This is a genomic window from Massilia sp. LXY-6 (assembly GCF_051233485.1).
In the GTDB taxonomy this organism is placed as follows: domain Bacteria; phylum Pseudomonadota; class Gammaproteobacteria; order Burkholderiales; family Burkholderiaceae_D; genus Telluria.
The window spans coordinates 1-57,671 of the sequence record NZ_JBKFGF010000005.1; the positions used below are offsets into that span (position 1 = coordinate 1).

Annotated in this window: 39 protein-coding genes and 1 pseudogene (1 of these 40 running past the window's edge); 21 read left to right on the forward strand and 19 right to left on the reverse strand. The window is 66.1% G+C overall.

Annotated elements, in window-relative coordinates; all coding sequences use genetic code 11:
* Positions 1-154 precede the first annotated feature (154 nt).
* Positions 155-1,453: a S8 family serine peptidase gene (locus ACI48D_RS02565; protein ID WP_435569643.1), complete on the reverse strand. Its 1,299-nt coding sequence runs from the start codon at positions 1,451-1,453 to the stop codon at positions 155-157.
* A gap of 94 nt (positions 1,454-1,547) precedes the next feature.
* Here ACI48D_RS02565 and ACI48D_RS02570 point away from each other — a divergent pair, with 94 nt between their 5' ends.
* The 3 genes from ACI48D_RS02570 (at position 1,548) to ACI48D_RS02580 (ending at position 4,622) form a co-directional block, all read left to right on the forward strand.
* On the forward strand, positions 1,548-2,045 hold the full coding sequence (locus ACI48D_RS02570) for an RNA polymerase sigma factor (RefSeq protein WP_435569644.1): 498 nt from the start codon (positions 1,548-1,550) through the stop codon (positions 2,043-2,045).
* Entirely contained in the window at positions 2,042-2,776 is a 735-nt protein-coding gene (locus ACI48D_RS02575) for an anti-sigma factor family protein (protein WP_435569645.1), read from the forward strand. The genes ACI48D_RS02570 and ACI48D_RS02575 overlap by 4 nt, the downstream gene beginning before the upstream one ends.
* Positions 2,777-3,173: 397 nt before the next feature.
* The gene (locus ACI48D_RS02580) at positions 3,174-4,622 is read left to right on the forward strand and encodes a DEAD/DEAH box helicase (protein WP_435569646.1); all 1,449 of its coding nucleotides are present in this window, start codon (positions 3,174-3,176) and stop codon (positions 4,620-4,622) included.
* 96 nt (positions 4,623-4,718) lie between these two features.
* Here ACI48D_RS02580 and ACI48D_RS02585 read toward each other — a convergent pair whose 3' ends face one another.
* The 13 genes from ACI48D_RS02585 to ACI48D_RS02645 all read right to left on the reverse strand — a co-directional run bounded on the left by ACI48D_RS02585 (position 4,719) and on the right by ACI48D_RS02645 (position 23,377).
* Entirely contained in the window at positions 4,719-6,425 is a 1,707-nt protein-coding gene (locus ACI48D_RS02585) for a histidine kinase famiy protein (RefSeq protein ID WP_435569647.1), read from the reverse strand.
* Between the two features lie 88 nt (positions 6,426-6,513).
* Complete coding sequence (locus ACI48D_RS02590) at positions 6,514-8,595, reverse strand: DUF7024 domain-containing protein (protein ID WP_435569648.1); 2,082 nt, start codon at positions 8,593-8,595, stop codon at positions 6,514-6,516.
* 11 nt (positions 8,596-8,606) lie between these two features.
* Positions 8,607-9,386, reverse strand: a complete 780-nt coding sequence (locus tag ACI48D_RS02595; RefSeq protein ID WP_435569649.1) for a PIG-L deacetylase family protein — start codon at positions 9,384-9,386, stop codon at positions 8,607-8,609.
* A complete protein-coding gene (locus ACI48D_RS02600) occupies positions 9,376-10,266 on the reverse strand; it encodes a GNAT family N-acetyltransferase (RefSeq protein WP_435569650.1) in 891 nt (296 codons plus the stop codon). The genes ACI48D_RS02595 and ACI48D_RS02600 overlap by 11 nt, the downstream gene beginning before the upstream one ends.
* On the reverse strand, positions 10,263-10,640 hold the full coding sequence (locus ACI48D_RS02605; RefSeq protein WP_435569651.1) for a GtrA family protein: 378 nt from the start codon (positions 10,638-10,640) through the stop codon (positions 10,263-10,265). Before ACI48D_RS02605 ends, ACI48D_RS02600 begins: the two co-directional genes overlap by 4 nt.
* A gap of 4 nt (positions 10,641-10,644) precedes the next feature.
* On the reverse strand, positions 10,645-11,661 hold the full coding sequence (locus ACI48D_RS02610) for a glycosyltransferase family 2 protein (RefSeq protein ID WP_435569732.1): 1,017 nt from the start codon (positions 11,659-11,661) through the stop codon (positions 10,645-10,647).
* Between the two features lie 23 nt (positions 11,662-11,684).
* Complete coding sequence (locus ACI48D_RS02615) at positions 11,685-15,857, reverse strand: glycosyltransferase (RefSeq protein ID WP_435569652.1); 4,173 nt, start codon at positions 15,855-15,857, stop codon at positions 11,685-11,687.
* 2 nt (positions 15,858-15,859) lie between these two features.
* Positions 15,860-17,161 carry an FkbM family methyltransferase gene (locus ACI48D_RS02620; protein ID WP_435569653.1) on the reverse strand — a complete coding sequence of 434 codons (1,302 nt, stop codon included), beginning with the start codon at positions 17,159-17,161 and terminating at the stop codon, positions 15,860-15,862.
* 10 nt (positions 17,162-17,171) lie between these two features.
* Entirely contained in the window at positions 17,172-18,395 is a 1,224-nt protein-coding gene (locus tag ACI48D_RS02625) for an ABC transporter ATP-binding protein (RefSeq protein WP_435569654.1), read from the reverse strand.
* The gene (locus ACI48D_RS02630; protein WP_435569655.1) at positions 18,395-19,201 is read right to left on the reverse strand and encodes an ABC transporter permease; all 807 of its coding nucleotides are present in this window, start codon (positions 19,199-19,201) and stop codon (positions 18,395-18,397) included. Before ACI48D_RS02630 ends, ACI48D_RS02625 begins: the two co-directional genes overlap by 1 nt.
* Before the next feature lie 135 nt (positions 19,202-19,336).
* A complete protein-coding gene (locus tag ACI48D_RS02635) occupies positions 19,337-20,074 on the reverse strand; it encodes a Crp/Fnr family transcriptional regulator (protein WP_435569656.1) in 738 nt (245 codons plus the stop codon).
* Between the two features lie 19 nt (positions 20,075-20,093).
* Positions 20,094-21,362 (reverse strand): tetratricopeptide repeat protein, encoded by a 1,269-nt coding sequence (locus ACI48D_RS02640; RefSeq protein WP_435569657.1) that lies wholly within the window; start codon positions 21,360-21,362, stop codon positions 20,094-20,096.
* Positions 21,359-23,377: a CHASE2 domain-containing protein gene (locus ACI48D_RS02645; protein WP_435569658.1), complete on the reverse strand. Its 2,019-nt coding sequence runs from the start codon at positions 23,375-23,377 to the stop codon at positions 21,359-21,361. Before ACI48D_RS02645 ends, ACI48D_RS02640 begins: the two co-directional genes overlap by 4 nt.
* A 198-nt stretch (positions 23,378-23,575) precedes the next feature.
* Here ACI48D_RS02645 and ACI48D_RS02650 point away from each other — a divergent pair, with 198 nt between their 5' ends.
* The 6 genes from ACI48D_RS02650 (at position 23,576) to ACI48D_RS02675 (ending at position 33,018) form a co-directional block, all read left to right on the forward strand.
* On the forward strand, positions 23,576-24,943 hold the full coding sequence (locus ACI48D_RS02650) for a FecR family protein (RefSeq protein ID WP_435569659.1): 1,368 nt from the start codon (positions 23,576-23,578) through the stop codon (positions 24,941-24,943).
* 421 nt (positions 24,944-25,364) lie between these two features.
* Positions 25,365-27,419: a DUF4214 domain-containing protein gene (locus tag ACI48D_RS02655; RefSeq protein ID WP_435569660.1), complete on the forward strand. Its 2,055-nt coding sequence runs from the start codon at positions 25,365-25,367 to the stop codon at positions 27,417-27,419.
* 238 nt (positions 27,420-27,657) lie between these two features.
* A complete protein-coding gene (locus ACI48D_RS02660; RefSeq protein ID WP_435569661.1) occupies positions 27,658-29,418 on the forward strand; it encodes a type I secretion system permease/ATPase in 1,761 nt (586 codons plus the stop codon).
* Between the two features lie 28 nt (positions 29,419-29,446).
* Positions 29,447-30,799, forward strand: coding sequence for an HlyD family type I secretion periplasmic adaptor subunit (locus tag ACI48D_RS02665; RefSeq protein WP_435569662.1), 1,353 nt, complete (start codon positions 29,447-29,449; stop codon positions 30,797-30,799).
* 2 nt (positions 30,800-30,801) lie between these two features.
* Positions 30,802-32,184 (forward strand): TolC family outer membrane protein, encoded by a 1,383-nt coding sequence (locus tag ACI48D_RS02670; RefSeq protein ID WP_435569663.1) that lies wholly within the window; start codon positions 30,802-30,804, stop codon positions 32,182-32,184.
* A gap of 219 nt (positions 32,185-32,403) precedes the next feature.
* On the forward strand, positions 32,404-33,018 hold the full coding sequence (locus ACI48D_RS02675) for a DUF4214 domain-containing protein (RefSeq protein WP_435569664.1): 615 nt from the start codon (positions 32,404-32,406) through the stop codon (positions 33,016-33,018).
* A gap of 93 nt (positions 33,019-33,111) precedes the next feature.
* Here ACI48D_RS02675 and ACI48D_RS02680 read toward each other — a convergent pair whose 3' ends face one another.
* A complete protein-coding gene (locus ACI48D_RS02680) occupies positions 33,112-33,942 on the reverse strand; it encodes a sulfurtransferase (RefSeq protein ID WP_435569665.1) in 831 nt (276 codons plus the stop codon).
* A 149-nt stretch (positions 33,943-34,091) separates the two neighbouring features.
* Between ACI48D_RS02680 and ACI48D_RS02685 the strand changes: the two genes are divergently transcribed.
* From ACI48D_RS02685 to ACI48D_RS02700, 4 genes and pseudogenes are all read left to right on the forward strand, one after another.
* On the forward strand, positions 34,092-35,204 hold the full coding sequence (locus tag ACI48D_RS02685) for an acyltransferase family protein (protein WP_435569666.1): 1,113 nt from the start codon (positions 34,092-34,094) through the stop codon (positions 35,202-35,204).
* Between the two features lie 84 nt (positions 35,205-35,288).
* The gene (dnaE, locus tag ACI48D_RS02690) at positions 35,289-38,783 is read left to right on the forward strand and encodes a DNA polymerase III subunit alpha (RefSeq protein ID WP_435569667.1); all 3,495 of its coding nucleotides are present in this window, start codon (positions 35,289-35,291) and stop codon (positions 38,781-38,783) included.
* Positions 38,784-38,842: 59 nt separating this feature from the next.
* A pseudogene (locus ACI48D_RS02695) lies at positions 38,843-39,052 on the forward strand (hypothetical protein); the annotation flags it as partial.
* A 54-nt stretch (positions 39,053-39,106) separates the two neighbouring features.
* The gene (locus ACI48D_RS02700; RefSeq protein ID WP_435569668.1) at positions 39,107-40,984 is read left to right on the forward strand and encodes a DUF4214 domain-containing protein; all 1,878 of its coding nucleotides are present in this window, start codon (positions 39,107-39,109) and stop codon (positions 40,982-40,984) included.
* A gap of 11 nt (positions 40,985-40,995) precedes the next feature.
* Here ACI48D_RS02700 and ACI48D_RS02705 read toward each other — a convergent pair whose 3' ends face one another.
* Positions 40,996-41,829, reverse strand: a complete 834-nt coding sequence (locus tag ACI48D_RS02705; protein ID WP_435569669.1) for a glycosyltransferase family 2 protein — start codon at positions 41,827-41,829, stop codon at positions 40,996-40,998.
* 55 nt (positions 41,830-41,884) lie between these two features.
* On the opposite strand from ACI48D_RS02705, the gene ACI48D_RS02710 reads away from it, so the two are divergent.
* Genes ACI48D_RS02710 through waaF form a run of 3 tightly spaced genes read left to right on the forward strand, consistent with a single transcriptional unit; the run spans position 41,885 to position 45,883 of the window.
* Complete coding sequence (locus ACI48D_RS02710) at positions 41,885-43,126, forward strand: O-antigen ligase family protein (protein ID WP_435569670.1); 1,242 nt, start codon at positions 41,885-41,887, stop codon at positions 43,124-43,126.
* Positions 43,119-44,849, forward strand: a complete 1,731-nt coding sequence (gene msbA / locus ACI48D_RS02715) for a lipid A export permease/ATP-binding protein MsbA (RefSeq protein ID WP_435569671.1) — start codon at positions 43,119-43,121, stop codon at positions 44,847-44,849. Before ACI48D_RS02710 ends, msbA begins: the two co-directional genes overlap by 8 nt.
* Positions 44,846-45,883 carry a lipopolysaccharide heptosyltransferase II gene (gene waaF / locus ACI48D_RS02720; protein WP_435569672.1) on the forward strand — a complete coding sequence of 346 codons (1,038 nt, stop codon included), beginning with the start codon at positions 44,846-44,848 and terminating at the stop codon, positions 45,881-45,883. Before msbA ends, waaF begins: the two co-directional genes overlap by 4 nt.
* A gap of 90 nt (positions 45,884-45,973) precedes the next feature.
* Here the strand turns inward: waaF and ACI48D_RS02725 are convergent, their stop codons facing one another.
* Both ACI48D_RS02725 and ACI48D_RS02730 read right to left on the reverse strand, forming a co-directional pair.
* Entirely contained in the window at positions 45,974-46,918 is a 945-nt protein-coding gene (locus ACI48D_RS02725) for a DUF535 family protein (protein WP_435569673.1), read from the reverse strand.
* A gap of 228 nt (positions 46,919-47,146) precedes the next feature.
* On the reverse strand, positions 47,147-49,399 hold the full coding sequence (locus tag ACI48D_RS02730; RefSeq protein ID WP_435569674.1) for a family 1 glycosylhydrolase: 2,253 nt from the start codon (positions 49,397-49,399) through the stop codon (positions 47,147-47,149).
* Between the two features lie 192 nt (positions 49,400-49,591).
* Between ACI48D_RS02730 and ACI48D_RS02735 the strand changes: the two genes are divergently transcribed.
* Complete coding sequence (locus ACI48D_RS02735; RefSeq protein WP_435569675.1) at positions 49,592-49,828, forward strand: hypothetical protein; 237 nt, start codon at positions 49,592-49,594, stop codon at positions 49,826-49,828.
* 159 nt (positions 49,829-49,987) lie between these two features.
* Here ACI48D_RS02735 and ACI48D_RS02740 read toward each other — a convergent pair whose 3' ends face one another.
* On the reverse strand, positions 49,988-51,109 hold the full coding sequence (locus tag ACI48D_RS02740; protein WP_435569676.1) for a substrate-binding domain-containing protein: 1,122 nt from the start codon (positions 51,107-51,109) through the stop codon (positions 49,988-49,990).
* A 131-nt stretch (positions 51,110-51,240) separates the two neighbouring features.
* On the opposite strand from ACI48D_RS02740, the gene ACI48D_RS02745 reads away from it, so the two are divergent.
* From ACI48D_RS02745 to ACI48D_RS02760, 4 genes are all read left to right on the forward strand, one after another.
* Positions 51,241-52,935 (forward strand): OFA family MFS transporter, encoded by a 1,695-nt coding sequence (locus ACI48D_RS02745; RefSeq protein WP_435569677.1) that lies wholly within the window; start codon positions 51,241-51,243, stop codon positions 52,933-52,935.
* A 97-nt stretch (positions 52,936-53,032) separates the two neighbouring features.
* Positions 53,033-54,769, forward strand: a complete 1,737-nt coding sequence (locus ACI48D_RS02750) for an NADH-ubiquinone oxidoreductase-F iron-sulfur binding region domain-containing protein (protein ID WP_435569678.1) — start codon at positions 53,033-53,035, stop codon at positions 54,767-54,769.
* Positions 54,766-57,570, forward strand: a complete 2,805-nt coding sequence (gene fdhF, locus ACI48D_RS02755) for a formate dehydrogenase subunit alpha (RefSeq protein ID WP_435569679.1) — start codon at positions 54,766-54,768, stop codon at positions 57,568-57,570. The genes ACI48D_RS02750 and fdhF overlap by 4 nt, the downstream gene beginning before the upstream one ends.
* A 4-nt stretch (positions 57,571-57,574) precedes the next feature.
* A protein-coding gene (locus tag ACI48D_RS02760; protein ID WP_435569680.1) for a formate dehydrogenase accessory sulfurtransferase FdhD crosses the window boundary here: on the forward strand, positions 57,575-57,671 show its start. It continues 863 nt past the right edge of the window; only the first 97 of its 960 coding nucleotides appear in the window; the start codon lies at positions 57,575-57,577; its stop codon lies off the right edge, out of view.

Below are 57,671 nucleotides of genomic sequence, written 5' to 3' on the forward strand. Positions count from 1 at the left end.
TTCATGACCTGCCTCCTCAATTTCGGCTCTGAGCCTGGGGGTTCTCCGGAACCTCAAGCTTAATCCGCGTTGTTTGAGGTTCGGCAGGTCAATACATGATGTCTAGTACGGCGAGCCGGATGCAACGCCGCCATGTGGGATTTGTTAGACGCTCCTAGCGCAGGCGCGCCGGGTCGATGCGCAGGTCGGCACCGACGATGCCGTAGCCGAGGGTATTGCTGACGGTCGTGCCGTCCCCGGCCTGGCGCGCCAGCGCGGCAAGGGCTTCGCGCGCCCGCACGCGGTCGGGGCGCGTCAGCGCGGGCGCGAGCAGGCCGGCGACGAGGGGCGCGGCGAACGAGGTGCCGCGTACCGCGCGGTAGGACGGCTCGCCGGGGCTGGCGCTGACCATATTGTTGCCTGGCGCCGCAAATTGCACCTGCGGTCCCCGCGCGGCTTCCGGCAGCGGCTGGTTGCGGCGGTCGACCGCCGTGACGCCGACCACGCCCGGATAGCTGGCTGGATACAGCGGCGGCGCGGCCGGTCCGTCGTTGCCGACCGCGGCGACCAGCAGGTGGCCGCGCGCAAGCATGGCCGCGACGATGCGCTCGAGCGCCTGGTTGGGCGGTCCGACCAGGCTGAGGTTGATCACGGCCACCTGTTCGCGCGCCAGCCAGCCGAGCGCCGCCGCGATCTGCGCGGCCGAGCCGCCCGCGGGGTTCGCGCAATAGATGTCGGCGGCATACAGTTGGGCGCCGGGCAGGGCGCCATGGAAACGTCCATCGCGTCCGACCATCAAGGCGGCGACGGCGGTGCCATGCGCGTCCGGATGCGGAGCGTCGCAGCCCCAGGACCGGATGGTAGCGCCGCGCAGCGCCGGGTGGCCGCCATCGACGCCGCTGTCGACCAGGCCGACCCTGGCATTCGCGACGCCGGCGCCGGCTGCGGACCCGGTTGCGGAGGCGGGCGCGCCTTGCCCGGACGCCTGCGCCGGCGCTACACCGCCGCTGCCCGTATACACATGGTTGAAGTCGTAATGGCCCTCGGGGTCGAGTGCGCGCAGGCGTTCCAGCAAGGCGGCGGTAAGGCCACCGGCCGGTACCCCCAGCACCACCAGGTTCTGGCCGAGTTCCTCGAAGCGCTCCTCGCGCAGCACGCGCAGGCCGGCCGCGCGCGCGGCATCGAGGCCGGCGGCGGAGGGCGACCAGGCCAGGATCTCTGCCCGCACGATCGGTTCGCCGCGCGGATCGGCTTCGAGCACGTCGGGGTGCTCGCGCAGCAGCCTGCCGACCGTGTCGAGGCGCAGGGCGCGCAGGTCCGGCAGGTCGATGCGGTCGGCCAGTTGCTGCGCCGGACGGCGCAAGTTGTCGAGCGGGCCGAGGGATGGAGACAGCCCCAGCGACGGCAGGCGCAGCTGCGCCGAGGCGCCGCCGCAAAAGGCCAGGGCGAGCAGCGGGATGTAAAGATGTTTCATGGGTGGATGATAATATGCATCTGTTAGACATAAACAATAAAACGAAGGGCACAGGGAAGAAAATCCCCCTCCCGTCCGTTCTACCATCAAGACCATGAGCGCCGACCTGGAAAACGACATCGCCGCCCTGCTGCCGCGCCTGCGCCGTTTCGCACGTTCCATCACCTTCCACCGCGAGGACGCCGACGATCTGGTGCAGATTGCCGTCGAGCGCGCGCTGACCCGCGCCGAGCAATGGCAGCTGGGCACGCGCCTGGACAGCTGGATGTTCCGCATCGTGAAGAATGCCTGGATCGACGAAGTGCGTTCGCGCGCCCGGCGCGACCAGCTGTTCGCGCCGGAAGAAGAGGGCGAGCACGTGGGCGACGACTTCGCGGCGGCGCACCAGCAGCGCATGGCGATCGAAAAAGCGATGAGCCTGCTGTCCGAGGATCACCGCCTGGTCATCGGCCTGGTGCTGGTCGACGGCCTGCCATACAAGGAAGCGGCCGAGGTGCTGGAGATACCGATCGGGACCTTGACCAGCCGGCTGGCCCGCGCCCGGGAAGCCCTGCAGGAACTGTTGTCCGACCGAGCAAGGAACACGAAATGAGCTTTGATGACGAAACCCTGATGGCGTATGCCGACGGCGAACTGGCGCCGGACCTGCGCGCCCAGGTCGAGCGCGCCATGCGCGACGATCCGCAGCTTGCCGCCGCGGTGGAGCGCCACCGCGCCTTGCGCGCCGACGTCTTCGCCGCGTTTGCCGGCGTGCTCGACGAGCCGGTGCCGGAACGCCTGCAGCCGCGGGCGGCGGACTCGCCTGGCCGCGTGCGCGTGGATGCGCTGGCGTCGGCGGGAGCCCGGCCCTTGCCGGCGCGCTGGTCGTGGCGCCAGTGGGGCGGGATGGCGGCATCGCTCGCGGCCGGCGTGCTGGCCGGCGCGCTGGGCTGGCAGCAGGTGCAGGGCGGCGGCGCGCCGTTCGGGCGGCAGGGCGATGCCCTGGTCGCCCGCGGCGAGCTGGCGGACGCGCTGTCGCACCAGCTGGCGACGGACGCGCCGGCGGGTTCCGTGCGGCTGGGCGTCAGCTTCGCGGCGAAAGACGGGCAGTATTGCCGCAGCTTCAAGCTGGGTGCGACTGCAGGCCTGGCATGCCGGGCAGCGGGGGAATGGCGGATTCCGGTGCTGGCGCAGGAAGAACAGACGGAACATGCCGGCTATCGCCAGGCCGCCAGCGGCATCCCGGCCGCGGTGCTCGACGCGATCGACGAGCGCATCGCCGGCACCTCGCTGGATGCCGCGGCCGAGCGTGCGGCGCGTGCCGGGGATTGGCAGCGCCGCTGAGGTTCAGGCTTCGACAATGCATCGGCTATCGGGTGCATGGGATTGCTGGAGAGCGGAAAACCTGAGCCGGGGAAAGGAATGTAAAGCGGAATGCAAAGCGGAATGTAAAGCGAAAAGTGCGTAAAACCTGGGCAATCGGACGAGGAAAACGCATGATTCCATATACAGTGGGTTGGATTTGAGGTAAATTGAGCGCGGTTTAGTATCTCTACGTCCGTGCAGTGCCTTGTCGGCCTGCCAGGCAGCCATGCCGCCACTGCAGCCGCGAAGGCGCATCCCGATACCCCGGAGTTTCCCGCGTTGGTCATGCCAGGGCAGTCCTGCCCGCGTAGAGCGCAATTTACAAGAACCCTCTCGGAACCAGTGATGGGCGGGTTCGTAACGCCCGAAAGAAGAAATGTCTGAATCGACCACTAATGATACTGGCGGCGCGCCGACCGTGCGCTTCGCCGATTTCGGTCTGGCGCCTGAGATCCAGCGCGCGCTGTCGGACCAGGGCTATGTCCACCCGACCCCCATCCAGGCCCAGGCCATTCCCGTGGTGCTGCAGGGCCGCGACGTCATGGGCGCGGCCCAGACCGGCACCGGCAAGACCGCGAGCTTCTCGCTGCCGATCATCCAGAACCTGCTGCCGCATGCGAACACCAGCATGTCGCCGGCCCGTCACGCCGTGCGCGCGCTGGTCCTGACCCCGACCCGCGAACTGGCGATCCAGGTCGCCGAGAACGTCAAGGCCTATGCCCAGCACACCCCGCTGCGTTCCACCGTCGTGTTCGGCGGCATGGACATGAAGCCGCAGACCGAGATCCTGCGCCGCGGCGTCGAGATCGTGATCGCGACCCCCGGCCGCCTGCTCGACCACGTGGAGCAGAAGAACATCAGCCTCGGCCAGGTGCAGATGCTGGTGATGGACGAAGCCGACCGCATGCTCGACATGGGCTTCCTGCCCGATCTGCAGCGCATCATCAACCTGCTGCCGAAGAAGCGCCAGAACCTGATGTTCTCGGCCACCTTCTCGCCGGAGATCAAGAAGCTGGCCGCCAGCTTCCTGACCGACCCGCTGACCATCGAAGTGGCACGCAGCAATGCGACCAACAACGCGATCACCCAGGTGCTGTACAAGGTCGACGAAGAGCAGAAGCGCGAGGTCGTGCTGCACCTGCTCCGCTCGCGCGACCTGAAGCAGGTGCTGGTGTTCTCGAACACCAAGATCGGCGCCTCGCGCCTGGCGCGCTACCTGGAACAGGCCGGCGTCAAGGCCTCGGCCATCCACGGCGACAAGACCCAGCAGGAGCGTATCGCCGCACTGGACGCCTTCAAGAACGGCGACATCGACGTGCTGGTGGCGACCGACGTCGCCGCGCGCGGTCTCGACATCACCGACCTGCCGTGCGTGATCAACTACGACCTGCCGTACAACGCCGAGGACTACGTGCACCGCATCGGCCGCACCGGCCGCGCCGGCGCGACCGGCGATGCGCTGTCGGTGTATTCCGACAAGGACGAGCGCCTGCTGGTCGACATCGAGAAGCTGATCAAACAGACCATCACGCGCGGCGAACTGACCGGCTTTGCGCCGGGACGCACCGGCGAGCGCCCCAGCAGCGACCGTCGCGGCGGCGCACGCCGCGAGCCGGAAGGCCGCAGCTTCGAGCGTCCCGAGCGCAGCGAACGCGGCCCACGCGGCCCGGGCGCGCCGCGCCGCGAAAAGGTCGATCCGTGGTTCCTCAAGCCCTACGAGCCGGCGGCCGCGCCGCGCAAGGATCCGGCCGAAGCCGTGCCGGTGGGGTCCGCCAAGCCGAAGCAGAAGCTGGCGGCCTTGTTGGGTGGTCTTCCAAAGCAGTAAGCAGATACCTCGTTCCTGCGCAGGCGGGAACCCATGCCGGGCCGAACGAAGACACTCAGCATGGAGGAATAGCGCCAGCGGCTTCCCGCCAACAGCCTAGCGCTGCCCTTCCAGTGCCTTTTTCACCCGCTCCAGCAAATCATCCTGCCGGTACGGCTTCGCCAGGATGTCCAGCCCGCCGCTGCGTCCCCCTTGCGGCAGTTCGTCCATGTAGCCGGTCGTGACCAACACCGGCAGGGTGGGGCGCAGGGCGCGCGCCTGTTTGGCCAGGTCCAGGCCGTTCATCCCGCCCGGCATGATCACGTCCGTGAACAGCAGATCGGCCCTGATGCCCTGGCGTAGCAGGTTCATCGCCTGTTCGCCGTTGGCCGCCGATTGCACCGCATAGCCTTCCATCTCCAGCACCTGCTCCGCCAGTTCGCGCACGTCATCGTTGTCCTCGACCACCAGCACGCATGGCTTGCCGGCATCGGCCCGGGCCTGCTCCGCCGATGACGATGCGCCCGCGCCCGCCGCGGCATCGCCGTGGCCGGCGGCGTTGTCGGCGATCGGGAAGATCATGGTGACCTTGGTGCCTTCGCCGGGCTTACTGTCGATCTCGAGCCGCCCATGCGATTGCTGCACGAAGCCGTACACCATCGCCAGGCCCAGCCCGGTGCCGGGGCCCTTGGTGGTGAAGAAGGGTTCGGTCGCGCGGCGCAGCACGTCGGGCGTCATTCCCTGGCCCTGGTCGATCACGCACAGCGAGATATAGGTACCGTGCGGCAGGCCGTGCACCTTCAGGCGGTCCTCGCCGCGCACGATCGAGGTGGCGACCGTCACCTCGCCGCCGTCCGGCATGGCGTCGCGCGCATTGATCAGGACGTTGAGCAGGGCCATTTCGAGGTGGGTCGGGTCCAGCATGCAGGCCGGCAGGCCGGGCCGCAGGTCGAGGCGCAGCTCGATCTTGCCGCCCAGGGTGCGCACCAGCATGTCGGAAAATTCCACCACCAGGCTGTTGACGTTGATCGGCTTGGGGTCCAGGCGCTGCTTGCGCGCGAAGGTCAGCAGCTGCTGGGTGAGCCCGCCGGCGCGCATGGCGGCGCGCCGGGCGCGCTCGAGCTGCTGGCGCGCCACGTCCGGCCGGTCCAGGTTGACCAGGGCGACTTCGAGGTTGCCGTTGATGACCTGCAGCAGGTTGTTGAAATCGTGCGCCATGCCGGCCGTCAGCTGGCCGATCGCCTCCATCTTCTGCGCCTGTAAATAGGTATCCTGCGTGATGCGGCGCTCGGTGACGTCCATTTGGGAGGCGAAGAAGTACAGCAGCGTGCCGTCCTGGTCGAAGATGGGGCCGAGGAACAGGGCGTTCCAGAATGGCTTGCCATCCTTCTTGTAGTTCAGGATGTCGACCGCGACCGCGCGTTCTTCCGCGATCGCACGGCGCACCTCGTCCACCGTGGCGCGGTCGGTTTGCGGACCCTGCAGGAAGCGGCAGTTACGGCCGATGACCTCTTCCTGCTGGTAGCCGGTGAGGTCGAAGAAGGCGCCGTTGGCGAACACGATCGGATTGTCGGGCTGGCGCGGATCGGTGACGACCATCGGCATGCGCGTCATCTCGACGGCCGCGAAGAAGATGTTGCCGCGGTCCTGCAGGCCATCCTGGGTGATGACGCTGGCCTGCCAGTGCTGGACGCCGGGATTGCCGAGCGGGGAGTAGGCATTGCCTTCGACCTCGCCCGAGGCCGGCACGCCGGCGCTCTGGCCGCCGCCCTGCCGGTCGAGCGGCTTCTCCTGTTGTTGTTCCTTGGTGCTCCCGGTCGCCATTTACGCATCCTCTTCGTCGACATGTCGCCGGCCATTCTAGTGCGTAAAGACGGGCGCCCACTGTTCGCGGACGCACCGATTCGGAGGATCAGTCGGCCGGCGCCGAGATCTCGATTTCCGTCAGCGCAATGCCCAGCTTGCGCGGATCGCGCGGATCGCCATTTTCCTGCGGCGACACCGGATGCGGCACCTCGATCGTCAGGCTGCGCTGCTTGCCGTCGGTGTCCAGGCGCAGGCCGATTTCCTGCGGCGAGCCGCTCAGGCGGAACTGGGCGCTGCTGTCGCCGATGCGCAGGGTGAAGGGGAGTTCGGCGTTGTCGCCGTAGGCCCAGGCGTTGAGGACGACGTAGACATGCTGCGGCAGCGGTGCGTTGAAGTGCAGGACGACATGCTTCGCATCCGACCAGCGGCCGAAGCTTTCGATGTGGGACATGCCTTCGCCGCCGGCCAGCAGGCCGTTCGGGCCGAACGGCTGGTTCAGACGCGCGCTGCCGATGACGCGGCGTTCGGCGTTCAGGTGCACCAGGGCGAAGTGGTGGTTGGCCGCGACCGGCTGAACGCCTGCCGGCAGGGCGTGCTTGCCGAACACGAGCAGCCACTTGTTCCGCACCGGTAACTGGTAAGCTTCGAGCGGGGCATTGTCCGGCAGTTCCAGCATGGCCGTGTCCTTGTCGTCGATGTGGAACTGGGCGCGCATGATCTGGCCCAGCCCGCTGCCGGCCACCGTGATCCTGCCGCGTTCGGCAGGCGGCACGGTACGGTGCGCGAATTTGCCCGCCAGGTCGGCGTCCTGGTCGTCCACGAAGCGGCTCAGTTCGCGGTGGTTGCCGACGATGCCGCTGGCGATGAACAGCGGCGTGAGGACGAACAGGAACAGGCGCAGTGCCCAGGCCCGGCCGGCCGCCCACAGCAGCAGCGCAAGGACCTGCAGCGCGAGCACGACCAGGCCGCCGGGGTGGGTCAGGCGCAAGGCATGGGTTTCCGGCCCGTCGACCGCATTGATGGTGTAGGTCGGCAGCTTGACGATGGCGATCGCCAGCACGGCGCTCAGCAGCAGCGCGAGCGTCCAGCGCAGCGCCGCCGGCGCCTCGCGGCGGCGTTCCATGGCCGCCGCGGCAACCACCCACAGCATCGGGAACACGAAGTCATAGTAGCGCACGTGCATGCGCAGGCCTTCGTTGGTGCCGGGGTAGGCCAGGGTGGCGGTGTAGAGGATGGTCATGCCGGCCGCCGCACCCAGCATCAGCAGGGTATAGATGCCGACCAGATCGGCCTGGCCGGACTCGGACCGCTTGCTGGGGCGCAGTACGCCCTGCAGCAGCAGCGCCAGCGGGACGCCGAAGGCCAGTGCCAGCAGCATCAGGTGGGCACGGCCGATCACGAAGGCCGGCTTCAGCAGGCGCAGCTTGTCGCCGGCGCTGGCGGCATCGGCGCCGCCGGCATAGAAAGGCCCGAACAGGCTCAGCCCGGCGTTGCCGGCCAGCAGGTAGCCGATGCCGAATTTCACCGCGAACATGCCGGCGGCGCCGATCGCCATCGACAGCGCGGCGCTGCCGAGCCAGCCTTTGCCGGCCATCCAGCGCGAATAGGCGAGGAACAGCAGCAGCGACGGCACCAGGAATACCGCATGCACTTTCACCAGACTCATCAGGCCGAGCAGGACGCCGCAGGCCAGCGCATGCAGCGCCCAGTGCCAGTGGCGGCGGGTCAGGGCGACCCAGCTCAGCACGCAGAAGCCGAAGTAGTAGCTTGCCTCCGGCATGAAGTAGGCACTGAACAGGTTCAGCGGCGCCAGCGTGGCCAGCAGCGCGATCGCGGCGGCGGTGTTGCGGCCGGTAACGCTGCGCGCGGTCAGGTACACGAACGGGGCGGCGCCGACGATGGCCAGCGCATTCGCGGCGCGGGCGCACTCCAGGAAGCCGTCGCCGCAGGCATTGGCGGCGCCGAACAGCCACAGGTAGAGGTAGGACGGCACGATGGCCTCGGCCAGCGGCTGCAGGCGCGCCATCTTGCTGTAGTACCACTCGTCGGCGAACACGGTCGGGTTGAGGCCATGGCTGCGCGCGACCAGCCAGCCGTAGATGGCGGCCAGTATCAGGAAGGAAGCCAGCGGGAACAGGTGCCGGCGCAGGCCCGGGGAGCTCGTCACGGCGATGTTTTCTCTCTTCATTCTTGTTCTCTTCAGGATTGGCCGGCACGCCAGGCGTTCAGTGCGCCGGTCATGCGGTCCCAGGTAAAGAACCGGCGTTTTTCGTAATACAGCGGACCTGGATGCGGGCGCTGGTCCAGGCGCGCCGGATCGACCGGCTGCAGGGCCTGGGTGCCGCGCAGCAGGTAATGCAGCAGCACGAAAGGAAATAGGCCGATCCAGGTGCCGCGCTGCGAACGATAGGACAGGCAATGGCCCAGGTAGGTTCGGCGCGCGCGCCAAGGTATTGACGTGGTCCGGGCCGGGCCGTTTTGCGGCAGCGGCGCCAGCACGCGGAACAGCGGACCGGGCAGGCCGGCGGCCTGGTACAGCGAATACTGCCAGGTGCGCGCCAGCAGGCCGCGGCGCGCCGCCACCGTCACCGCCAGCGCGTGCAGGGCATCGTGGTCGTGGTGCCCGCCTTCCCAGGCGGTGACGTGCAGCGAGTCGACCTGCGCGAACCTGTCCAGCCAGGATTCCAGCCAGCGTGCGGCACGCGCAAGCTGCTGCGGCAGCCGGGCATCGCCGATTCCGAGCTGCGCGCCGGCAAAATGGACGTCCTCGGGTTCGACGCCCAGGCGCGCCAGCACCGCCAGCGATTCCAGGTTGCGCTGCGCGGCCGTGGCCTTCGGCGTGGCGCCGTCGGTGAAGTAGGCGCAGGCCACCCGCAGGCCCTGGGCGCGGCAGTCGGCGATGCGCTGGAAGACCCCGAATTCGTCGTCCTGGTGGGCGAACAGGAACAGGGCGGCCGGACGCGCGCGCTCAGTAGGCATCGAAGTCGAGGAAGGAGAAGGCGATCCGGGCCGGATCCAGGCCGCCCACGCGCGGCGCGAACGAGCGGTAGATCAGGTTCAGCGGCGACGGCCGCAGCGACATCGGGATGCTGGCGTAGTTCCAGTAGCTGCTGCCGGCGTCCGGCGCCAGGCCGATGAACAGCCGCAGTGGCGACAGCATCGGCGCCGCCTGCGCCTGCCCGCGCATCTGCTCGAATTCCGGCAGCGCGATGCCGTCCGCCTCCAGCTCGGCGTAGGCCGGCAGCTTGTGGCCGCTTGCGGCGGCGTGGAAGCGCAACTTGCCGCCGCCCTTCTTCATGAACACCGGGTTGTGCGGATTCGCGCAGCGCCAGCGCAGGGCGGCGGGACTCCAGCTGCGTTCGAACGACAGGCTGGCCGGGGGCGCCTTCGGAGCATGGCGCAGGCCGCCGACGCCGACCCGCGCTTCCAGCGGGCGCACCAGCTGGAAGCCCAGCTTGCGCACGAAGCCGGGGGTGCTGTTCGCGTTGGCGACACCATAGACGCCGTCGAAACCCTGGGCGGCGCCGGCCTCGAAGCTCATCGCCGCCAACTTGGTGAACAGGCCCTTGCCCTGATAGTCCGGGTGGGTGGCGGTGTTCAGCGACAGCAGCACCGGCACCTCAAGACCCTCGATCCAGGCGCGCGCCGGGATGCAGACGTAGTGGGCCGCCAGCTTGTCGCCGTCCCAGGCGTCGTAGCCGACCGCCTGGCCGTCCGGATTGTCGACGTACAGCCATGCCAGGTAGCGCGGCGTGAACTTGTCGGTCATCGGGAAACAGGCCTTGAACAGCTCGCCGTAGCGCGCCAGGGCCGCGGCGTCGGTCCGGATGGGGGCAAAGCTCAGCGCGTTCGTGCTCATGGACTGCCTTTCCTGAAGATCCAGAACTTGCTCAGTAAATAACCGCTCACCGACACCAGCGGCAGCGACACGATCTTGCCGGCCAGCGGCATGCCGGCCAGCGCCACCGCCAGTGCCACGCAGCCCATGGTCAGCAGGTAGTTCAGGCCGACCACGCACAGGTAGCGCGTAAAGCTGGAGGCGCTGGCCCCGGCCTGGAAGGTCACGCGGCTGTGGAAGGCGTAGTTGACCAGCAGGCCGGCCAGGAAGCCGGCGGTCGCGGCGGCGGTGAAGTGTACGCCGGAGCGCAGAAGCAATTGCATGATGCCGATGTCGACCAGGGCGCACAGCAGGCCGCCGGCGACGAAGGTACCGAATTGGCGCGAATGATTCATGACTTTAGGCATGCGGCTTGCGGAACAGGATCTTCTTGTGCAGCGGGCGGCGCGGCACCGAGGCGATATCGTAGGCCAGGAAGGCCAGGATCAGCTGCACGCCCATGATGACGGGCAGGGCGGCCACCATCACGGTACCGGCCGGCGTGGCCAGGCCGTGGCGCTCGGCATTGATCCAGTGGATGATGCCGAAGACCGCGCCGAACAGCAGCATGGCGACGCCCAGCGGCAGCTCGATCGAGGCCAGCGACATATTGCGCAGGTAGTAGTTGTAGAACAGGCGCTTGAAGAAATTGCGCACGTGCTTGGCCGCGAACTCGCTGATGATGCGCGAGATCTTCAGGTTGCTGACCTCGTCGCCGTACACCGCGTCCATCGGCACGTCCGCCACCACCGCGCCCAGCGTGTTCAGGCGGAACAGCATGTCGGTCTCGAAAAAATAGCGGCGGCTGATCTTGTCGAACGGCAGGTAGCGTGCGGCGTCGGCGTGGATGGCGGTGTAGCCGTTGGTCGGGTCGAACAGGTCCCAGTAGCCGGACGACAGCTTGGTCAGGAAGGACAGCATCGCGTTGCCGAACAGGCGCATCGGCGGCATCGAGCCGATCCGCTCCAAATCGAAGAAGCGGTTGCCCTTGGTGTAGTCGGCCTCGCCGGCCAGGATCGGCGCGATGAAATTCGGGATCAGGCCGGCATCCATCTGGCCGTCGCCGTCGACCTTGACGATGACGGTGGCGCCGTCGGCGATCGCGGCCCGGTAGCCGCTCATCACGGCCCCGCCCACGCCCTGGTTCTGCGCATGCTCGATGACGACCACGCGCGGATCCCGGCAGTTGGCGCGCACGAAGGCGCCCGAGCCGTCCGGGCATTTGTCGTCGACGACATAGATGCGCGCGACCTCCGGACCGATGCCGGCGATCACGCCCAGGATATGGCGTGTGACCTTGTAGCTCGGGATCACGACCGCGACCGGCGCGGCGGCGGGCGCCGCGGTGCCGGCGGCCGGGGTGTCGGGGCTATGCATGATGGTCGGGGCTGCGGATGCGTTCATCGTGGCTCGGATATGGACGGGAACAGGATCGCCATCAGCTCGGCGGCATTGTCGGACCAGGTGCGGGAGGCAATGCCCGCGGAGGCCGGCGCCTGGCCGGCGGCGTGCAGGCGCAGCCAGTCCTGGATGGCCACCGCCAGGTCGGCGCCGCCGTCGCCGCTGAAGTAGCGGGCATGCTCGCCGGCGACCTCGCGGAACACCGGCAGGTCGCGCACCAGCAGCGGCACGCCGTGGCGCGCGGCCTCGATCAGCGGCAGGCCGAAGCCTTCGCCTTCGCTGGCGACCAGCAGGGCGCTAGCGGCCGCGTAGATGCGGTCCAGGAATTCGTCGCTGGCGCCGTGCAGCACGAACAGGCGACGGCCCAGCTCCGGGTGCTTGCGCAGGCGCGCCATCAGCGCCGGGATGGTGCGGCGCTGGCTGTCCGGCAGGCCCTTCCAGCCTTCGGCGCCGACGATCGCCAGGCGCACGTCGCTGCCTTGCGCCCACAGCCGTTCGAAGGCATCCAGCGCCTGCGCGTGGCCCTTGCGCGGCTCGATGGTGCCGACCATCGCGAAGCTCGGCGCGGCGGCGATCCCGGCCAGCACGGCCTCGGCGTCCGGCGGCAAGCCGGTGCTCGGCTGCGAGGCGTCGATGTCGGCGCCATGATGCAGCACGGCGAATTGCGGCAGCGCGCCGGGCTTGGTGCCGGCGCTCAGCCAGGCACGGGTTTCGTCGGCCACGGCGGCGCTGATGCAGACCAGGCAGTCGGCTTCCTTGCCGATCGTGCGCAGCCAGTCGCCGAATTCGCGCTCGGCGCCGGGCGGGAAGAAGTTCGGGCGCAGCACCGGCAGGATGTCGTGCACCATGAAGCAGATGCGCACGCCGGCGCCGCGCCAGCGCGCGTACAGGCCGGTGCGCGCGGCCTCGGCCACGGCGCGCGGGAACACGTCGGGGCTGTAGAACACGTCGCCCTCGGCGGCGTGGACCTCGTCGTCCTGCACGCCGTCGCCGACGGTGCCGACCAGGTCGTGCAGGTAACGGCGCGCGTAGCGATAATGCCAGCGGCCGCCCTCGTCGCTGAGGTAGACCGGCAGCACCTGATGGTGCCTGTCCTGGCGCCGCAGCAGCTCCAGCAGCTGGGCCCGCACCACGCGCTGGATGCCGGTCTTGAGGTCTTCGCGCACCATCGCCGAGACATCCACCAGCAGCTGCGCCGCGACCTGATCGGCGGCCACGCTGGCGTGGTGCCGGTCGTGGACCACGGCGTCCATCAGCTGCCCGGCACTTTGCTGCCAGGTCAGCCACGGCATGCCGGAGGACGGCGGCGCCTTGCCGGCCGCATGCAGCGCCAGCCATCGTTCGATGGCCGCGGCCAGGTCCTCGGGCTTGGTGCCGTCGAAATAGAAGGCGTGTTCGCCGGCCACTTCGCGGAACACGGGAATGCCGCGCGCGATGATCGGCAGGCCCTTCTGGGCCGCCTCGATCAGCGGCAGGCCGAAGCCTTCGCCTTCGGAAGCCGCCAGCAGCGCCGAGCTGTGCTCGTACAGCTGCAGCAGCATCTCGTCGGACACGCCGTTGAACCAGAACAGCTGCTTGTCACGCTGGGGATGCGATTGCAGGCGCTCGGCCAGGGCCTCGACCAGCCAGCCGTTCTTGCCGACGATGACGAGATTGAGCGCCACGCCTTTCGCCCATAGCAGCTCGCAGGCGGCCAGCGCCTGGGCCTGGCCCTTGCGCGGTTCGAGGGTGCCGACCATCAGCAGCGTCGGCGCGTCCCGCAGCGCCTGCAGCGTGTGCGCGGCATTGTCGGGCAGGCCGCGGCTCGGCGCGCTGGCGTCGATATCGGCGCCCAGGTGGAAGTGGGCCAGCTTGAGCGGCGCCAGGCGGCGGTTCGGGCGCTGCGCCAGCCAGTCGGCCAGCTCGTCCGCCACGGCGCGCGAGATCGTCACGATGCCGTCGGCCACCAGCGAGATGGTGTCGATGAAGTCGCCATAGTATTTCTGGGCGCCGAAGGGGAAGCAGTCGGGGCGCAGCAGCGGCAGCAGGTCGTACACCGTGAACCAGATCTTCACGCCCTTGCTGCGCATGGCCAGCAGCTGCTGCTGGTTCTGGGTGGTCATGTTGGTGGCCAGGTCCAGGCCCAGGAACAGGTCGCCGGCGCGGGTCTCGATCGGCGCATCCTCGAGCGCCAGCGGCGGCACGTCCAGCATGCCGCAGGTGAAGTGGCGCGCGTAGCGGTAGCTGCGGTTGCCGCCTTCGCTGTACACCGGCTCGATGCGGTAGCCGGGCGGCGCCTCCTTGATCAGCGCCAGCACGATGCTGCGCACCACGCGCTGGATGCCGGTCTTGTAGTCGGCCTGGACCAGCGCCGAGATGTCGACCAGCAGCTGGCGCGGCGCGCCCGGCAGGGTATTCGCGGCCATCATGGTGGCGGTCTCGACCAGCGCCGTCTCGTCGGGAGGACGCGGGGTGCCGGGCGCGCTCAAGGCGGCGACCAGCCGGCGCCGCAGCGCCGGCGCGCTGTGGCGGGCAAAGGCCTCGATCGCGTCGACATACAGTGCGCCGACCGCGGCCGGCGCATGGTGGCGCGCGACGTGGACGCGGCCCGCTTGCGCCAGCGCGGCGCGGCGGGCCGGGTCGGCGTGCAGCGCGGCCAGCGCGGTGCTCAGCGCGGCGTCGTCGAACTGGTCGTCGAGCATGCACAGCGTATCCGGCGGCAGGTCGGCGGCGGCACCGTGGGCATTCACGACGGCCGGCAGGCCGTGCATCAGGCAGTCGAGCACCGAGGCCGAGGTTTCGCCGCGGGTTTGCGCGCGCAGCTGCACCGCGCAGTCGCTGGCGGCCAACCAGTCCTGGTAGTCGGCGGCGCTGACGAAGCCGGTGATGCGGATGCGCGCGGCGGCCTCGCTGGAAGCGATCTTGCGCAGCAGGTCGATGCCGTAGGGACCGGCGTCGTTGGCGCCGACGAACACCAGCCGGCAGCGCGGGTCCGCCGCCAGCGGCGAGGCCAGATAGGCATCCAGCAGGCGGTGGTTGAGCTTGGTCGGACCGAGCATGCCGAAGCTGCTGACGATGTAGTCGTCGGCGCCCAGGCCCAGGCGTTCGCGCGCGGCCCGGCGTGCCGCAGCCACATCGGCGGCATCGGCGCCGGGCGCCACCTGGCCGCGCAGCAGCGGAATGGTGCGCCAGCCCTTGGTGCTGCCGGGGCCGTACCACTGCTCCGCCAGGCGGCATGAAAAATCGCTGTGGACGATGACGCCGGCGGCCCGGTCCAGCACTTCCTTGTTGCAGGGGTACTGCCAGATCGTGGCGTTGCGGCCCTGCTCGCGATGGTCGCGCAGGCCGGTGTAGCCGTGCGATGCGTACAGCGCCTGCAGGAAGGCTTCGGGCACCTCGCCGTCGCGCTCCATGTTGTCGAGCACGCCGCTCAGGAAGAAGTCGTGCAGCACCACGGTGCCGGGATGGCGGCGCAGCAGGGCGAACATGTGCTGGTGCGCGTTCGAATTGCCGAAGTGGTACAGCACCCGGTCGTAGGACGCGCCATGGCGCATGAAATGATCGACGTCGCGCTGGACGAAGCGCTGCAGCGACGCCTCGGGTACCACACCCGGAGTCAGTACCAGCTCGACGTCGTAATGGCGTTCCAGCTCGAGCAGCAGTTCGGCGCTGTAGTCGGCAATGCCCGAATGCTCGGGCGGCAGCGGCGACACCAGCGCCAGCGTCGGCTTGGCGCCTGCGTCCGTGGCGGGGAGCGCTGCGGCGGCCGGCGAGCGCATCGTCTCCAGCGTGCGCCAGAGCAGGGCGGCATCGCCGCTGCCGGCGTCCGGCAGGTCGGCGGCGGCGATCGCCAGCGCCCCCGGCACGGACGGCGCCGCGTCGGCCTGCCACAGGCCGAGGATGACGTCGGGCACCAGCGAGGCCAGGAAGCCGGCGCGCAGCGTGGCGGCGGCATGGCGGCGCCAGGCGTCGGCGGGACCCGGCTGGGCGACCACGTGGAAGCAGCCGGGCGCCGGCAGGCCGCCCAGCGCGTGGCGCAGCACCTCGATCTCGGCCGGGTGGCGGCCGCTGACGGCCACATGCACTTCATGGCCGCCGCGTTCGCGCAGCAGGGTCTTGGCCAGCGCGAGCAGCGCGGCGGTGTCGGGCGATGGCGCCGCTTGCGGCGTGCAAAAGTCGATAATCAGGCGCATGGTCATTCTTTATGCGGGGCGTAGGCGTGACGCAGCTGGTCCAGCGCCTCGCGCGCGGATTGCGGCAATTCGCGCAGTGCGTAGGGCACGGCGCTGGCGGGAGCGGCGCTGTCGGCGGTGGCCTGCTTGGCGGCGGCAAGGGTGCGTGCCGTCAGGGCCTGCAGCCGTGGGGAGCGCATCACCAGCGGCAGCACCGTGCGGCGCAGCGCTTCGCGCGAGGTCAGCCAGCGCAGGCTGCGGCGCGCCGCGCCCTTGGCCTTGCGGCGCGCGATCCCGGCCATGCTGTCCGGGCCGCGCCGCATGACGAAGCGCATCGGGGCGGTGATGCGCCACGACGTGCTGTCCAGGACGGCCAGCAGGCGCTGTTCCATTTCCTTGCCCCAGGCCGCGCTCTGGTGCAGCTGCGCCTCCATGGTCTGTTTTTCCAGGCGCAGCTGTTCGCACTGCTGCGCGAGCAGGGCCGCTTCGTTCGCTGCCTGCCGGTGCAGGGCCTGGTGCGCCAGCGCGCTGCGCTCCATGTCGGCGGCGCGTTCCCAGCCTTCGGCGGTGTGCGCTTCCAGGGCGGCGATCCGGCCGACGCTTTCCTGCAGCACGCCGATCTGGCGCCAGGCGCTGTCCAGGTGGTGCGGGATGAAGTCGTCGAACACGTTGGGCTGGATGCCGAAGTGCGCCAGCAGCTCCGCATGTTCCTCAGCCACGTAGTAGCGGTTCAGGCCGTCGAACCAGGCGTAGCGGTAGCGCTGGCCGGTGACCAGGTGCTCCCAGGCCGCGTGGTTGGTCTCGCGGCTGCCGGGGACGGTCGCCTCGATCACCAGCACCCACGGACGCCAGCGCGCGAAATCCATCCCGCGCAGCACTTCGCCTTCGAAGCCTTCGACGTCGACCTTCAGGAAGTGGATCTCGCCCTTGACGTATTCCTCGCACACCGAGGCCAGGGTACGCACCGGTACCGTGAGCTCGGCGACTTCGTGGCCCTCGGCGCGATGGGCCTCGGCCACGGCCTGGTCGGGCGAGGCCCAGCCGCGCACGGCCGGCACGTCGTACAGGGTCAGCTCGCCGTCGCGGCTGCCGGCCGCGATCGCCAGGTTGACGTCGCGCGGGCGCTGCTCGCCGAAGGCGGCGATATGGGCCGGCAGCGGCTCGATGTTGATGCCGTTCCAGCCGGCGTCGTAGAAGGCCTTGGTGACCGAGTGCTCGACCGGGTCGTTGGCGCCGACGTCGATGTAGAAGCCGTGCTGGAGGTCGCCGAGGGCGCGCCACAGCAGCACGTCTTCGTTGTTCTGGGCGTAGGAAATGAATCTCATGGGCGCTTGTTCATGTTCGTTCGATGTCGATGACCGGGTCGAGCCAGGCCGCACCCTCGAAATGCGGCCGGCGCATGTTCATGACCGTGAACACCAGCGCCAGGTCACGCCATTCGTAGTTGTTGACGAGGTGGGTTTCGGTGCTGACGATCGCGGTGGCGACGGAATAGGTGCCCGGCCCGAGGTTCATCGGGAAACGGAAGCGATAGGTGACTTCTTCGCCGGCGACAACGTCCTCCAGCGGCAGCTCCTTCAGGTGCGTGTTGGTGCCGTACATGGGCTGGCCGAGGCGGTCCTTGATCATGTAGCCGAGCACCATGCGCGGGATATGCGCTTTGGCCGCGACCTTCACCTCGAGGGTCACCGCGCTGCCGACGTCGACCACTTCGACGCGCTGGCCGGCCTCGTCCAGCAGGGCGATGTCGCTGACGGTCGCCTCGCCGGTTCCGGACACGGTCTGCAGCTTGCCTTCCGGGGTCGCGTTCAGGCGCACGGTCTCGTTCTCGCGCTCGGCGATCATCGCATTGTAGTAATCCATGATCTCTTCCGGCAGGCCTTCCCTGGCCAGGCGGCCGCCGTCGAGCAGCAGGGCGCGGTCGCACAGCGACTGGATCGCCTGCTTGTCGTGCGAGACCAGCAGCAGGGTGGTGCCGTGGCGGCGGAAGCTGCGGATGCGGTCGAAGCTCTTGTGCTGGAAGTAGGCGTCGCCCACCGACAGGGCTTCGTCGACGATCAGGATGTCCGGGCGGCGCGCGGTGGCGACGCTGAACGCGACCCGCATCTGCATGCCGCTCGAGTACACGCGCACCGGCTGGTCCATGTAGTCGCCGATCTCGGCGAAGGCTTCGATCTCCGGCATCAGCCGCTCGATTTCCTCGACCGTCATGCCGAGCAGCTGGCCCGCCATGAAGACGTTCTGGCGTCCGGTGAAGTCCGGATGGAAGCCCATGCCCAGCTCCAGCAGGGCCGCCACGCGGCCCTCCATGTGGACCCCTCCCGCAGTCGGCTGGGTGGTGCCGGTAATCAGCTTGAGCAGGGTGCTCTTGCCGGCGCCGTTGATGCCGATCAGGCCGACGGCTTCGCCCGGCGCCACCGTGAAGCTGATGTCGCGCAGCACCCACTTGAGCGTGTGCAGCTGGCGCGCGCCGGGCAGCATCCATTCCGCCAGGCGCGACCAGCGCGTCGGGTACTGGCGGTAGGCCTTGCCCAGGTTGGAAACGACGATGCGGCCCATCAGAGTTCGTCCACCATCTCGCCGGCACGCCGGCGGAACAGGCGCAGTCCCAGCGCGCACAGCAGCAGGGACAGCCCCAGCACCGGCAACAGCGACACCCAGTCGGGCGCCGCGCCTTTCACCAGTATCTGCTGGTAGGCCTCGACCAGGCGCGCCATCGGATTCCAGGAAAGCAGCGCGCGCACCTCGGGCGGCAGGATCGTGACCGGATAGACGACCGGCGTGAACCAGAACCAGAACTGCATCGCGATCGTCACGAACTGGCCGACGTCGCGGAAGAATACGTTGAGCACGCCGGCAATCATGCCGATGCCGATCGCCAGCAGCAGCTGGATCAGCAGCACCGGGACGATGGCGAAGAACACGGCACCCGGAAAACTGCCCGAGCCGATCAGGAACAGCGTGAACAGGCCGAAGATGATGCCGAAGTTGACCAGCGCATTGAGCAGCACGATCAGCGGCAGGCAGATGCGCGGGAAGCTGATCTTCTTGATCAGGTTGGCCTGCTCGATGAACATGGTCTGGCCACGCGCGACGATCTCCGCGAACAGGCCCCAGGTCAGCACGCCGGCGCACAGGTAGATGCTGTAGGCGAAGCGCGCGTTGGCGTCGGCGCCGGGCAGCTTGTTGTGCATGACTTCGGAAAAGATCACGGTGTAGACCACGATCATGGCCAGCGGCGAGAGCAGCGACCACAGCGCGCCCAGCATCGCGTTCATGTACTTCGCCTGGAATTCACGCTTGACGCTGCCCAGCACGAAACCGCGATAGGCCCACAGGCTGCGTAGCATCAGGGGCGCGATCATGGCGCGATGGGCACGAAAATGTGCGTGAGGGTTTTCTTCATAAAGTGGCAAGGCCGTTAGAGCGCAAAATTATACTCTAGGGTAATGCCACACAATTGGTACAGTTGTAAGGAAGTTTGGTAGGAATGTCAGTGTTCAGGAACCCTGAACCAGCTTCTGCAGCGCCTGCGGATCCAGGATCACCAGGCGGTTCGCTTCCTTTTGCACGATCCCCTGCTGCACCAGCGTCAGCAGGGCGCGCGTGACCGTTTCGCGGCTGGTATTGATCATGTTGGCGATGTCCTGGTGGGTCGGCAGGTTTTCCACGACCGCCTGCTTGGCGCCGTCTTCCGGCGTCTTCTGCAGCAGCGACAGGTAAGTATAGATGCGGCGTGCCGTATTGTTGATGCTGAGCACGGCGCGAAATTCCGAATCGCGCTGGATCTTCTGCGCCAGGTGCTGGAGCATCTGCTTGGCCACGCTGGGCGAATGCGAGAACAGGTGCATGGCGGTGGCCGCCGGCAGGAAGGCCACCAGCACGTCGCTGGTCGCCACCACGGAGGCCGAGCGGGTCGACTCGTTGATCAGGGCGATCTCGCCGAAGAAGTCGCCCGGCGCCAGCATGCGCAGGCCGATCGCGCGGCCGTCCTCGGTGATGTCGACCACCTGCAGCTGGCCGGACAGCAGGAACAGCAGGGCGTCGCCGCTGCCGCCCTTGTGCAGCACGACTTCGCGCTTGTTGAAGTGACGGAAGCGCAACTCCGGCTTGATCTCTGCGATCTCTTCGGGTGTCAGGTTGGCAAGCAGCGGGATCTTGCGCAGGTGAACCTGAATCTGCACTTCCTGCGGTGCCTGTAGGGGTTCGGGGTAAGAGACCTTGTTGAGAGCGGTCATGTAGCCATATCTATATCGATCAGGGTTGCCAACGCCAGCTCAACTGGAACTGGCGGTTATTGTACTGAAAGATGTCGATGTTTTCCTGGTTTCGTACCGCCCGTGCTTCGAACAATAGACTTTGGTTCTTGTTGAAAGAATAGATCAGGGTGGCGCGCAGCAGCTGGGTCGCCTGGTCGCGGACCTGCGAAATCAGCAGTTCCGGCGCATATGGACGGACGCTGCGCCAGGTCTGCCTGGTATAGCCGAGTTCGCCCGTCAGGCCCGCTGCCAGCGGGCTGCGCATCAGCAGGCTCAGCAGCTGGCCATGGCGGTTGCCGCCCGGACGCTGGGCGTTGCCGTGGTCGCTCAGCAGCCCGAGGCTGGCACTGGCGAACAGGCTGCCGCGACGGTGCGACAGCTCGGGGCGCAGCTCCACGGTACGCGCATCGAAATTCGCCAGGCGCCGGTAATCCGTCCAGGTATAGCCTGCCATCAGATTGAACAAGGTGTTGTTCGGCAACGACAATGGCGGCGCGACACGCAGCTGACCCTGGGCCTGGCGCTGGTAGATATGCCCGCCCAGGCTGACCATCCCCGCAACCAGCGTGGAGCGCAGCGCCCAGCTGCCGAAGCGCCACGGCGATTCGATGCCGCCGAACGCCGAGCTGCTGTCGTACTGGTGAAGGGAGTCGTTGCGGCGCGACTGTAGCTGGGCAAAGCCGATGGTGCCGTTGGGTGTCACGTCGCGCAGGTATTCCAGGCCGGTTGCAGTATAGCCGTCCTTCTTCGGCAGGAACTCGTCCAGCAGCGGCAAGTCGAATGAGCCGTCGCCCAGCTTGAGGGTGGAGGTGCTGGCGCCCTGGTTGACGTTGTGGTCGATGCCGCGCCCGAAGGAGATCGACAGCGCGCTGTTCGGCGTCCAGGGATGGCAACCGTCCTCGCGCGTCTGGGAAATAAGTTCGAGGATCTCGCGTGAAGGGTTGAAGCGCGTTTCGACCGTGGCGAACAGGCGCTCGGCCTCGTCCGCGTTGCCGAGGCCGCACTGGATCAGGGCCAGGTCGAGCCAGGCGCCGGCATGGCGCGGCTCTTGTTCGATCAGGCGCCGCAAGGCCCGTGAAGCATCGGTACGGCGGCCCTCGGCCAGCGCCAGCAGGGCTTCCTTGTACAGGGCCTGCTGCGCGCCTTCCAGCGTGGCTTTCCTAGCCTCGTCCGCGCTCCCGGATGCAGGCGCGTCTGCCTGGGCGTGCGCAGCCGCGGACGCCAGGGCGGCCAGCGCCAGCACCGCCGAAAGCAGGCGGCCCTTCATCGGGCGGACTCGCGAAGGCCGGCGCCGGCCTGGCGTGGATCGGGATGCGTGCTGCCTTCCTGCTTCATGCTGGATTCGAAGGTATAAAAAATGGTTGGTTTTTCCTTGCCGCGCAGGCGGCGCTCGCCCAGCAGGATGAACTGGTGGCGCCGCGCGCGTTCGACCGCGCCGGCGCCGACGATGACGTCATGGGGGAAATCGCGCGCCACCTGTTCCAGGCGCGAGGCGGTGTTCACGCTGTCGCCGACCGCAGTATATATGCTGCGGAAGGAAGTACCGAAATCGCCCGCCATCGCCGGCCCGCTTTCGATGCCGATCCGCACCCGCAGCGGCGCGTGGCCGGCGGCCTGGTGGCGTGCGCTCAGGGCCTCGACCCGGCGCACGATCTCGCGGGCGGCGTCCAGCGCCAGGTCGGCATGGTTGTTGATCGGCAAAGGGGCGCCCCAGAACGCGACCAGTCCATCGCCGGTGTATTTATCCAGCGTGCCCCGGGTGTCGATGACCGGGCCGGTCAGGCAAGCGAGGAAGTCGCTCGTCAGCCTGGCCGCTTCCGCCATCGGCAACGCCTCGACCTGGCTGGTGTAACCCTCCATGTCGGCGATCAGGGTGGTCACGTCGAGTTGGCGCGGCTTGAGCGGGTCATCTGCTTCGCTGCGCAAGAGTTCTTCGACCACGGCCGGAGCCACGTATTGGCGCAGGGTCGACAGCAAATGGCGTGAACGGCGCTGGGTCAGTTGCCACTGGTAGGGAATCGCCACGGCCAGCAGGAACAGATTGGTGGCCAGCGGGCCGACCGGCGAGAAATCAGGATCGTGGCGGCTGGCAAAGAAGGCAAGGATCAGCCACAGCAGCGAGCTGGCGGCCAGCAGGGCCATGCTGGCGATTGCGGACAGGCGCGGGAAGGCGAGCGTCGCCACGACCGCCGCCAGCAGCGCGAACGCGCAGGCGATCAGGCGCCCGGGCCAGGGCCTGGGGGCCAGTCCGGCCTGGCGGTCGAGCAGGGTGGTCAGCAGGTTTGCCTGGACCCCGAGGCCGGGGCGGTCGGCGCCCAGCGGCGTGGACACGCGGTCGGCCATGCCGAGCGAAGACGAGCCGACCACGACCAGGCGCCCCGAAGCGCTGGGCGGGTCGATCGCACCGTCGAGGATGTCGGCGGCGCTGACGACCGTGTAGGCCGACCAGTCGCGGTCGAAGCCGACCCGGATCGTATTGCCGTCGAGCTGCGGCGTCGGCCGCCGGAGCGCCGGCCGCCGGAGCGCCGGCCGCCGGAGCGCCGGCCGCCGGAGCGCCGGCCGCCGGAGCGCCGGCCGCCGGAGCGCCGGACCGTCCGAACAGCAGTCGAGCAGGGCCAGCGCCAGTGCGGGGTACTGCCGGCCTTCGAATTCGGTCAGCAGGGGCACGCGGCGCAGGGCGCCGTCGGCGTCCGGAATGAAGCCGATCGCACCGACGCGCGGTGCCGCCGCCAGGGCAGGGTAGTTGCCGATGTAGCCGGTGGCCGGTATGCCGCGCACTGCGCCACCTGTAGAAGCGGCGACGGCACCGCCCAGCGTACCGACGCGCACTGGTAGTTCGCGCGTGCGATTGAAGTCGAATGCCTGCGCCGGCACCACGGGACCGTGGCGCGCCAGCAACGCCAGGCGCATATCGCCGCCGCCGCCGCCGCCCTCCGGCAGCAGGATGTCGAGTGCCACGCCGCGCGCCTCGTAGCGGGTGAGCAGCATCTCGACAAGGTCGGCGATCCGTTCGCGCGGCCATGGCCATGGGCCGAGCCGCGCCAGGCTGGCCTCGTCAATGTCCACCACCAGCACGCGCGGCTCTTCTTTCATGCTGACCTGTGCGCGCAGGAAGGCGTCGCGCAGCCATTCCCCTGGCAGGAACGAGTTCCCGGGCAAGGGTCCCCATTGCGCCCAAGCGGCCAACGATACCGCAGCCAAGGCGATCAGCCAGCGCAGCAAGGCCTGCCATGCGCGCGGACCGGCCGGCGCGGCAGAGGAAATAGAGGGAAGAATAGCCACGCCTGCTCTGGGTTTTATCTTGTTGTCATTCTTTTAGGTTGGTAGAGTATAACTAATCTGTTGCTTTAAAACATTATTGTTTTTATATTTTCGTGATCTTTTGTTTTTACCGTCCACTCACTGCTGGGCTTACAATGTGACGCTTATCACAGAGTTAGATTCGCCAAGCAAGTTAAATTGGGCGAAAAGGGGAAATGTATGTGGCGTTCACTTGTCTTCATTGCACTCGCGTGCGCAGTCCAGGCGGCCCAAGCGGCTGAGGCTGGCAAGATCATCTTTGTTGCAGGCAAGGCCGACGTGGCTGGCCAGCCGGCCGTCGACGGCGCGGCCGTGCAGGAAGGTCAGATGCTGAGCACCGGCGCTGACGGCTTCCTCTATATCAAGACAGTGGACAGCGGCCTGTTCATCCTGCGTCCGAATACCCGAGCGCGGATCGCAGTTTACCAGGTGGATGAGAAGAATCCGGCGAATACGCGCGTCAAGTTCGAGCTGCTGAGCGGCGTTGCACGCAGCAAGTCAGGTAATGCCGTCAAGCAAGCGCGCCAGAACTTCCGTTTCAATACCCCGGTGGCGGCGATTGGCGTGCGCGGCACCGACTTCACGGTCTTTACCGACAACGACACCTCGCGCGTGGCCGTGATTTCCGGCGCCATCGTGATGAGCGGCTTCGGCGGCGCCTGCAATCCGGGCGGCGCCGGGCCCTGCGAAGGCGGTGCCAGCCGCGAACTGAGCGCGGCCCAGCGCGGCCTGCTGCTGCAGGTGCAGCGCGGCCAGGCGGCGCCCCAGCTGCTGCAGGGCAGCCCGCTGTCGCCCGATCAGGTCTCGCCGCCGCGTGCGGACGAGCCGCTCGCGCATGGCGCGACGGCCGGCGGCGGCGCCAGCGCCACGGGGCAGCCGAATCTGGATGCGCAAAAGACGGTCGACCTGGTCAAGGTCGTCGACAAGCCGGCGCAGCCGGCACCGCCGCCGGTCGTGATCCCGCCGCCTGTCGTGACGCCACCGCCCGTGCCGCCCGTCGAGATCAGCATGGCCTTGCCGGACCGTGACATCGTCTGGGGGCGCTGGCAAGTCGTGGCTGGCCTGCCGCCGAAGTTCAATCTCCCTCAGGTCCAGGACCAGAACGAGCTGTTGGCGATCAACGGCAACTACGCCCTGTTCCGTACCCTGGGACCGGACACCTTCGTGGCGCCGAACAATGGCAGCATCGGCTTCCAGCTCAAGGGAGGCGAGGCCTTCATCTATACGGACTATACGCCGAGCTTCCGGATCGAAACACCGGCCTCGCTGGTGAACGGCACGCTGACAGTGGATTTCGGCAGCAAGAGTTTTGCGACCACCGCCGACCTGGCGAGCGGTACGGAATCCTTCAAGCTGCGCGGCGCCGGTGCCGTAGGCGCGGACGGCAGGTTGTATGGGGATGCGGCAAACGGGCAGACGGGTGTCATGAACCTGCAGGGATTGCTGAGCAAGCAGAATGGCGGTTCGGCGGCTTACATCTTCGATAGCCGCCTGGACGAGAAGCGTACTGCAAATGGTGTGACTTTTTGGCAGCAGAATTCACACTGATCCAACTATGAGCACAAAACAACCCCGGTAAGTCCGGGGTTTTTTTTATGCCGGAGTCAAATAAGGAAATGGTTTTCAATTGTTGCGCGATTCTCACCATTAATTGAAAATTTTAATAATAAAAACAGCAGCTTACGGTCACATATGTGAGTATTTGAGAGAATTCGTCTGGGTTTTTTCAGTCTCCATGGATGTCGCCAAGGAGATGCCTTGCATCATTGGAAATCCTCTTTGATAATGAGCGCCGATTAGCTGTCGGGAATTTACAAATTCCCGACAAGAATCTTCCGCGATTGTGATGGCCGTCACATCTTGTGTGAACCGGCATCTGTCATGATTCGGGACGTTGGGCGGCAGGAACAAATTGTATCCCTGCTGTTTGATATAACTCATCGATCGATCGATCTATTTTGGAGCAATAATGGCAACGACTTACTACAACGATATCCAGAAGCTGTACGTGGCTTACTTCAACCGTCCGGCTGATGCTGCTGGCCTGGCTTACTACGAAGGCGTCCTGGAAGCTGCCAAGGGCAGCGCCACCGTCATGGCTCAGATCAGCGCCGATTTCGCTAAGTCGACCGAGTACACCGCTGCCTTCAGCGGCAAGACCAGCGCTCAAATCGTTGACATCATCTACACCAACATCTTCGGCCACGCTGCTGACGCTGCTGGTAACAAGTTCTACGCTGACAACCTCGACGCCAAGAAAGTGTCCCTGGCTGACGTCGTGACTGAAGTCGCCAAAGGCGCACAAGGCACCGACCTGGTCGCTTACAACGCCAAGCTGCAAGCTGCTGCAGCGTTCACCGCTGCTGTCGACACCGACGCAGAAAAAGCTGGCTACAGCGGCGCCGATGCCAACAAGGTTGCCAAGGCCTTCCTGGCCAGCGTGACCGACAACGTGTCGCTGGCTGCTGCTACCACCCCGGCCGCACTGAACACCAGCGTCGCTACCGCCGTTGCTGCAGGTACCCCGTTCACCCTGGCCGGCACCCTGGCGCAAATCACCGCTGCCACCAAGGCCGTGGGCACCTTCGTGACCAGCGTTGACGTCGACAGCGATGCAAGCACCGTGACCAAGGCTTCGGACATCACCGGCGCACAAACCACCGCTGTGACCAAGGTCGCCGGCGACCTGAGCGACACCGCAGCTGCAACCCTGTTCAGCGCCTCGACGACTTCGCAAGCCGTTCGTGATGCACTGGTTGCTAACCAGCAGGCAGTCAACGCTGCAGCCCTGAGCACTGCCCAGCAAACTCTGGCCGCCGACAACACCAAGATCGCCGCCGTCGCTGGCCTGACCGACGCCGTGTCGGCCCTGACCGTTGCCCAGGCTGCCCTGAAATCGGCTCAGACCGCTGAAGTCTCGGCCCGCGCCGATATCACCGCCAAGGAAGCTTCGTTCGGCGTGAGCAACAACGGCAGCGCTGTGACCGAATCCGCAACCGCCCTGACCTATGTCAAGGCTGCCAGCGGTACGACCCCGGCTACCACCATCACCCTGGCAACGATCTCGGGCGGCAAAGCTACCCTGGCTGATGGCGTCGATGCAAGCAAGTACACCGGCCTGACCGAGCTGATCGCTTCGTACAACGCCGAGCAGACCGCTCTGTCGAACGTGGCCAAGGCACAGACCAACGTGACCAACACTACCCTGGTCACCAACATGCTGGACGTGGCTGCTGACTCGGTTGGCACCATCACCGCCAACGGCACTGCTTACACTGAAACGAACCTGATCAAGGCGATCGCCGACACCATCAACGGTACCACCTCGGGCACCGTTGCTGCTGGCGCAACCCCGACCCTGGCTCAGATCCAGACCGAACTGGCTGTTCTGAAAGCCCAGACTGACCAAACTGCCTACACCAACTTCAAGGGTCTGGTCGACGCTGAAGCTGGCGCTGGCGCTGCGTTCAACCCGCTGGTCGCCAAGCAGGCTGCCGACACCACCGCTGTCAGCACGATCAGCACCACGATCAAGACCCTGGCAACCGATGTCGCTGCACTGCAGGCAGCACAAGCCAATGTCGCGACCCTGAATGGCCTGCAGGCAACTGTTGATGCCTACGCCAAGGTCCTGAGCGACAAGGGCTACCTGGTCACCCCGCTGGACGCTACCCACACCACCAACTTCGCTGGCGCCAAGTCGGACGTCTACACCTTCGACGCTAAGTCGACCGTGACCGGCAGCACCATCGCTGCATTCGGTCTGCAAGGCACCGACGCACTGTCCGTTGGCACCGACTACACCCTGGTCAACGGTGCAATTGGCGCCAAGGGCGTGACCGGCAACGACGCTGTAAAGGAAATCTTCGTCAGCAACAACAATGGCGATGCAGTCCTGCAGATCGAAACCCACGCTTACAGCTCGAACGTTTTGGCCACCACTGGCGAAGTCGTCACCATCACCCTGACCGGTGTTGACGCGACCACCCTGCACCTGAACAACGGCATCATCACCGCCGGCTAATTTACCGGCCCGTTCGCGGGCCAGTGAGTCAAGCAGAACCCCGCTTCCGCAAGGAGGCGGGGTTTTTCGTTATCGGTCGGTCTTTTTGTCTCATGAACGCGACCCTTTCTAAACATTTAATCCAAAAACGTGTGACGCACATCACATTTTTTTTGATTTTTCATAGATAATGTGCCCGCAAGCGATTTCTCTACGGTCATAGACCGGAGCGCTGCTTCTGACTTGTCACGCGAGACACATGAAAAAATTCCTGAATCCACAAACCGAGATCGGGCGTATCCTGCTCAGTTTCAAAGGTACGTTCTACACGGTCGGCACCTTCAGTGCGATCGTCAACCTGCTGGCCCTCGTGCCCTCCTTGTACATGCTGCAGGTCTACGACCGGGTCCTGTCGAGTCGCAACGAGATCACCCTGCTGATGCTGACCTTGATGATGCTCGGCGCCTTCCTGTTCTCGTCGGCCCTCGAAGTGATCCGCTCCTTCGTGCTGATACGGGTCGGCGCGCAGTTCGACATGAAGCTCAATCGCCGCCTGTATACCGCCGCCTTCGAGCAGAACCTCAAGCTGGCCGGCACGAATGCGGGACAGGCTTTGAACGACCTGACCACGCTGCGCCAGTTCCTCACCGGCAATGCGCTGTTCGCCTTCTTCGATGCGCCCTGGTTCCCGATCTACTTGATCGTGATCTTCTTCTTCGAGCCCTGGCTGGGCCTGTTCGCGCTGTGCGGCGTGGTGGTGCTGGTGATCCTGGCCATCGTCAATGAGCGCGTGACTTATGAGCCGCTGAAGGAAGCCAACACCATGGCGATCGCTTCCAGCACCACCGCGACCAACAACCTGCGCAACGCCGAAGTCATCGAATCGATGGGCATGCTGCCCAACCTGATGGGCCGCTGGTTCAAGACGCATGCCAGGTTCCTGAGTCTGCAGGCCCAGGCCAGCCAGAAAGCCGGTGCCATCGGTGCCGCCACCAAGTTCTTCCAGATGGCCCTGTCTTCTTCCGTGCTGGGCTTGGGTGCCCTGCTGGTGCTCGACAACAAGATCACCGCCGGCATGATGATCGCCGCGTCGATCTTGCTCGGCCGAACCCTGGCTCCGGTGCAGCAGCTGATCGGCGTGTGGAAGAGCTGGAGCAGTACGCGCAGTGCTTTCGATCGCATCAGCTCGCTGCTGGAACAGAATCCGGCGCGCGAAGTCGGCATGGCGCTTCCCAAGCCGCACGGCCACTTGAATGTCGAAGGCGTGCATGCCGCGCCGCCGGGCGTGCGCAGTCCGGTCGTCAAGGGCGTCACATTCGCGATCCAGCCGGGCGATGTCCTGGGCGTGATCGGCCCGAGCGGCTCCGGCAAGTCGACCCTGGCGCGCCTGCTGGTCGGCGTCTGGCCTTCGATGATGGGCAAGGTGCGCCTGGACGGTGCGGACATTTATACCTGGAACAAGGCCGAACTTGGCCCCCACCTGGGCTACTTGCCGCAGGATATCGAGCTGTTCAGCGGCACGGTGGCCGAGAACATCGCCCGCTTCGGCGAGGTCGACTCGGACAAGGTCGTGCAGGCGGCCAAGCGTGCCGGCGTGCACGACATGATCCTGCACCTTCCGCAAGGCTACGATACCAAGCTGGGCGATGGTGGCGCCGGCCTGTCCGGCGGCCAGAAGCAGCGCCTCGGCCTGGCGCGCGCCATGTACGGCGACCCGTCCCTGATCGTGCTGGACGAACCGAACTCGAACCTGGACGAGCTGGGCGAGCAGGCCCTGGTGCATGCGGTGCTCGACCTGCGCCAGCGCGGCAAGACCATCGTCCTGATTACCCACCGCCCAAGTGCGATCGGCGTAACCACCAAGCTGTTGCTGATGAATGACGGCGGTGTCCAGATGTTCGGCCCGACCAAGGACGTGCTGGCGGCGATCAACGAAGCCAACCAGAAGGCCTTGGCAGCCCACCAGGCGGCCCAGCGCGCGGCCGCCGCCGGCCCGGGTGGAACCCCGGCCACGGCTTGATGCAACGGTACTACCGGAGAAGGTACACATGAAATTGTTGAAGAACGATGTGGCGGAAGTCATCTCGCACGACGTCACGCCATTGGAAGTCAATACGGATGCGCGTTCGTTCAGCCGCGTCGGCTGGCTGATCGTGATAGTCGGGCTTGGCGCCTTCCTGTTGTGGGGCCTGTTTGCGCCACTGGACAAGGGCGTGCCTTTGTCCGGCACGGTGGCCAAGGAATCGAACCGCAAGGCGATCCAGCACCAGACTGGCGGCATCATCAAGGAAATCCTGGTCAAGGATGGCGACCTGGTCAAGGAGGGGCAGGTGTTAGTGCGCATGAACGGCACGCTTGCCAAGTCGGCTTATGAGACCAGCGACGCCCAGTACCTGACCGCGCGCGCCACCGAGGCACGCCTGATGGCCGAGCGTGACGGTCTCAAGTCGATCAAATTTCCCGCCGAGCTGGAACAGCGCCGCAACGATCCACGTGTAATGGACCTGATGACCTTGCAGGGCCAGTTGCTCAGCTCGCGTCGGCTGTCGCTGCAGAACGAGCTGGGTAGCGTGGACGAAAACATCGCCGGTCTTAAGGAGCAGATCCGCGGCCTGGAAGAATCGCGCGAGAGCAAGAAGGTGCAGATGGGCTACCTGAAGGAACAGCTGGACGGCATGCGCGACCTGGCCAAGGACGGCTATGTGGCGCGCAACCGCCTGCTGGACCTGGAGCGCACCTACGCCCAGCTGAGCGGGGCGGTCTCGGAAGACATCGGCAATATCGCGCGTGCGCGCCGCCAGGTCCTCGAATTAGGCCTGCGCAAGGCCCAGCGCATGCAGGACTACCAGAAGGAAGTGCGCACCCAGCTGTCCGATATCGAGCGCGAAGCGGAAGCCCTGAGCGCACGCCTGGAAGGCCAGAAGTTCGAAGTCGACAACGTCGAGCTCAGGTCGCCGGTCAGCGGCACCGTTACCGCCCTTGCCGTGTTTACCCAGGGCGGTGTGGTGCAGCCAGGCTTCAAGATGATGGAAATCGTGCCGACCGACGACCCGATGGTGGTCGAAGGCAACCTGGCGGTCAACCTGGTCGACCGTGTGCATCCCGGTTTGAAGACCGAGCTGATCTTCTCTGCATTTAACGCCAACAAGACTCCGCACATTCCAGGCGAGATCGAACAGGTGGCCGCCGACCGCAGTCTCGACGAACGCACCGGGGCGCCTTTCTACAAAGTACGTGTGCGGGTGACGCCGGAAGGACAGAAGTTGATTGCCCAGCACAAGCTGGATGTGCGTCCGGGCATGCCGGTCGAGCTGTTCGTGAAAACGGGCGAGCGTACCCTGGTAAACTACCTGCTCAAGCCGATCTTCGACCGTTCCAAGTCGTCGCTGGCGGAGGAGTAAGCGTGGCGCAACCAGTCAAACCAGGCGGCGCCCTGCGCCGCAACGCGCTCGCGCTCGCCGCCGGCATGGCGGCCCTGCTGGCCGCCGGACAGGCCGGCGCGGTCACCCTGCAGCAAGCCTACGAGGCGGCGCTGAAAAACGATCCGCAGTACCGCATGAGCTTCTATGAGAAGGAGTCGGCCAAGGAAAACCGCATCATCGGCCGCTCCTACCTGCTGCCCAGCGTCTCGGCCAGCTACTCGGCCAGCCGCAACGTGGCCGATATCGAGACCTTCCAGAACGTGCAGTTCGGCGGATACACCGGCGTGCAGCGCACGCTGACGTCGCCCCGCTACATCAGCCGCTCGTCGGTGGTGCAGTTGCGCCAGCCGATCCTGAACCTGGACGGCATTACCCGCTACCGCCAGGGCAAGGTGGTCGCGGCGCAGGGCGAGGCCGCGTTCGCGTCCGGCACCGACGAGGTCACGGTGCGGGTGGCCAGCGCCTATATGGATGTGCTGTTCGCCGACGACCAGGTGGCGCTCTCGAAGGTGTCGCGCGATATGTACGTCGAGATGATGCACGTGAATAATCGCCTGTTCGAAAAAGGCGAGGGTACCAAGACCGATATGCTGGAAACCCAGGCCCGGCTCGACCTCGCCGAAGCCCAGCTGACCGAGGCGCAGGACAATGCCGTCGCCGCACGCGAGACCCTGGCGGGCGTGATCGGCATGGACCCGGGCCAGCTGGACAAGCTGGGCGAAGGCTTCCGCCCGGCCACGCTCACGACCGGCAGCTTCGAGGAGTGGGAGAAGATCGCGCGTGCGCATAACCACGAATTGGCGGCGGCCCGGCTGGCGGTCGAGAACGCGCGCCTGGAGATCGGCCGTAACCGTGCCGGCCATTATCCGCGCGTGGATTTCATTGCCGCCTACAGCAAGGGCGATGCGGAATCGATCAACACCTACAACCAGAACTCGGTCAACCGCACGGTCGGCGTACAGGTGAGCGTCCCGATCTACCAGGGCGGCGCGATCAGTGCGACGACCCGCCAGGCCGCGGCCGGTTACGAGCGGGCGCAGTCGGATCTCGACGCGCGCACCAACAAGGTCATGGTCGAGTTGCGCAAAGCTCACAACATCGTGCTGTCGAGCGTGCACAAGATCGAGGCCCTGGAGAAGGCGGTCGAATCCGGCAAGCTGTTGATGAAGGCCACCGAACAGAGCATCAAGGGTGGCGTACGCATTAACCTCGACCTGTTGAACGCCCAGCAACAGCTGTACACCAGCCAGCGCGACCTGGCCCAGGCCCGTTATTCCTACCTGATCGGGCTGCTGCGCCTGCGCGCCGCGACGGGGACGCTGGATGCCACCAGCGTGCGCGAGGTCGCGGCTTACTTCCGCTGATCCTGCGCCGCGACCGGCAAAACCCCGCTGCGCGCGCAGCGGGGTTTTTTTTCGCGCCGTGCACTTGGGTTAGGCATTTAACACTTCCGCGTATGCGGGGTGAGTTTCTGAAAAAAAACCTTTTTCTTTCAAGAACTTGTGCACGATATGGCACAGTTCGGTGCGCCTCCAAAATTTCGAATAGGGTATATTTTTTACACTTATTCAAAGGAGGCCAACATGGCGACGAACTACAGCAACGAAGTGCAGAAGCTATACGTAGCATATTTCAGCCGCCCGGCAGACACGGCTGGCCTGACATACTGGACCAACGTCCTGGCCACCGATCCGACCGGTTACCAGAAAATTTCGGCCAGTTTCGCGGCATCGCCGGAATACCACGCCGCCTATGCGGGCATGGACAATGCCGGTGTCGTCAGCGCGGTCTACCAGCACCTGTTCGGCCGCCCTGCGGAAACCGCCGGCGTGCAGTACTGGGCCAACCTGCTCAACCAGAAAGCGATCACGATCGACAACGTGGTGACCCAGATCGCCAACGGCGCCCAGACCACCGACAAGTTCGCCTATGACGCCAAGGTGGCCGTCGCCGACGCCTTTACCGCACGCCTGGATCTTCCCGCAGAGCAGAAGGCTTATTCCGGCGACGCCGCCAACAAGATCGCCATCGACTATCTCGCCAACGTGCACGACCTGATGACGGCATCGGCCGGCATGGACCCGGGCAATATCGATTTGACCATCACCAAGATCATGGGTGGCGCAACCGGCTTCTCCGGCGATGCGGCGCAATTGGTGGGGACGCCCGACTTCAACCTGCCGCCGATGCACGGTTGAGTGTTGATCATGCCGCAGGTTGATTGCACGCTTGCCGCGTGAATGAACCGATGGCAGCCGCCGGCCCAGGGCCGGCGGTCCTGCCTTCTCGTCTTATTGGGCAGGGACGCAGTGCGGGCACGACACGCCCGCAACATATTCCGGCGCCAGTTGCTGGCGCGGCGTCACCACCGCGCGGCAGGCGAAGCACTGCACGGTCTCGGTGGGTTCCAGTTTCGGATTGAGCGCGGTGCGGTAGTCGAAGACGAAGCAGTCGCCGTGGTAATGGTCGCCGCCGACTTCCTCGAAATACTTCAGGATGCCGCCGTCGAGCTGATACACGCGCTCATAGCCGATGTTCTGCATGTGGATCGCCGCCTTTTCGCAGCGAATGCCGCCGGTGCAGAAGGTGACCACGGTCTTGCCCGCCAGCTCGTCCTTGTGTTGCGCCACCACCTCCGGAAACTCGCTGAACTTCTCGATGCGGTAGTCGAGCGTGTTGTCGAAGGTGCCGACGTCCACTTCGAAGGCGTTGCGGGTTTCCATCATCACGACCGGGACGCCGTCGTCGTCATGGCCCTGGTCGAGCCAGCGCTTGAGCGTCGTCGGCGTGACCGACGGTGCGCGGCCAAGCTCGGGCTTGATGAGCGGCATGCGCATCGTGATGATTTCCTTCTTGATGCGCACCAGCATGCGGCGGTGCGACTGCTCGTCCGAGATGCTTTCCTTCCACTCGAGATCGGCCAGGCGGGCATCGCTGCGCACCCAGGCCAGATACTGGTCGATGTGTTCGCGCGTGCCGGATACAAACATATTGATGCCTTCCGGCGTCAGCAGCACGGTGCCCTTCAGCCCGAGTTCATTGCACAGCGCCTGGTATTGCGGGCGCAGTTCTTCGAGCTTGTCGAGGGTGACGAATTTGTAGGCGGCGATGTTGACGTACATGGTGGGAAGGAAATGGAATGTACCGGGGACAGCCCGCTATTATAAAGCAGGGCAGGCTGCCAGAAAGGATCGCCGGGAAATACCGTGGCGCCGGCGCTGAATCGGATTACAATCGTTTCCTTTATGTTCTTTCTCGCAAGCGCGCTGCCATGCAATCGCTGAACCTGCAGTACAACCCCCGCATCGACCAATTGCGCTGGCTGGCCGCTACCATCGTCTTCCTGTTCCATTTCCAGCTCGAGTACCGCGGCCTGGGCGGACCGGCATTGACCACGCCCTGGGCGGCGCTGATCACGGAAGGGCATACCGGCGTCGGCCTGTTCTTCACGCTGTCGGGTTTCCTGTTCATGCAGATTGCCCAGCACCAGCAAGGCATCGTCGTGCGCGACTTTTTGCGTAACCGGGTGTTGCGCATCTTTCCGCTGTTCCTGACGATTTTCCTGGTCGCCACCTCGATCGGCCGCGACAACTTCCAGCCCCAGGACATTCTCTACCTGTTCGCGACCAACCTCGGGCACGCGCCCACGTCGGGAACGCCGGTGACCGGCGCCGCCTGGACCATCTCGCTGGAATTCCTGTTCTATATGGTGTTCCCGTTCCTGGCGCGCTTCGCGCTGGAGCGCGGCAAGCGCTACCTGCTCGAACTGCTGGTGCTGATGGCCTTCTTCAAGCTGGCCGCTTACCCGGTCAACGACAACAGCACGCTGATGTATTTCTGCACCTTCGTCGGCCGTTTCGACCAGTTCCTGATCGGCATGCTGGCGGCCATGGTCTACCGCGAGCACCGTGCGCAGCTGCACCGGTTTGCGCCATGGCTGCTGCTGGCGGCGGCCGTGCTGGTGGTGGCCGACACCGCCGCGATGCATCGCCTGGCGCCGTTCGGCGCCGCCCCGAAGTCGGGGTTCTGGATTTTCTGGTCGATGCTCGAGAGCCTGGGTTGGGCGGCCGTGATCGTGGCCTGGGTCGCGTTCGAACCGCGCCTGCCGGGCCTGGTCGACCGGGTCTTGTGCCAGGGTGGCAAGATCAGTTTTTCTTTTTATCTCTTGCACATGGGCTTGCTGCATCTGCTGGCGACACGCTTCGGGCGGGTAGCACCGACCGGCAACGGCTGGCTCGACGCCGCCATCATGGTGACGGTGAGCTACGGGCTGACGTGGGGGCTGGCCACGCTGAGTTACCGCGCAATCGAGGAGCCTTTCCTGCGCATGCGCCGCCGCTACGGGGCGGAAAAGCTCGGGCAGGCACAGGCGCTGCACCGGTGAGCGCTTGGTAAATCCGCCACGCCGCCATTCCTAAAAGCAATCCAGACGCTCCCGTCCGCTGCCCGGCCGGGGTAAAATGATGGGATGACTGCCCCGACCTTTACCCACCTGCGCGTTCACTCCGAATACTCGATCGTCGACGGCCTGGTCCGCATCGACGACCTGGTGGCTGCCGCCGTGAAGGACCAGCAGCCGGCGCTGGCCGTGACCGACCTGGCCAATGCCTTCGCCCTGGTCCGCTTCTATAAAGCCGCGCGTGGCAAGGGCGTCAAGCCCATCGTCGGGGTCGACGCCTGGATCACCAACGACGAGAACCGCGACAAGCCGTTCCGCCTGCTGATCCTCTGCAAGAACAAGACCGGCTACCTGCAGCTGTGCGAGCTGCTGTCCAAGGCCTGGCTCACCAACCAGTACAAGGGCCGGGCCGAGATCCGGGTCGAGTGGCTGGAAGCGCTGGCCAGCTCCGTCTCGACGCTGGAGCCGGACGTGCCCCAGGCGAACGCCCTCATCGTGCTGTCGGGCGCCCAGTTCGGCGACATCGGCCAGGCCATCGACAACGGCGACCTGGCCAAGGCGGAAAGCTGCGCGCAGCGCTGGGCGCAGCTGTTCCCCGGCCATTTCTACGTCGAGATCCAGCGCGCCGGCCAGCCCAACCAGGAGCAGCAGGTGCGCCATTCGGTGGCGCTGGCGGGACGCCTGGGGCTGCCGGTGGTAGCGACCCACCCGGTGCAGTTCATCAGCAAGGACGAATTCATCGCCCACGAAGCGCGCGTCTGTATCGCCGAGGGCGAGATGCTGGCCAACGCCAAGCGCGTGCGCCGCTTCAACGAAGGCATGTGCTTCAAGTCGCAGGCCGAGATGGCCGAGCTGTTCAAGGACCTGCCGGGCGCGCTCGCCAACTCGGTCGAAATCGCCAAGCGCTGCAACGTCACGCTGACCCTGGGCAAGCCGCAGCTGCCGAACTTCCCGACCCCGGGCATGACCATCGACGAGTTCCTGATCGCCGAAACCAAGAAGGGCCTCGAGGAACGCCTGCTCCAGCTGTTCCCCGATCCGGAACAGCGCGAGAAAGAGCGGCCGCGCTACGAGGCGCGCCTGGAGTTCGAGAACAACACCATCATCAAGATGAAGTTCCCGGGCTACTTCCTGATCGTGGCGGAGTTCATCCAGTGGGGCAAGAACAACGGCGTGCCGATCGGTCCGGGTCGCGGCTCGGGTGCGGGCTCGCTGGTCGCCTACGCCCTCAAGATTACCGACCTCGATCCGCTCAAATACAACCTGCTGTTCGAGCGCTTCCTGAACCCGGAACGCGTTTCGATGCCCGACTTCGACATCGACTTCTGCCAGGAAAAGCGCGAACTGGTGATCCAGCACGTGAAGGACCTGTACGGCCGCGACGCAGTCTCGCAGATCGCCACCTTCGGTACCATGGCGGCCAAGGGTGCGATCCGCGACGTCGGCCGCGTGCTCGACTTCGGCTACAACTTCTGCGACGGCATCTCCAAGCTGATCCCGTTCAAGCCGGGCAAGCCGGTCTCGATCGCCGAGGCGATCGAAGAAGAACCGATGCTCAAGGAGCGCCTCGAAAACGAGGAAGAGGTCAAACAGCTGCTCGACCTCGCCCAGCAGGTCGAAGGCATCACCCGTAACATCGGCATGCACGCCGGCGGCGTGCTGATCGCTCCCGGCAAGCTGACCGACTTCTGCCCGCTGTACACCCAGGGCGGCGACGCCGGCGTGGTGTCGCAATACGACAAGGACGACGTGGAGGCCGCCGGCCTGGTGAAGTTCGACTTCCTGGGCCTGACCACGCTGACCATCCTCGACCGCGCCGTGAACTATATCCGCGCGCTCGATCCGCAGGACGCCGGCTTCAACCTGGAATCGCTGCCGCTGACCGACCGGCCCTCGTACAAGCTGCTGACCGAGGCGAAGACCGTCGCCGTGTTCCAGCTTGAGTCGCGCGGCATGCAGGGCATGCTGAAGGATGCGCGTCCCGACCGCTTCGAGGACATCATCGCGCTGGTGGCGCTGTACCGTCCGGGCCCGATGGACCTGATCCCCGACTTCTGCAAGCGCAAGCACGGCGAGAAGTTCGACTACCCGGACCCGAGAACGGAAAGCATCCTGTCCGAGACCTACGGCATCATGGTCTACCAGGAGCAGGTGATGCAGATGGCGCAGATCGTCGGCGGCTACTCGCTGGGCGGCGCGGACATGCTGCGCCGCGCGATGGGCAAGAAGAAGGCCGAGGAGATGGCGGAGCATCGCGAGATCTTCCGCGCCGGCGCTGCCAAGGACGGCCTGTCGACCCAGAAGGCCGACGAGATCTTCGACCTGATGGAGAAGTTCGCGGGCTACGGCTTCAACAAGTCGCACGCCGCCGCCTACGCGCTGCTGTCCTACCACACGGCCTACCTGAAGGTCCACCACACCGCCGCGTTCATGGCAGCCAACATGTCGCTGGCCATGGAAGACACGGACAAGATCAAGATCCTGGTCGAGGATTCGATCGACGTCTGCAAGCTGACCATCCTGCCGCCGGACGTCAACGAATCGCAGTTCCGCTTCACGCCGGAAGGCCCGCCACGCTCCGTGACGGGCAAGCAGGTCTCGAACATCCGCTACGGCCTGGGCGGCGTGAAGGGCGCTGGCCAGGGTGCGATCGAAGCCATCATCGCGGCGCGAGACTCCAGTGGCAAGTTCAAGGACCTGTTCGACTTCTGCCTGCGCGTGGACCGCAAGCAGATCAACCGCCGCACCATCGAATCCCTCATTCGGGCAGGCGCGATGGACTGCTTCGGCGTCGACCGCGCTGTGCTGCTGGCCTCCGTCGGCTTCGCGATGGAAGCGGCGGGCCAGGCCGCGGCCGCGGCCAACCAGGTCAGCCTGTTCGGCGGCGACGACTCCGACCTGGTCGCCCCGCCCGAGTACGTGAAGGCCACGCCCTGGACCGACCGCCAGAAGCTGGCGGAAGAGAAGACCGCACTCGGCTACTACCTGTCGGGCCACATGTTCGACTCCTACCAGGCCGAGGTGCGGCGCTTCGCCAAGACCAAGCTGAAGGACCTGGAGCCGTCGCGCGATCCGCGCATGCTGTGCGGCGTGATCACCGGCGTGCGCACCCAGCTGACCCAGCGCGGCAAGATCCTGATCGTCACGCTCGACGACAAGACCGGCGTGGTCGAGGTCACCATCTACAATGAACTGCTGGAAGCGAACAAGAACATCTTCCGCGAAGACGAATTCTTGCTGGTGGTCGGCAAGGTGTCGGAAGACCGCTTCAACGGCGGCCTGCGCATCACGGCCGAGAAGGTGTTCGACATCGCCGCCGCCCGCATCCAGTACGGCCACAAGCTGGAGATGGAGGTGGCCTGCACGATCAGCCCGGCCAAGCTGGCCGAGATCCTGCAGCCGTACCGCCAGCAGGACGGCCTGCCGGTCAGCCTGCGCGTCACGCCGCAGGGCATTCCCTGCGTGGTGCAGCTGGGCGATGGCTGGCGGGTGGCGCCGTCGGATGAGCTCAAGTATGCGCTGGAGCTGCAATTGGGCGCCAAGGAAGTGGCGGTCGAATATTGAGCGTAGGGTGGGCACCACGTGCCCACGCGCGACATTCGCGTATTGCCAGCAGGACAGGCGCGGGCATCGAGCATATCAACCAGGCCATCGCCCAGATGGACCAGGTGACCCAGCAGAACGCCTCGCTGGTCGAGGAAGCGGCGGCGGCGTCGGAAACGATGCAGGAACAGGCGGCGAAGCTGGCGCAGACGGGTGAGTGTGTTCCGGGTGGCAGCCTGACGATTTTTGCATATTTGAAAATGGATATTGTTCTGATAAGATCGCATTAGAAAAGTTGCACTCACTCAACTTTTTGCCGCTTTTGCTTTCTTAAAGGAACCTCTGTGTCGACGATTGATTTTCTTCCGCTTTCCTCCCCGGCCATTTCCGGGGCCGGGAGCGACAAGTTATATTTTCAGATTACCAATACCTCCAGCGAGGTGCTGAATCTGTTCTGGATCGACCAGTCAGGAAAGCCGATCTCTTATGGCAGCATTGCGCCGGGCGCTACGAGAAGACAGGACACTTCCAGCAATCACGTATGGGAGCTGACCAGCGATGACGGCAAGGTGGGTTTCAAATTCATCACGAGCGTGCCCGGCGATATTGGCATAGGACAAGACTTCCAGCCGAGCTTTACGAGTTTCGCGGAAAAGATCCTTGAAACGCCGGATGGCCTGTGGTCCACCACCATGGGCTACGGTCTGATCAATGCCGAGGCGTCCCTCGGGGTTCCGCACGCCAAAGCGCTGCCGATGAATGGCCAGAACAACTACGCCGCGCTGAATGCCATCAACGCGCCTTCCGCCTGGGCTGCCGGAATCACCGGCAAGGGTGTCAAGGTGGCCGTTGTCGATAGCGGTATCGCCATGAATACCGAAATCGCCGGCAAGATCGTCGGCGGGTACGACTTCCAGGACAGGGACAGCGATCCGTCGCCCGATAACGGCAGCTATCGGGATCACTCGCTCGGCGTCGCAGCGATCATCGCCGCAAGCCACGACCCGCAATATGGCCGCGACACCATGGGCGTGGCGCCCGATGCGCAACTGCTGAACGTCCGCGTCGGATCCAGCCAGGGCAGCAGCGGCGAGAATATGGCGGCCGGCATCCGTTGGGCGGTCGACAACGGGGCCAAGGTCATCTGCATGCCGCTGCAGTCGAACTCGCCGCAGGTCGACACGCTCGTGCAAGATGCGATTCACTATGCTTACCAGCACAATGTCGTGACGGTGGTCATTGGCGGTAACTTCAGCAGCTTCATGCCGACGGGACCTGCGCTGATCGGGCAAGCGCTAAAAGGCGAACTCATCGACGTCGGCAATTACGACATCATGAGCGGCAGCCCGTTCCAGTCATCGAACCAGCCCGGCGCTACGCCTTTCCCCTGGGTGATGGCGAGTTCGACCGGCTGGGTGCCGAATTCCAGCGGTGGCTACACCTATTGGGGCGACGGTGGGACCTCGTTCGCGGGTCCCTATGTAGCGGGGCTGGCGGCCCTGCTGTGGCAGCAGCATCCGGAGGCGACGGCCGGCGAGATCATCAGGAAGATCAGCGCCGGGGCAGGGCTCGGCAACAGCCAGGCGATGGGCGAGCTGAAGGCGGCTCACATGGGTTCGTCGTCGGCCGACACGGTCAGTGCGGTGTCCGGTACGAGCTACGACCTCGGCGGCGGTATCGACCTGTTGAAGTATGCGGGCGCGAAGTCGGCTTACACGCTGACGCACAACAGCGACGGGTCCTGGGACGTGAGCAATAACGCCGACCACTCGGTCAATCACCTGGTTAACGTCGAGCGCCTGCAGTTTGCCGATACCACGCTCGCGCTCGACGTCGGCAAGGGCGAACTGGCCGGGGAAATCTATCGCTTGTACCAGGCGGCGTTTGGCCGTACGCCGGACCAGCCCGGCCTGAGCTACTGGCTGAACGTCCTGGATCGGGGCGCATCCCTTCATGAGATCGCCAGCGGTTTCGTGACCTCGAACGAATTCAGGCTTCTATATGGTACGAACCCGAGCAATGCCGATCTCGTGAACGCCATGTATTACAACATCCTGCACCGTGCACCGGATGCCGGCGGCGCTAGTTACTGGGTCGATGGCATGAACCATGGCCTGAGTGCGGACGGACTCATCGCGGCATTCAGCGAGAGTCCGGAGAATATCGCGAGAGCCGCCACGATCATCGGCCAGGGTTTCGACTACAAGCCCTATAGCGCTTGAGGAAGGGGCGATTACGTCGCTTCGTGCGCGTGCTGGCGCAATCCGATCGTCGCCTGCGTGACCTTCGCCTGCGCGCGCTCCAGCACGACGCTGCGGTTGCTGGATTCCTGGTCGCGCTGCGCCTCCCGGTGCCACAGGTGGAACACCTCGGTGGCAAAGGCGCCGTCCTTGCGCTTCACGCCCGCATGAAACAGGCGCACGACCAGGTCGGAATCCTCGTGCCCCCATCCCGTAAAACTCTCGTCGAAGCCGTTCACGCGCTCCAGGTCGCTGCGCCAGACGGCCAGGTTGCAGCTCTTGATGCGCCGCCAACTGAAACTGTTGCGCACCCGCCCCAGGTCGGGCCAGCGCAGGCCCAGCTGCAGTGTCTTGTTGAGGTCGCCGTGCAGGCGCCAGGCCATGCGCGCGGCAAAACCGGTGGCGGGAATCGCGATGCCTTGCTGGAGTATCCGCCGCGTCAGGCGCTCGCTCATCAGGATGCGGCTGCCCGACACCAGGCAGCCGGGCTCGGACAGCGCGCGGTGGCGGGCGATGAAATCGCGCTGCGGGATGCAGTCGCCGTCCAGGAAGATGATGTATTCGCCTTGCGCGGCAAGGGTGCCGCGGTTGCGTGCCATCGCCGCGCGGAAGCCCTGGTCGGGTTGCCAGACGTGGCGAACCGGCACCGGCGCCCCCTCCGACAAGCGCTCCACGCAGTCGCGTGTGTTGGCAGTCGAGCCATCATCAGCGATAATGATTTCGAAATTCTTGTCGTTCTGCATAAAACATGCCCGCACCACTGCTTCCAGCGCGTCCGGCCGGTTGTAGGTGGTGATCACGACCGAGATTGTCTGTGCGTGCCGCATAAGGTCCGATGTACACTGCTGTATTCAGGGGCAAGAGTATCCCACAAGAACATCAATGAACAGTAATCTGACGAATACAAGGAATCCGGTGCAAGTCTGGATTGGATTCCTGGCCTTCCTGTTTCCCTTTTCAAGCCTCGTTACCCAATCCGGCGTCAGTGTCGGCAGTTTCCTGTTCCTGATCACCGCTTTGATCTTGTTCAAGCCGTGCCGTACTGAGCTGGCACGCCATTGGCCGCAGGTGCGCTGGGTCGTGCTAGCCTTTCTGCTGCACTTCCTGTTCGTGCTGGGCTGTGCCCTGGTGCGCGGAGCAAATATGAACACGGTGGACAAGCCGTCGCGCATGTTCTTCGCGGTCAGCGCGCTGGCCGCGGTGCTGGCCGCGCGCCCGCCGCGGCGCATGCTGTGGTGGGGCGTGATCGGCGGCGCGCTGGCGGCCTTGCCGGTCGTGGCCTGGCAGCGGATCGCGATGGGGATCGACCGCCCGGGCGGCCTGATCAATGCGATCACCTTCGGCGACCTGGCGCTGCTGCTGGCGCTGCTGGCGGTGACGGCCGCGATCGATATGCGTAAGGAGCCGCACCAGGCCAGGCTGGCCGGGCTCGGCGCGATTGCCGGACTGGCGGCCTCGCTGCTGACCGGCAGCCGCGGCGGCTGGGTGGCCCTGGCCGTGGCGGGACTGTTGTTCCTGCGCCATGCGCGCGGGCTCAAGGGCAGCCATGTGCGGGTCCTGCTGGCGAGCGGCGCGGCGGTGGTGCTGGTGGCCTGGTTCGTGCCGGCTACGGAAATGCAGGCGCGCTTCGACGAAGGCGTGGGCGACGTCCGCACCTGGGTCGGCGGCGGCAACGTCAACACCCGGGTCGGCACCCGGCTCGAGTTGTGGAAGGGCGCATCGATGCTGATCGCCGAGCATCCGCTGCTGGGGATGGATTTTCAGGCCTGCCGTGCGCGCTTGGCCGAATTTGCGCGCGAGGGCAAGCTCGATCCAGTGGTATTGCCGCTGCCGCACCTGCATAATGATGCGTTGCAGGAATTGGCGACCGGCGGCGTGGCCGGCTTCGCGCTGTGGGCGGCGATCCTGGCGGCGCCGCTGCTGTTCTTCGCGCGCCAGCTGCGCGCCGGGGCGGGGAGTCCGCAGTTCGCGGTCGCGCTGGCCGGGGTATTGGTGGTCACCAGCTATGTGTGCTTCGGCCTGACCGAAGTGATCTTCTGGTCTATGAAAGGCAGCCTGTTCTACGCGCTCATGGTGTTCGTGCTCATGGGTTTCTGCCTGAATGCGAAAGAGAAAATTGGATAACCGTATCATCATCAAGCGCCTCTGGGCGATCGTCAAACCCTATCGCGGGCGCGCCTTCCTGTCGCTGCTGGCGATGGCGCTGACGGCCGCCACCCAGCCGCTGCTCGCCAAGGCGCTGCAGCTCCTGATGGATGAAGGCTTCAGGGACCAGCCCGGGTTTTCGCTCTGGTGGATCCCGGGCGTGCTGGTGTCGGTCTTCGTCATGCGCGGTATCGGCACCTTCGCCACCGCCTACTACAACAACTGGGTGATGAGCCGCGTGCTGAACGACCTGCGCGCGCAGGTGTTCGAGCGCGTGCTGCGCCTGCCGGTGGCGCGCTTCCATGAAGAGTCGACCGGCAGGATCATCAACACCGTGGTGGGCGAGGTGCGCCAGGTCGTCGACACCATCAACTCCGTGTTCGTGGCCTTCGTGCGCGACGTGCTGGTCGTGATCGGCCTGCTCGGCTCGCTGCTGCTGCTGAACTGGAAGCTCACCCTGGTGGCGATCGTGGTGGTGCCGCTGACGGCCGTGATCGTGCGCACCACCAGCAAGCGCCTGCGCCACCTGAACCGCGAAAACCAGCGCGTCACCGCCGAGATGACCCAGGTGGTCGAGGAAGCCGCACGCGGCCACCAGGTGATCCGCGTGTTCTCCGGCGAGCGCTACGAGAGCCGCCGCTTCTACCAGCGCAGCGAAGCCCTGCGCGGCTTTTCGCAGCGCATGACGGTGGCCTTCGCCGCCACTACCCCGGTGACCCAGATCGCCACCTCGCTGGCGCTGTCGCTGGTGGTGGTGCTGGCCATGCGCGCCGGCATGACGCCCGGCCAGTTCACCCAGTTCGTCACCCTGATGCTGATGCTGCTGACGCCGCTGAAGGCACTGGCCGAGGTGAACGGCCCGATGCAGCGCGGGATCGCCGCCGCCGAGAGCGTATTCGAGATGACCGACGCGCCCGTCGAGCACGACCCGGGCAGCCGGGTGCTGGGCCGCGTGGAAGGCCACATGCGCTTCGAGAACGTGGTGTTCCGCTACCCGAACACCCAGGCGCCGGCGCTGGACGGCGTCTCGCTGGACGTCAAGCCGGGCCAGACCGTGGCCCTGGTCGGCATGTCGGGCGGCGGCAAGTCGACCTTCGTGAACCTGGTGACCCGCTTCTACGAGCCGCAGGGCGGCCGCATCCTGCTGGACGGCATACCCTACCAGGACATCATGCTGCCCAGCCTGCGCGCGCAGATGGCGCTGGTGAGCCAGAACGTGGTGCTGTTCGACGACACGCTGAAGGCCAACATCGCCTACGGCGTCGAGGAAGTCGACTACCAGCGCCTGGCGGGGGCAATCAAGGCCGCGCACCTGGACGACGTGGTGGCGCGCCTGCCGGAAGGCGTCGAGACTAACATCGGCGAAAACGGCATGCGCCTGTCCGGTGGCCAGCGCCAGCGCGTGGCGATCGCGCGCGCCATCTACAAGGATGCGCCGATCCTGATCCTGGACGAGGCGACGTCCGCGCTGGACAATGAATCCGAGCGTGCCGTGCAGGCCGCGCTCGACACCCTGATGGCCGGCCGCACCACCTTCGTGGTCGCGCACCGCCTGTCGACCATCGAGCGCGCCGACCTGATCGTCGTGATGGAGCGCGGCCGCATCGTCGAACAGGGCACCCACGAGCAACTGCTGGCCGCGGGCGGGACCTACGCCAACCTGTACCGCCTGCAGTTCACCACCCCGGCGGAAGCGCTATGAGCGGACAGGCGCGTACCCTCGTCATCTCGCCGAACTGGATCGGCGACGCCGTGATGGCCCAGCCCCTGCTGCGCCTCCTTAAGCAGGCCCATCCGGAGCGTGCCATCGACGTGCTGGCCCCGCCGCAGGTGGTGCCGGTGTGGCGCCGCATCCAGGAAGCCGACCACGTCATGGAGACGCCGTTCCGCCACCGCGCCCTGCAGCTGGGCGAGCGCCTGAAGACGGCCGGCGAGCTGCGCCAGCGCGGCTACACCGATGCCTACGTGCTGCCGAACACCCTGAAGTACGCGCTGATCCCGTGGCTGGCACGGATCCCGAAGCGGGTCGGCTACAAGGGGGAAATGCGCTACGGGATGGTCAACGTGATGCACCACGACGACAGCCCGCCGCGCTCGATGGTGCCGTTCTATGCGGCACTGGCGCGCGAGCCCGAGCTGCCGCTGCCGGGCCAGCTGGCGCGGCCGTCCCTGATCGTGGCCGGCGAAGAGACCGAGGCCGTCGCCAAACGGCTCGGCATCGCGCTGGACCGCCCGCTGGTGGCCTTCGCCCCGGGCGCCGAGTTCGGCATCGCCAAGCGCTGGCCGCCGGCCCACTACGGGCAGCTCGCCGCGCGCGTGGCCGAGATCGTGCCGGACGTGCAGATCGCGCTGATGGGATCGCCGAACGACCGCGAAACCTGCGAACAGGTACTGACCCAGGCCGGCCTTGCCGCCGGCGTGCTGCGCAACCTGGCCGGCCAGACCTCGCTCGACGACGCCATCGCCCTGCTGGCGCAGGCGCGCGCGGTGGTCTCGAACGACTCCGGCCTGCTGCACATCGCCTCGGCCCTGAACCGCCCGGTGGTGGCGCTGTACGGCTCGACCGACCCGAACTATGCGCCGCCGCTGTCGGAAGTGGCACGCACCGTGTCACTGCGCCTGGAATGCTCGCCCTGCCGCAAGCGCGAATGCCCGCTCGGGCACCACGACTGCATGAACAAGATGAGTGTGGAGCGGGTGTGGAGCGAGCTGGCACCGATCCTGGCAAGAACCTGATAAAACGCAAACCGGGGTCAGAGCCCGATTTTTGGAAATAGCTTCTAGGAAGTTTCCAAAAACCGGGCTCTGACCCCGGTTTGAGATTCGTCAGTCGCGGGCGCGCAGCCCGATTGCGACCCCATCCGCCAGCCGGCACATCAGCTCATACCGCTTCTTCGCTTCCGACCGCTTCTTCGACGGAATCGCCTCTAGGTCCGGTGCCGCGATCGGTGCGCAGTCCAGCTCGTAATCGCCGCTGGCGTTCTTTGCCGCGCCCAGCTCTTCCCACAGCAGGTCGTAATCGGCCAGCACGCGACCATGGCGGATCGCTTTATAAATGACGCGGTTGCGGTTCGAGACCAGGTGCAGGCGCTCGCAGCCGTACTCGAAGCCGAGCTGGCGCACCAGGCTGACCATCAGCTGCTTCGGGCGGATGCCGTGCAGGTCGCGGGTGGCCAGGCGGATCGCTTCGCGCGCATCATCGAGCTTGCCGCCCTGGATGCAGCCGATGCTGAGGGCCGGCCGGCCGGCCCGCGGCGCGACCGTGAAGGCGACCGTGTAGATCACCTTGTCGCCCTGGGCCAGCTGCAGCACCAGCTCGCCCTCGCGGTCGAACATGTTCACCGTGCGCAGCTGGATCTCGTATGGCAGTCCGCTCTTGCCCTCGCTGGCTGCCAGCACCACCGGCCCCAGGCTGGCGCGTGCCACCGTCTGGCCGAGGCCGCGGTGGAACATGACATGGTAGTGGGCCTGGATCGCCACCAGCCTGTCTTCCGGAAGCAGGGCCTTGCTGATGTAGGGCCGGTAGACCTTATACAGGAAGCGCGGACAGGTGCGCACGTATTCCGAAAACGCCGGATGGGAATTCAGCAGGCGCAGCCAGGCGGGGGTCTGCTGCGGATGCAATAGGGCGCGCACCCGGATCTTGATCCGCTCGCGCAGCAGCGGCAGGCGCGACAGGTGGGCGGGCACCGCCGAATCCAGCGTGACCGATGGGGTGGCGGCGGCGATGAGCCGTTCGGTCCAGCCATGTTCTTGGCGATAGAGTTTCATGCCAGCCGCCCAGCACAGGGAGTGGATCGAAGTGGCGAAATGATGGGGCAGGCGAGCATGGCTGGGTACACTAAATTGCGTAGAGTAACGCTATGTAACATAGTGTATCTAAAGAAATGTCGCCGGTAAATATGATGTTATGCCGAGAGGATATAAACGACAAACAGCCGCGCCTTTTGGGGCGCGACTGTTGCGATTTCGTCAGAATCGTCGAATAAGGACGCCGGATCAGCTGGCGTAGTGGGCCGTTTCCTTGTTGCCGAAGCCTTGTCCGCCCAGTTCCCGTTCGCGCAGGTAACGTGCCAGGGCATCGCCGAAGGACGGCAGGAGTAGCCCGCGTTCGCTGCTCAAGGCGCTGTTGAGGGGGCGCGGCGCTGCCATGCCGAGCTCGAGAGCCGGGCGTTCCTCCAGGCGGGACGGGTCGACGCCGGCGGCGGCGCAGGCGCGGCGGGCCAGCTCGGCCCAGCTCATGGCCTCACCGTTGGTCAGGTGCCAGATGCCGGACTCCTTGTCGATCAGCAGGTCGAGGCAGGCATTCACCAGGTCCGGCACATAGGTCGGCGACACCGTCATGTCGCCGGCTGCGGCGAACGGCCGGCCTTCGCCCAGCGCAGCCAGGGCCTGGGTGACGAAGTTGTGCTCGTCCCAGGGGCCGAAGAAGGAACTGGTGCGCACCACCAGCGCCTGCGGATCGGAATCCAGCACGCGCCGCTCGGCCTCGGCCTTGCTGCGGCCGTAGGCGTTCAGCGGCGCCACCCGGTCGGATTCGACATAGGGACGGGAGGCGGCGCCATCGAACACCAGGTCGCTGGAGAAGGTGAGGAAGCGCACCGCATGGCGGATTGCCGCCAGCGCCAGCACGGTCGGCCCAAGGGTGTTCTCGCGCATGCAGCGCTCGGCTTCGCGCTCGGCGTCGTCGACCCGCACGTAGCCGCTGGCGTTGATGATCGCCCACGGTTTGTAGCGCACGATCGCCGCTTCGACCGAGGCCGGGTCGGTGATGTCCATCTCCTGCCGGCTGAGCACGTGGCAGGCCAGGTTGCGCCGCTCGCAGATGCGGGCGAAGGCGCGGCCCAAGGTGCCGGTGGCGCCGGTGATCAGGATCGGCTGCGGGAAGGTCGAGCGGAAGGCGGTGCGGTCGTTGATGTCGGCCACCGCCGTGCGGGTTGCCACCGGCTTGGTCCAGAAGCGGCCCGGGCGGCGCCACCAGCCCTGGCCCTGCAGCACCGGATGCGACAGCGGACGGCCGCTAGCCAGCTCGCGCATCAGGTGCGCCACCGCGGTCGGGCGCGGCTGCGGGCCGCGCACGTCGTAGGGCCCCGGCTCGTAGTAGCCGCGGCATTCGGTGACCAGGCAATTCCAGTCGAAGGAGCCGAGCAGGGCCCAGACGGTGACGGCGCGGATGTCGGCGCCGCCCTGCTGGACCTTCTTGGCCGCATTCCAGATCTCGACCAGCCAGCGCAGCTGGTCTTCGCGGTTGGCGTCGATGTGGGCTTCGGTGACCGCGACCGGCAGGTTGTAGCGGTCCCAGGTCTCCTGCAGCAGCGGGCCGATGCCCGGGGTCGGCGTGGCCAGCACGCGCGGGCATTCCATGTCCGCATGCGGAATCCCGCGGTAGCTGGTGCGGTGCGATTCCGGATAACGCTCGAGGCGGTGGTCGAGCCAGCGTTCGCTGGTGATGTAGTAATTGACGCCGATGATGTCGGGCGGGCAGGTGTTCTGCTGGAACCAGGCCAGCTCTTCCTTGGTGGTGCCGGAGGCGAGCAGGTAGTCCCACAGCGCGTGCTCGCGGTCGACCATGCCGCACAGCAGGTCCCAGCCGAGCCAGCGGCGCTCGTTGAAGTAATTCGTGATCTCCGCCATTTCCGGCGTGCCGTAGGTGCGCGACAGGTCGTCGGTCTGCACCAGCTTGGCGTTCGGATTGACCTTACGGATCTCGCGCATCGCCAGCACGGTGGCGCGGGTTTGGACCAGCAGGGCGCGGATGAACATGTCCTCGCTGCTGCCGTGCGGGTACCAGACGCCGTTCAGGCCGGAAAAGCGCGCGGTGGTGCAGGGTTCGTTGACCGGGGTGTAATACTCGACCCAGGGGTAGCGGCGGGCGACCGCGCCGGCGTATTCGGCGAGCTTCTCCGGGAAGTCCTCGCTGACCAGGCTGGTATGGCGCGGACCGCTGCCGTGGTGGACCAGGCCGACGATGGGCGTGACGCCCAGTTGCTGCAGCACGGGCAGGCGTTCGTCCGGCCATGACCAGTCTGCGCTGTCGATGCCGTCCGGAGCCGTGCGCTCCCACAGCACCGGATAGCGAACTGCTCGGATACCGAGCGACGCAAAACGCTCCAGGTCCTGCAGGCGTTCTGCATGACCGTTGCGGTCCATCTGGGAAAAGTAGTTGTCGCGTACGCGGTTGACGGTGCACTCGAGACCGCCCCAGAGCTGGAGCGGCGAACTTGCTGGCTGGATATGGCTATTAAGATTCATAAGGCTTCCTGCGTTTTTGATCCAAGGTCGTAGCCTAGTCGGCGGACCCATCTTCTTGTGTGAGGCACCGAACATATAAGCTCGATTTAGGACAAGTCCTACGCAGAGTCAGCATTGTCCAAGACAATTTGCCTGGATCGGGCGGGCGCATGCGAAAATGCCGGCAATTGAACGAGGAACAAGGAGAATGCGATGTATATGGTGTACTGGACCACCATCGAGGACGAGGCCGGCGTGCCGCATTCCGAGCCCTTCGACACCAGCGAGATGGTGGCGGCGATGAAGTTCATGGAAGAGCTGCGCGCGCGCCAGCGCGCGGGCGAGCCGGTGCGCTTCATCACCATGTGTTCGGAGCACCCGGACGTGGTCGGACACCCGGGCGTGGACGTCACCGGACCCGATTACAACTGGAAGAAGCGGCGCCGCTGAAGAACCCTCTTGCCGACCACCGCCGACTGCCTCACCGCCGGATGCGCGTTCGGCACCGTCTCGACATATCGATCATGACCGCGTCCGTTCGGTCATGTTGCGCGCGATGACCAGCTGCTGGCTCCGCGCGCTGCCTTCGTCGGGTTTCCTGGTCGCGGATCATGCTGGATTGTCTGGTTCGGCCCTGGATTGTCGGGATGCGCCTGCGGCGCCGAAGGCTTCCCGAAGCGATTCGATGCGGCCGGTGCGGCTGGCGTCGTAGCCGGGCAGGGCGTCGACCAGGCGATGGTAGCCGGGCTGGCGCAGCACCGCCAGCAGCTGGGCCATCAGGCTGTCTTCGAGGGCGTCGATGTGCAGGGCGAAAAAATAGCGTTCACTCAGCAGCGGGATGAAGCCGAGCTTGAACTGCTCGGCCGCGGTGCGCATGCCGATGCCGGCGTCGGCCATGCCGCTGGCGATGTAGGCGGCGACCGCCGAGTGGGTGAATTCGGCGCTGTTCCAGCCGTTGATCGCTTCACGCTCGATGCCGTCGCGCTCGAGCATCATGTCGAGCAGCATGCGGGTGCCGGAGCCGGCCTGGCGGTTCACGAAGCGCACCTCCGGGCGCAGCAGGTCGGCGAGTCCGTCGACGCCGAGCGGATTGCCGGGCGCGACCAGCAGGCCCTGCTGGCGCCCGCAGATGTGCACCAGGCAGTGGCGCTCCGGGTCCAGCCAGCGCAGGTAGCGGCGCGCCGTCGGCGCCTCGAATTCGCCTTCCGGAACGTGGAAACCCGCCAGGTCGCATTCGCGCTGCGCCAGCGCGGCCACCGCGTCCAGGCTGGTGCGGTAGCGCAGCTCGACCGGCAGTTCGAGCTTGTCCAGGTAGCCGGTGAGGGCGGCGACCGCGAAGCCGTGGCTGGCATCCATGCGGATCGTGCGCAGGCCGATGCCGCGCATGCGCACCTTGCCCAGTTCGGTCTCGAGCTCGGACGCCAGGCTGTCCAGCGTCGGCGACAGGCGGGCGGCGATGCGGCGGTCGGCCCAGACCAGCTTTTGCGCGAGCAGGGTCAGGCGGGTGCCGCGCCCGCGTCCGGTCTCGAGCAGGGGCTCGCCGAACAGGTCCTCGGCTTCGCGCAGCACCCCCCAGGCATAGCGGTAGGACAGCCCGCTCGCCTTGGCCGCGGCGGCGATCGAACCATGGTCCTGGATCGCCAGCAGCAATCCCAGCAGGGTGGCCGTGTCGAGCGGAGCGTCGTTGTCGAAGCTGATTTCCCAGTGTGGGCGGATATGGACCTTGAGCATCGGATATATGCTTTATAAAGCCTATTTTTGGCAGGAAGAGGCCATGATACCCTCGACGTTGCAGTAAAAGTATTCCAGAAGTATATGCTTTTTAAAACATATTAGTTCAAACAAAAAATACCGGAGGAGACATGGCATTATTGGATAAGCTGGACAAGGAACACACCATAGCGAGGCCCGGCTTCAACCGCTGGCTGGTGCCGCCGGCCGCATTGGCGATCCACCTGTGCATCGGCATGGCGTATGGCTTTTCGGTGTTCTGGCTGCCGCTGTCGAAAGCGATCGGCATCAAGGAATCGCTGGCCTGCCCGGCCAATATGAGTTTCTTTGCCGAGATCACGTCCACCACCTGCGACTGGAAGATCTCGATGCTGGGCTGGATGTTCACCCTGTTCTTCGTCTTCCTCGGCCTGTCGACCGCGCTGTTCGGCGGCTGGCTCGAGCACGCGGGCCCGCGCAAGGCCGGCGTGGTGTCGGCCCTGTGCTGGTGCGGCGGCCTGGTGATCTCGAGCCTGGGTATCTACACGCACCAGATCTGGCTGATGTGGATCGGCTCGGGCGTCATCGGCGGCATCGGCCTTGGATTGGGCTATATCTCGCCAGTCTCCACCCTGATCAAATGGTTCCCCGATCGCCGCGGCATGGCGACCGGCATGGCCATCATGGGCTTCGGCGGCGGCGCCATGATCGGCGCACCGCTGGCCGACAAGCTGATGAAGCACTTCGCCACCGCCACTTCGGTGGGCGTCTGGGAAACCTTCCTGGCCCTGGCCGCGATCTACTTCGTGTTCATGATGGTAGGCGCGCTGTCTTACCGCGTCCCGGCCAACGGCTGGAAGCCGGAAGGCTGGACCGCCCCGGCCGCGAAGAGCGGCAAGACCATGATCACCAACCGCCACGTGCACGTGAAGCGCGCGTGGACCACGCCGCAGTTCTGGCTGGTGTGGCTGGTGCTGTTCCTGAACGTCTCGGCCGGCATCGGCATCCTGGCGATGGCCTCGCCGCTGCTGCAGGAAGTGTTCGGCGGCCGCCTGATCGGCGTGACTGCCGCCTTCAACGAACTGGACGCGGCGCAGAAGGCACAGATCGCGACCATCGCCGCCGGCTTCACCGGCCTGCTGTCGCTGTTTAACATCGGCGGCCGCTTCGCCTGGGCGACCTGCTCCGACTACATCGGCCGCAAGACGACCTATTTCGTGTTCCTGGTGCTGGGCTTCGTGCTGTACTCGGCGATCCCGTCGCTGGCGCATGGCGGCCAGCTGGGACTGTTCGTGCTGTGCTTCTGCATCATCCTGTCGATGTACGGCGGCGGCTTCTCGACCGTGCCGGCCTACCTGGCCGACCTGTTCGGCACCCAGATGGTGGGCGCGATCCACGGCGGCCTGCTGACCGCCTGGGCCGCCGCCGGCGTGCTCGGTCCGACCCTGGTCAACTACATCCGCGAATACCAGATCGCCCACGGCGTCGCCAAGGCGCAGGCCTACGACACCGCGATGTACGTGCTGGCGGCTTTGCTCGTGCTGGGTTTCGTCTGCAACCTGCTGGTGCGCCCGGTGGCCGACAAGTATTTCATGAGCGAGGCCGAGCTGGCCGAAGAGAAGCGCCGCGCCCATGAGCGCGACGTTGCCGCCTCGGCCGGCAGCCGGGCCGCTGCCGCCGGCAGCGACAGCATGGTGGCCGGCGTGTCCGGTACCGCCACCATCGCCGCGACGCCGGTGGCGGCGGGCGGCGCCGTGGTCGCGCTGCTGGCCTGGGCCGCGGTCGGCATTCCGCTGCTGATCGGCATGTGGCTCACGCTGCAGAAGGCGATCGTGCTGTTCAAGTAAGAGCATTGGGTGGGCACGTGATTGATGCCCCCGGCATCAATCACCCCACCCAACGAAAACGATCGAGACACGAAACAAGCAATACAGGAATTTCGCCATGAACCATCCCGTCATCCCCATCGCCGTACAAGGCGCCAGCCGCCAGCGCAAGCGCGAAGCCCCCAAGGGCCGGCGCGCCGATCCGCAGGCCCTGCGCGAGGTGCACGACCTGCTGGGCGACAGCCCGCGCCGGCGCGACCTGCTGATCGAGCACCTGCACAAGATCCAGGACGCGTTCGGCGGCTTGTCGGCCGGCCACCTGGCCGCGCTGGCCCAGGAGCTGAAGCTGGCCCAGTCCGAAGTCTACGAGGTCGCGAGCTTCTACCACCACTTCGACGTGCTGCGCGACCTTGATGCGGCGCCGGCGTCGCTGACGGTGCGCGTCTGCGCCGGCCTGTCGTGCGAGATGGCGGGCGCTTCATCGCTGCTGGACAAGCTGCCGGCCATCCTCGGAACGGATGTGCGCGTGCTGGCCGCGCCCTGCATCGGCCGCTGCGAGCAGGCACCGGCGGCGCTGGTCGGCCAGCATCCGGTGCCGCAGGCGACTGCGGAAGCCGTGCTGGCCAAAGTGCGGTCCGTCGCCACGGCGGCGCAGGAAACCACGCACACGCACCAGGGCCATGCCAACCTGGAAGCCTACCGCGCCGATGGCGGCTACGCGCTGCTGCGCGACTGCGTCGAAGGACGCCGCGAGGTCGAATCGGTGATCGCCGCGCTGGAAGGCTCCGGCCTGCGCGGCCTGGGCGGCGCCGGCTTCCCGGCCGGGCGCAAATGGCGCATCGTGCGGGCTGAGCCCGGCCCGCGCCTGATGGCGATTAACATCGACGAGGGCGAGCCCGGCACCTTCAAGGACCGCGTCTACCTCGAACGCGACCCGCACCGCTTCCTGGAAGGCGCCCTGATCGCCGCCTGGGCGGTCGGCATCGAGACCATCTACATCTACCTGCGCGACGAATACCACGGCCTGCGCGCCATGCTGGAAGCCGAGCTGGCGGCACTGCGCGCGGACCCGCCGGTGCCGGACATGCCGGAACTGGTTCTGCGCCGCGGCGCCGGCGCCTACATCTGCGGCGAAGAGTCGGCCATGATCGAGTCGATCGAAGGCAAGCGCGGCATGCCGCGCCTGCGCCCGCCCTATGTGGCCCAGGTCGGCCTGTTCGGCCGGCCGACCCTCGAACACAACTTCGAAACCTTGCACTGGGTACGCGACATCGTCGAGCAGGGTCCGGAACGCTTCGCCGGCTACGGCCGCCATGGCCGCAAGGGCCTGCGCTCGTTCTCGGTCTCGGGCCGGGTGCGCGATCCGGGCGTCAAGCTGGCCCCGGCCGGCATCACCATCAAGGAGCTGATCGAGGAATACTGCGGCGGCATGCAGGAGGGGCACAGCTTTTACGCCTACCTGCCGGGCGGCGCCTCGGGCGGCATCCTGCCGGCCAGCATGGACGACATCCCGCTCGACTTCGACACCCTGCAAGCCTACGGCTGCTTCATCGGTTCGGCCGCGGTGGTGGTGCTGTCCGACCGCGACAGCGCGAAGGCCGCGGCCCTGAACACGCTGCGCTTCTTCAAGGACGAGTCCTGCGGCCAGTGCACACCCTGCCGCGCCGGCACCGCCAAGGCCGTGGCCATCATGGAGCAGCCGGCATGGGACGTCGAGCTGCTGGGCGAACTGTCCCAGGTAATGCGCGACGCCTCGATCTGCGGCCTGGGCCAGGCCGCGCCGAATCCCTTCGATTGCGTGATCAAGTACTTCCCGCATGAACTCAGTATCAACGTGAGCGAGCAAGCAAAATGAACGCAAGCCTCCAGACCGTCACCTTCACCATCAACGGCAGGGAAGTCACGGCCCTGCGCCACGAAACCCTGATCGAAGTCGCCGACCGCGAAGGCATCGCCATCCCGCGCCTGTGCTACGCGGAAGGACTGGAAGCGGTCGGCAACTGCCGCTCCTGCATGGTCGAGATCGACGGCGAGCGCGTGCTGGCGCCGTCCTGCTGCCGCCATCCCTCGCAAGGCATGAAGGTCGTCACGGACAGCGAACGCGCCGTGAAAGCCCAGAAGCTGGTGCTGGAACTCCTGATGGCCGACATGCCGGAGAAGGACTACACGCGCCACAACGAGGTCGACGAATGGGCGGCCAGGCTCGGCGTCGGCAAGCCGCGTTTCCCGGCCACGCGCAGCGCGCCCGCGCGCGACGCCAGCCACGCGGCGATCACCGTCAACCTGGACGCCTGCATCCAGTGTACGCGCTGCGTGCGCGCCTGCCGCGACGAGCAGGTCAACGACGTGATCGGCCTGGCCTTCCGCGGCCAGGATGCGAAGATCGTGTTCGACCAGGACGACCCGATGGGCAACTCGACCTGCGTGGCCTGCGGCGAATGCGTGCAGGCCTGCCCGACCGGCGCCCTGAGCCCGGCGCGCGATGCGGCGCTCAGCGTTCCCGATAAAAAAGTCGACTCGGTCTGCCCGTACTGCGGCGTCGGCTGCCAGCTGACCTACAACGTCAAGGACAACAAGATCCTCTACGTGGAAGGGCGCGACGGCCCCGCCAACCACGGCCGCCTGTGCGTGAAGGGCCGCTACGGCTTCGACTACGCGCATCACCCGCACCGCCTGACCAGGCCCCTGATCCGCCGCGCCGGCGTGCCGAAGACCGGCGACTTCACGATGGACCCCTCGCGCGTGATGGAGGTGTTCCGCGAAGCGACGTGGGAAGAAGCGCTCGACCTGGCCGGCGGCACCCTGGCACGCATCCGCGATACCCATGGCAAGCGCGCGCTGGCCGGCTTCGGCTCGGCCAAGGGCAGCAACGAAGAGGCTTACCTGTTCCAGAAGCTGGTGCGCACCGGCTTCGGCAGCAACAACGTCGACCACTGCACCCGCCTGTGCCACGCCTCCTCGGTGGCCGCGCTGCTGGAAGGGATCGGCTCGGGCGCGGTCTCGAATCCGGTCATGGACGTGACCCGTGCCGAAGTCGTGATCGTGATCGGCGCGAATCCGACCGTGAACCATCCGGTGGCCGCGACCTGGATGAAGAACGCGGTGCGCACCGGCACCAAGCTGATCCTGATGGACCCGCGCCGTTCCGAACTGGCGCGCCATGCGCACCGCCACCTGCAGTTCAAGCCGGACACCGACGTCGCGCTGCTGAACGCGATGATGCACGTGATCGTCACCGAAGGCCTGGTCGATAAAAACTTCATCGAGAGCCGCACCATCGGCTACGACGAGCTGGCCAAGAATGTCGAAGGCTACAGCCCGGAAGCGATGGCGCCGATCTGCGGCATCGATGCCGACACGATCCGCTACGTGGCGCGCCTGTACGCTGCTTCGTCCGGCTCGATGATCCTGTGGGGCATGGGCGTGTCGCAGCACGTGCACGGCACCGACAACGCGCGCTGCCTGATCGCGCTGGCGCTGATGACGGGCCAGATCGGCCGTCCCGGCACCGGCCTGCATCCGCTGCGCGGCCAGAACAACGTGCAGGGCGCGTCGGACGCCGGCCTGATTCCGATGATGTACCCGGACTACCAGCGCGTCGACAACCCGCAGGCCAAGGCACGCTTCGAGCAGGCCTGGGGCACGCAGCTGGACGACAAGCCGGGCCTGACCGTGGTCGAGATCATGGACGAGATCCTGGCCGGCGGCATCAAAGGCATGTACATCATGGGCGAGAACCCGGCGATGTCGGATCCCGACGCGAACCATGCGCGCGAAGCGCTGGCCGCTCTCGAGCACCTGGTGGTACAGGATATCTTCCTGACCGAGACCGCCTACCTGGCCGACGTGATCCTGCCGGCGTCCGCCTTCGCCGAGAAGGCCGGCAGCTTCACGAATACGGACCGGCTGGTCCAGCTGGGCCGCCAGGCGGTTCACCCCCCCGGCGATGCCAAGCAGGACCTGTGGATCATCCAGCAGATGGGCCAGCGGCTCGGGCTGCCGTGGAACTACGGCCACGTCTCCGAGGTGTTCGACGAGATGCGCAGGCTGATGCCGAGCATCGCCGGCATCACCTGGCAGCGCCTGGAGCAGGACGGTGCCGTGACCTATCCGTGCGCGGCCGAGGGCGACCCGGGCCAGCCGGTGGTGTTCATGGAGGAGTTCCCGCGCGGGCTGGGCGACGAGCGGGGCAGGGCACGCTTCGTCCCGGCCGACATCATTCCGGCCAACGAGCGCCCGGACGCCGACTACCCGATGGTCTTGATTACCGGCCGCCAGCTCGAGCACTGGCACACCGGCAGCATGACGCGGCGCGCCGGCGTGCTGGATGCGATCGAGCCCGATCCGGTGGCGCTGGTGCATCCGCTCGACCTGGAGGAGTTGAAAGGCAAGCCGGGCGACGTGATCACGATCGCCTCGCGGCGTGGCGAGGTGGTGCTGTATGCGCGTGCCGACGACAGCTCGCCGCGCGGGGCCATCTTCGTGCCGTTTTGCTACTATGAGGCGGCGATCAACCGGCTTACCAACTCGGCGCTCGACCCCTTCGGCAAGATCCCCGAGTTCAAGTATTGTGCGATCCGCGTGCAGCTGGGCGGGGAGGTCACTCTGCAGGGCTCCTACGGTGGCGGCCAGATTCTGGCAGCCGTGGCACAATGACAAGATGAATGAGCAACGTTATCGACCCCAGCTGTCCCAGGCAAGCGCCAGCCTGACCCATGAAGTGACGGCAATCGACGAGCGCGGGCGCCGCTCGGCAC

Excerpts from the sequence above, each read along its gene's own strand:
- ACI48D_RS02565 (WP_435569643.1), bottom strand. The coding sequence starts at position 1,453 with ATGAAACATCTTTACATCCCGCTGCTCGCCCTGGCCTTTTGCGGCGGC.
- ACI48D_RS02570 (WP_435569644.1), top strand. The coding sequence starts at position 1,548 with ATGAGCGCCGACCTGGAAAACGACATCGCCGCCCTGCTGCCGCGCCTG.
- ACI48D_RS02575 (WP_435569645.1), top strand. The coding sequence starts at position 2,042 with ATGAGCTTTGATGACGAAACCCTGATGGCGTATGCCGACGGCGAACTG.
- ACI48D_RS02580 (WP_435569646.1), top strand. The coding sequence starts at position 3,174 with ATGTCTGAATCGACCACTAATGATACTGGCGGCGCGCCGACCGTGCGC.
- ACI48D_RS02585 (WP_435569647.1), bottom strand. The coding sequence starts at position 6,425 with ATGGCGACCGGGAGCACCAAGGAACAACAACAGGAGAAGCCGCTCGAC.
- ACI48D_RS02590 (WP_435569648.1), bottom strand. The coding sequence starts at position 8,595 with ATGAAGAGAGAAAACATCGCCGTGACGAGCTCCCCGGGCCTGCGCCGG.
- ACI48D_RS02595 (WP_435569649.1), bottom strand. The coding sequence starts at position 9,386 with ATGCCTACTGAGCGCGCGCGTCCGGCCGCCCTGTTCCTGTTCGCCCAC.
- ACI48D_RS02600 (WP_435569650.1), bottom strand. The coding sequence starts at position 10,266 with ATGAGCACGAACGCGCTGAGCTTTGCCCCCATCCGGACCGACGCCGCG.
- ACI48D_RS02605 (WP_435569651.1), bottom strand. The coding sequence starts at position 10,640 with ATGAATCATTCGCGCCAATTCGGTACCTTCGTCGCCGGCGGCCTGCTG.
- ACI48D_RS02610 (WP_435569732.1), bottom strand. The coding sequence starts at position 11,661 with ATGCATAGCCCCGACACCCCGGCCGCCGGCACCGCGGCGCCCGCCGCC.
- ACI48D_RS02615 (WP_435569652.1), bottom strand. The coding sequence starts at position 15,857 with ATGCGCCTGATTATCGACTTTTGCACGCCGCAAGCGGCGCCATCGCCC.
- ACI48D_RS02620 (WP_435569653.1), bottom strand. The coding sequence starts at position 17,161 with ATGAGATTCATTTCCTACGCCCAGAACAACGAAGACGTGCTGCTGTGG.
- ACI48D_RS02625 (WP_435569654.1), bottom strand. The coding sequence starts at position 18,395 with ATGGGCCGCATCGTCGTTTCCAACCTGGGCAAGGCCTACCGCCAGTAC.
- ACI48D_RS02630 (WP_435569655.1), bottom strand. The coding sequence starts at position 19,201 with ATGATCGCGCCCCTGATGCTACGCAGCCTGTGGGCCTATCGCGGTTTC.
- ACI48D_RS02635 (WP_435569656.1), bottom strand. The coding sequence starts at position 20,074 with ATGACCGCTCTCAACAAGGTCTCTTACCCCGAACCCCTACAGGCACCG.
- ACI48D_RS02640 (WP_435569657.1), bottom strand. The coding sequence starts at position 21,362 with ATGAAGGGCCGCCTGCTTTCGGCGGTGCTGGCGCTGGCCGCCCTGGCG.
- ACI48D_RS02650 (WP_435569659.1), top strand. The coding sequence starts at position 23,576 with ATGTGGCGTTCACTTGTCTTCATTGCACTCGCGTGCGCAGTCCAGGCG.
- ACI48D_RS02655 (WP_435569660.1), top strand. The coding sequence starts at position 25,365 with ATGGCAACGACTTACTACAACGATATCCAGAAGCTGTACGTGGCTTAC.
- ACI48D_RS02660 (WP_435569661.1), top strand. The coding sequence starts at position 27,658 with ATGAAAAAATTCCTGAATCCACAAACCGAGATCGGGCGTATCCTGCTC.
- ACI48D_RS02665 (WP_435569662.1), top strand. The coding sequence starts at position 29,447 with ATGAAATTGTTGAAGAACGATGTGGCGGAAGTCATCTCGCACGACGTC.
- ACI48D_RS02675 (WP_435569664.1), top strand. The coding sequence starts at position 32,404 with ATGGCGACGAACTACAGCAACGAAGTGCAGAAGCTATACGTAGCATAT.
- ACI48D_RS02680 (WP_435569665.1), bottom strand. The coding sequence starts at position 33,942 with ATGTACGTCAACATCGCCGCCTACAAATTCGTCACCCTCGACAAGCTC.
- ACI48D_RS02685 (WP_435569666.1), top strand. The coding sequence starts at position 34,092 with ATGCAATCGCTGAACCTGCAGTACAACCCCCGCATCGACCAATTGCGC.
- dnaE (WP_435569667.1), top strand. The coding sequence starts at position 35,289 with ATGACTGCCCCGACCTTTACCCACCTGCGCGTTCACTCCGAATACTCG.
- ACI48D_RS02705 (WP_435569669.1), bottom strand. The coding sequence starts at position 41,829 with ATGCGGCACGCACAGACAATCTCGGTCGTGATCACCACCTACAACCGG.
- ACI48D_RS02710 (WP_435569670.1), top strand. The coding sequence starts at position 41,885 with ATGAACAGTAATCTGACGAATACAAGGAATCCGGTGCAAGTCTGGATT.
- waaF (WP_435569672.1), top strand. The coding sequence starts at position 44,846 with ATGAGCGGACAGGCGCGTACCCTCGTCATCTCGCCGAACTGGATCGGC.
- ACI48D_RS02725 (WP_435569673.1), bottom strand. The coding sequence starts at position 46,918 with ATGAAACTCTATCGCCAAGAACATGGCTGGACCGAACGGCTCATCGCC.
- ACI48D_RS02730 (WP_435569674.1), bottom strand. The coding sequence starts at position 49,399 with ATGAATCTTAATAGCCATATCCAGCCAGCAAGTTCGCCGCTCCAGCTC.
- ACI48D_RS02735 (WP_435569675.1), top strand. The coding sequence starts at position 49,592 with ATGTATATGGTGTACTGGACCACCATCGAGGACGAGGCCGGCGTGCCG.
- ACI48D_RS02740 (WP_435569676.1), bottom strand. The coding sequence starts at position 51,109 with ATGCTCAAGGTCCATATCCGCCCACACTGGGAAATCAGCTTCGACAAC.
- ACI48D_RS02745 (WP_435569677.1), top strand. The coding sequence starts at position 51,241 with ATGGCATTATTGGATAAGCTGGACAAGGAACACACCATAGCGAGGCCC.
- ACI48D_RS02750 (WP_435569678.1), top strand. The coding sequence starts at position 53,033 with ATGAACCATCCCGTCATCCCCATCGCCGTACAAGGCGCCAGCCGCCAG.
- fdhF (WP_435569679.1), top strand. The coding sequence starts at position 54,766 with ATGAACGCAAGCCTCCAGACCGTCACCTTCACCATCAACGGCAGGGAA.